The organism is Curtobacterium sp. PhB190 (assembly GCF_004365385.1).
Lineage (GTDB): Bacteria > Actinomycetota > Actinomycetes > Actinomycetales > Microbacteriaceae > Curtobacterium.
The window spans coordinates 226,270-281,483 of the sequence record NZ_SODN01000008.1 but is presented as its reverse complement, the minus strand read 5'-3'; the positions used below and the strand labels follow the sequence as shown (position 1 = coordinate 281,483).

Annotated in this window: 56 protein-coding genes (1 of these 56 running past the window's edge); 21 read left to right on the top strand and 35 right to left on the bottom strand. The window is 71.9% G+C overall.

Annotation, left to right across the window (positions count from 1 at the left end):
• Positions 1–87 precede the first annotated feature (87 nt).
• Entirely contained in the window at positions 88–723 is a 636-nt protein-coding gene (locus EDF47_RS15210) for a hypothetical protein (protein ID WP_131881141.1), read from the bottom strand.
• Between the two features lie 151 nt (positions 724–874).
• Here EDF47_RS15210 and EDF47_RS15205 point away from each other — a divergent pair, with 151 nt between their 5' ends.
• A complete protein-coding gene (locus EDF47_RS15205; protein ID WP_131881143.1) occupies positions 875–1,327 on the top strand; it encodes a hypothetical protein in 453 nt (150 codons plus the stop codon).
• Between the two features lie 24 nt (positions 1,328–1,351).
• Here EDF47_RS15205 and EDF47_RS15200 read toward each other — a convergent pair whose 3' ends face one another.
• The 5 genes from EDF47_RS15200 to EDF47_RS15180 form a co-directional block, all read right to left on the bottom strand.
• Positions 1,352–2,020 carry a response regulator transcription factor gene (locus EDF47_RS15200; protein ID WP_123293595.1) on the bottom strand — a complete coding sequence of 223 codons (669 nt, stop codon included), beginning with the start codon at positions 2,018–2,020 and terminating at the stop codon, positions 1,352–1,354.
• The gene (locus tag EDF47_RS15195) at positions 2,017–3,360 is read right to left on the bottom strand and encodes a histidine kinase (RefSeq protein WP_133937441.1); all 1,344 of its coding nucleotides are present in this window, start codon (positions 3,358–3,360) and stop codon (positions 2,017–2,019) included. The genes EDF47_RS15200 and EDF47_RS15195 overlap by 4 nt, the downstream gene beginning before the upstream one ends.
• A complete protein-coding gene (locus tag EDF47_RS15190; RefSeq protein ID WP_133937443.1) occupies positions 3,347–4,321 on the bottom strand; it encodes a type II CAAX endopeptidase family protein in 975 nt (324 codons plus the stop codon). Before EDF47_RS15190 ends, EDF47_RS15195 begins: the two co-directional genes overlap by 14 nt.
• A gap of 226 nt (positions 4,322–4,547) precedes the next feature.
• On the bottom strand, positions 4,548–5,108 hold the full coding sequence (locus EDF47_RS15185; RefSeq protein ID WP_133937445.1) for a low molecular weight phosphatase family protein: 561 nt from the start codon (positions 5,106–5,108) through the stop codon (positions 4,548–4,550).
• A 2-nt stretch (positions 5,109–5,110) separates the two neighbouring features.
• On the bottom strand, positions 5,111–6,406 hold the full coding sequence (locus EDF47_RS15180; protein ID WP_111086193.1) for an adenylosuccinate synthase: 1,296 nt from the start codon (positions 6,404–6,406) through the stop codon (positions 5,111–5,113).
• Between the two features lie 382 nt (positions 6,407–6,788).
• On the opposite strand from EDF47_RS15180, the gene EDF47_RS15175 reads away from it, so the two are divergent.
• The 3 genes from EDF47_RS15175 to EDF47_RS15165 all read left to right on the top strand — a co-directional run bounded on the left by EDF47_RS15175 (position 6,789) and on the right by EDF47_RS15165 (position 9,406).
• Entirely contained in the window at positions 6,789–8,168 is a 1,380-nt protein-coding gene (locus tag EDF47_RS15175; RefSeq protein ID WP_133937446.1) for a hypothetical protein, read from the top strand.
• A 76-nt stretch (positions 8,169–8,244) separates the two neighbouring features.
• Positions 8,245–9,126, top strand: a complete 882-nt coding sequence (locus EDF47_RS15170) for a L,D-transpeptidase (RefSeq protein WP_133937447.1) — start codon at positions 8,245–8,247, stop codon at positions 9,124–9,126.
• Positions 9,127–9,232: 106 nt separating this feature from the next.
• Positions 9,233–9,406: an antitoxin gene (locus EDF47_RS15165; RefSeq protein ID WP_123293590.1), complete on the top strand. Its 174-nt coding sequence runs from the start codon at positions 9,233–9,235 to the stop codon at positions 9,404–9,406.
• A gap of 87 nt (positions 9,407–9,493) precedes the next feature.
• On the opposite strand, the gene EDF47_RS19925 is transcribed toward EDF47_RS15165, so the two are convergent.
• Both EDF47_RS19925 and EDF47_RS15160 read right to left on the bottom strand, forming a co-directional pair.
• Positions 9,494–9,658 (bottom strand): hypothetical protein, encoded by a 165-nt coding sequence (locus EDF47_RS19925; protein ID WP_159573348.1) that lies wholly within the window; start codon positions 9,656–9,658, stop codon positions 9,494–9,496.
• Positions 9,659–9,833: 175 nt separating this feature from the next.
• Complete coding sequence (locus EDF47_RS15160) at positions 9,834–13,508, bottom strand: S8 family serine peptidase (protein WP_165918862.1); 3,675 nt, start codon at positions 13,506–13,508, stop codon at positions 9,834–9,836.
• A gap of 161 nt (positions 13,509–13,669) precedes the next feature.
• Between EDF47_RS15160 and EDF47_RS15155 the strand changes: the two genes are divergently transcribed.
• From EDF47_RS15155 to EDF47_RS15145, 3 genes are read left to right on the top strand one after another with little or no spacing between them, the layout of a single operon-like run.
• The gene (locus EDF47_RS15155; RefSeq protein ID WP_132100685.1) at positions 13,670–14,335 is read left to right on the top strand and encodes a TetR/AcrR family transcriptional regulator; all 666 of its coding nucleotides are present in this window, start codon (positions 13,670–13,672) and stop codon (positions 14,333–14,335) included.
• Positions 14,332–15,093: a hypothetical protein gene (locus EDF47_RS15150; RefSeq protein ID WP_132100686.1), complete on the top strand. Its 762-nt coding sequence runs from the start codon at positions 14,332–14,334 to the stop codon at positions 15,091–15,093. The genes EDF47_RS15155 and EDF47_RS15150 overlap by 4 nt, the downstream gene beginning before the upstream one ends.
• Positions 15,090–17,324: a YhgE/Pip domain-containing protein gene (locus EDF47_RS15145; RefSeq protein WP_133937448.1), complete on the top strand. Its 2,235-nt coding sequence runs from the start codon at positions 15,090–15,092 to the stop codon at positions 17,322–17,324. Before EDF47_RS15150 ends, EDF47_RS15145 begins: the two co-directional genes overlap by 4 nt.
• A gap of 98 nt (positions 17,325–17,422) precedes the next feature.
• On the opposite strand, the gene EDF47_RS15140 is transcribed toward EDF47_RS15145, so the two are convergent.
• Both EDF47_RS15140 and EDF47_RS15135 read right to left on the bottom strand, forming a co-directional pair.
• Positions 17,423–18,226, bottom strand: a complete 804-nt coding sequence (locus EDF47_RS15140; RefSeq protein ID WP_207906718.1) for an NAD(P)-dependent oxidoreductase — start codon at positions 18,224–18,226, stop codon at positions 17,423–17,425.
• Between the two features lie 10 nt (positions 18,227–18,236).
• Positions 18,237–18,890 (bottom strand): DUF559 domain-containing protein, encoded by a 654-nt coding sequence (locus tag EDF47_RS15135; protein ID WP_131881169.1) that lies wholly within the window; start codon positions 18,888–18,890, stop codon positions 18,237–18,239.
• A gap of 507 nt (positions 18,891–19,397) precedes the next feature.
• Here EDF47_RS15135 and EDF47_RS15130 point away from each other — a divergent pair.
• A complete protein-coding gene (locus EDF47_RS15130) occupies positions 19,398–20,393 on the top strand; it encodes a LacI family DNA-binding transcriptional regulator (RefSeq protein ID WP_131881171.1) in 996 nt (331 codons plus the stop codon).
• A gap of 91 nt (positions 20,394–20,484) precedes the next feature.
• Here the strand turns inward: EDF47_RS15130 and EDF47_RS15125 are convergent, their stop codons facing one another.
• The 4 genes from EDF47_RS15125 to EDF47_RS15110 all read right to left on the bottom strand — a co-directional run bounded on the left by EDF47_RS15125 (position 20,485) and on the right by EDF47_RS15110 (position 23,148).
• Entirely contained in the window at positions 20,485–21,132 is a 648-nt protein-coding gene (locus EDF47_RS15125) for a TrmH family RNA methyltransferase (protein ID WP_123672028.1), read from the bottom strand.
• A gap of 87 nt (positions 21,133–21,219) precedes the next feature.
• A complete protein-coding gene (locus EDF47_RS15120) occupies positions 21,220–22,086 on the bottom strand; it encodes a hypothetical protein (protein ID WP_131881173.1) in 867 nt (288 codons plus the stop codon).
• A 19-nt stretch (positions 22,087–22,105) separates the two neighbouring features.
• Positions 22,106–22,402 (bottom strand): DUF4190 domain-containing protein, encoded by a 297-nt coding sequence (locus EDF47_RS15115; RefSeq protein WP_123937459.1) that lies wholly within the window; start codon positions 22,400–22,402, stop codon positions 22,106–22,108.
• A gap of 50 nt (positions 22,403–22,452) precedes the next feature.
• Entirely contained in the window at positions 22,453–23,148 is a 696-nt protein-coding gene (locus EDF47_RS15110; protein WP_132100688.1) for a TetR/AcrR family transcriptional regulator C-terminal domain-containing protein, read from the bottom strand.
• 182 nt (positions 23,149–23,330) lie between these two features.
• On the opposite strand from EDF47_RS15110, the gene EDF47_RS15105 reads away from it, so the two are divergent.
• Positions 23,331–24,128 carry an HAD-IIA family hydrolase gene (locus tag EDF47_RS15105; protein WP_111086157.1) on the top strand — a complete coding sequence of 266 codons (798 nt, stop codon included), beginning with the start codon at positions 23,331–23,333 and terminating at the stop codon, positions 24,126–24,128.
• A 2-nt stretch (positions 24,129–24,130) separates the two neighbouring features.
• Positions 24,131–24,943 carry a methyltransferase domain-containing protein gene (locus EDF47_RS15100; protein WP_132100689.1) on the top strand — a complete coding sequence of 271 codons (813 nt, stop codon included), beginning with the start codon at positions 24,131–24,133 and terminating at the stop codon, positions 24,941–24,943.
• A gap of 68 nt (positions 24,944–25,011) precedes the next feature.
• On the opposite strand, the gene EDF47_RS15095 is transcribed toward EDF47_RS15100, so the two are convergent.
• The gene (locus tag EDF47_RS15095; RefSeq protein ID WP_165918863.1) at positions 25,012–25,890 is read right to left on the bottom strand and encodes a CPBP family intramembrane glutamic endopeptidase; all 879 of its coding nucleotides are present in this window, start codon (positions 25,888–25,890) and stop codon (positions 25,012–25,014) included.
• Between the two features lie 37 nt (positions 25,891–25,927).
• Between EDF47_RS15095 and EDF47_RS15090 the strand changes: the two genes are divergently transcribed.
• Complete coding sequence (locus tag EDF47_RS15090; protein ID WP_123293578.1) at positions 25,928–26,617, top strand: metal-dependent transcriptional regulator; 690 nt, start codon at positions 25,928–25,930, stop codon at positions 26,615–26,617.
• 415 nt (positions 26,618–27,032) lie between these two features.
• On the opposite strand, the gene EDF47_RS15085 is transcribed toward EDF47_RS15090, so the two are convergent.
• Positions 27,033–27,677 carry a HEAT repeat domain-containing protein gene (locus EDF47_RS15085; RefSeq protein WP_131881182.1) on the bottom strand — a complete coding sequence of 215 codons (645 nt, stop codon included), beginning with the start codon at positions 27,675–27,677 and terminating at the stop codon, positions 27,033–27,035.
• Between the two features lie 111 nt (positions 27,678–27,788).
• Between EDF47_RS15085 and EDF47_RS15080 the strand changes: the two genes are divergently transcribed.
• Entirely contained in the window at positions 27,789–28,742 is a 954-nt protein-coding gene (locus tag EDF47_RS15080; RefSeq protein WP_133937450.1) for an aldo/keto reductase, read from the top strand.
• Positions 28,743–28,949: 207 nt separating this feature from the next.
• On the opposite strand, the gene EDF47_RS15075 is transcribed toward EDF47_RS15080, so the two are convergent.
• Positions 28,950–31,253, bottom strand: a complete 2,304-nt coding sequence (locus tag EDF47_RS15075) for a septum formation family protein (protein WP_133937452.1) — start codon at positions 31,251–31,253, stop codon at positions 28,950–28,952.
• Positions 31,250–31,801, bottom strand: a complete 552-nt coding sequence (pyrE, locus tag EDF47_RS15070; RefSeq protein WP_071404348.1) for an orotate phosphoribosyltransferase — start codon at positions 31,799–31,801, stop codon at positions 31,250–31,252. The genes EDF47_RS15075 and pyrE overlap by 4 nt, the downstream gene beginning before the upstream one ends.
• 86 nt (positions 31,802–31,887) lie before the next feature.
• Here pyrE and EDF47_RS15065 point away from each other — a divergent pair, with 86 nt between their 5' ends.
• Together EDF47_RS15065 and EDF47_RS15060 are read left to right on the top strand one after the other, a co-directional pair.
• The gene (locus EDF47_RS15065) at positions 31,888–33,555 is read left to right on the top strand and encodes a hypothetical protein (protein WP_133937454.1); all 1,668 of its coding nucleotides are present in this window, start codon (positions 31,888–31,890) and stop codon (positions 33,553–33,555) included.
• A 64-nt stretch (positions 33,556–33,619) separates the two neighbouring features.
• Positions 33,620–34,969, top strand: coding sequence for a M23 family metallopeptidase (locus EDF47_RS15060; RefSeq protein WP_133937456.1), 1,350 nt, complete (start codon positions 33,620–33,622; stop codon positions 34,967–34,969).
• Here the strand turns inward: EDF47_RS15060 and EDF47_RS15055 are convergent.
• Genes EDF47_RS15055 through EDF47_RS15030 form a run of 6 tightly spaced genes read right to left on the bottom strand, consistent with a single transcriptional unit; the run spans position 34,966 to position 38,010 of the window.
• Positions 34,966–35,736, bottom strand: coding sequence for an aminoglycoside 3'-phosphotransferase (locus tag EDF47_RS15055; RefSeq protein ID WP_243834067.1), 771 nt, complete (start codon positions 35,734–35,736; stop codon positions 34,966–34,968). The genes EDF47_RS15060 and EDF47_RS15055 overlap by 4 nt on opposite strands.
• Before the next feature lie 10 nt (positions 35,737–35,746).
• Positions 35,747–36,349 carry a hypothetical protein gene (locus tag EDF47_RS15050; protein ID WP_133937458.1) on the bottom strand — a complete coding sequence of 201 codons (603 nt, stop codon included), beginning with the start codon at positions 36,347–36,349 and terminating at the stop codon, positions 35,747–35,749.
• Complete coding sequence (locus tag EDF47_RS15045) at positions 36,346–36,984, bottom strand: hypothetical protein (protein ID WP_123340062.1); 639 nt, start codon at positions 36,982–36,984, stop codon at positions 36,346–36,348. Before EDF47_RS15045 ends, EDF47_RS15050 begins: the two co-directional genes overlap by 4 nt.
• Positions 36,981–37,352, bottom strand: coding sequence for a hypothetical protein (locus EDF47_RS15040; protein ID WP_123293565.1), 372 nt, complete (start codon positions 37,350–37,352; stop codon positions 36,981–36,983). The genes EDF47_RS15045 and EDF47_RS15040 overlap by 4 nt, the downstream gene beginning before the upstream one ends.
• Complete coding sequence (locus tag EDF47_RS15035) at positions 37,349–37,540, bottom strand: DUF2273 domain-containing protein (RefSeq protein ID WP_132100699.1); 192 nt, start codon at positions 37,538–37,540, stop codon at positions 37,349–37,351. The genes EDF47_RS15040 and EDF47_RS15035 overlap by 4 nt, the downstream gene beginning before the upstream one ends.
• Positions 37,537–38,010, bottom strand: a complete 474-nt coding sequence (locus EDF47_RS15030) for an Asp23/Gls24 family envelope stress response protein (protein ID WP_123937445.1) — start codon at positions 38,008–38,010, stop codon at positions 37,537–37,539. The genes EDF47_RS15035 and EDF47_RS15030 overlap by 4 nt, the downstream gene beginning before the upstream one ends.
• A 120-nt stretch (positions 38,011–38,130) precedes the next feature.
• Here EDF47_RS15030 and EDF47_RS15025 point away from each other — a divergent pair, with 120 nt between their 5' ends.
• Both EDF47_RS15025 and EDF47_RS15020 read left to right on the top strand, forming a co-directional pair.
• Positions 38,131–38,970 (top strand): exodeoxyribonuclease III, encoded by an 840-nt coding sequence (locus EDF47_RS15025; protein ID WP_123293562.1) that lies wholly within the window; start codon positions 38,131–38,133, stop codon positions 38,968–38,970.
• Positions 38,971–39,083: 113 nt separating this feature from the next.
• Positions 39,084–39,332, top strand: coding sequence for a nuclease (locus EDF47_RS15020; protein ID WP_133937460.1), 249 nt, complete (start codon positions 39,084–39,086; stop codon positions 39,330–39,332).
• Between the two features lie 9 nt (positions 39,333–39,341).
• On the opposite strand, the gene EDF47_RS15015 is transcribed toward EDF47_RS15020, so the two are convergent.
• Complete coding sequence (locus tag EDF47_RS15015) at positions 39,342–39,749, bottom strand: aldehyde dehydrogenase (RefSeq protein WP_123293560.1); 408 nt, start codon at positions 39,747–39,749, stop codon at positions 39,342–39,344.
• Positions 39,750–39,971: 222 nt separating this feature from the next.
• Positions 39,972–40,895, bottom strand: a complete 924-nt coding sequence (locus EDF47_RS15010) for an AEC family transporter (protein ID WP_133937462.1) — start codon at positions 40,893–40,895, stop codon at positions 39,972–39,974.
• A gap of 73 nt (positions 40,896–40,968) precedes the next feature.
• Here EDF47_RS15010 and EDF47_RS15005 point away from each other — a divergent pair, with 73 nt between their 5' ends.
• From EDF47_RS15005 to EDF47_RS14995, 3 genes are all read left to right on the top strand, one after another.
• Entirely contained in the window at positions 40,969–41,565 is a 597-nt protein-coding gene (locus EDF47_RS15005; RefSeq protein ID WP_111086179.1) for a nitroreductase family protein, read from the top strand.
• 70 nt (positions 41,566–41,635) lie between these two features.
• Positions 41,636–42,049, top strand: a complete 414-nt coding sequence (locus tag EDF47_RS15000) for a hotdog domain-containing protein (protein ID WP_111086180.1) — start codon at positions 41,636–41,638, stop codon at positions 42,047–42,049.
• A gap of 90 nt (positions 42,050–42,139) precedes the next feature.
• The gene (locus tag EDF47_RS14995) at positions 42,140–42,898 is read left to right on the top strand and encodes an HAD-IIB family hydrolase (RefSeq protein ID WP_133937464.1); all 759 of its coding nucleotides are present in this window, start codon (positions 42,140–42,142) and stop codon (positions 42,896–42,898) included.
• A 37-nt stretch (positions 42,899–42,935) separates the two neighbouring features.
• On the opposite strand, the gene EDF47_RS14990 is transcribed toward EDF47_RS14995, so the two are convergent.
• Positions 42,936–43,559: a phosphoribosylanthranilate isomerase gene (locus EDF47_RS14990; protein ID WP_123293557.1), complete on the bottom strand. Its 624-nt coding sequence runs from the start codon at positions 43,557–43,559 to the stop codon at positions 42,936–42,938.
• 49 nt (positions 43,560–43,608) lie between these two features.
• Positions 43,609–44,661 (bottom strand): serine/threonine-protein kinase, encoded by a 1,053-nt coding sequence (locus EDF47_RS14985; protein ID WP_133937467.1) that lies wholly within the window; start codon positions 44,659–44,661, stop codon positions 43,609–43,611.
• A 201-nt stretch (positions 44,662–44,862) separates the two neighbouring features.
• Here EDF47_RS14985 and EDF47_RS14980 point away from each other — a divergent pair, with 201 nt between their 5' ends.
• A complete protein-coding gene (locus EDF47_RS14980; RefSeq protein WP_123293555.1) occupies positions 44,863–45,066 on the top strand; it encodes a DUF2945 domain-containing protein in 204 nt (67 codons plus the stop codon).
• 11 nt (positions 45,067–45,077) lie between these two features.
• Here the strand turns inward: EDF47_RS14980 and EDF47_RS14975 are convergent, their stop codons facing one another.
• Both EDF47_RS14975 and EDF47_RS14970 read right to left on the bottom strand, forming a co-directional pair.
• Complete coding sequence (locus EDF47_RS14975; RefSeq protein WP_228504475.1) at positions 45,078–45,836, bottom strand: DedA family protein; 759 nt, start codon at positions 45,834–45,836, stop codon at positions 45,078–45,080.
• Between the two features lie 51 nt (positions 45,837–45,887).
• Positions 45,888–47,063, bottom strand: coding sequence for an ROK family transcriptional regulator (locus EDF47_RS14970; protein WP_166673243.1), 1,176 nt, complete (start codon positions 47,061–47,063; stop codon positions 45,888–45,890).
• A 36-nt stretch (positions 47,064–47,099) separates the two neighbouring features.
• On the opposite strand from EDF47_RS14970, the gene EDF47_RS14965 reads away from it, so the two are divergent.
• A complete protein-coding gene (locus EDF47_RS14965) occupies positions 47,100–48,845 on the top strand; it encodes a beta-N-acetylhexosaminidase (protein ID WP_133937471.1) in 1,746 nt (581 codons plus the stop codon).
• Between the two features lie 286 nt (positions 48,846–49,131).
• On the opposite strand, the gene EDF47_RS14960 is transcribed toward EDF47_RS14965, so the two are convergent.
• From EDF47_RS14960 to EDF47_RS14940, 5 genes are all read right to left on the bottom strand, one after another.
• Positions 49,132–51,198 carry a fructose-specific PTS transporter subunit EIIC gene (locus EDF47_RS14960; RefSeq protein WP_123937437.1) on the bottom strand — a complete coding sequence of 689 codons (2,067 nt, stop codon included), beginning with the start codon at positions 51,196–51,198 and terminating at the stop codon, positions 49,132–49,134.
• 92 nt (positions 51,199–51,290) lie between these two features.
• Positions 51,291–52,286, bottom strand: coding sequence for a hexose kinase (locus EDF47_RS14955; RefSeq protein ID WP_123937436.1), 996 nt, complete (start codon positions 52,284–52,286; stop codon positions 51,291–51,293).
• On the bottom strand, positions 52,283–53,071 hold the full coding sequence (locus EDF47_RS14950) for a DeoR/GlpR family DNA-binding transcription regulator (RefSeq protein ID WP_131881207.1): 789 nt from the start codon (positions 53,069–53,071) through the stop codon (positions 52,283–52,285). Before EDF47_RS14950 ends, EDF47_RS14955 begins: the two co-directional genes overlap by 4 nt.
• Before the next feature lie 275 nt (positions 53,072–53,346).
• The gene (locus tag EDF47_RS14945) at positions 53,347–54,204 is read right to left on the bottom strand and encodes a carbohydrate ABC transporter permease (RefSeq protein WP_243650121.1); all 858 of its coding nucleotides are present in this window, start codon (positions 54,202–54,204) and stop codon (positions 53,347–53,349) included.
• Positions 54,201–55,214 carry the 3' portion of a sugar ABC transporter permease gene (locus tag EDF47_RS14940; RefSeq protein ID WP_131881209.1) on the bottom strand. Its footprint extends 30 nt past the window's final position, so only the last 1,014 of its 1,044 coding nucleotides appear in the window; its start codon lies beyond the right edge, outside the window — the gene reads right to left on this strand; the stop codon is at positions 54,201–54,203. Before EDF47_RS14940 ends, EDF47_RS14945 begins: the two co-directional genes overlap by 4 nt.

Here is a 55,214-nt window from a genome sequence, read left to right as displayed (position 1 = left end):
CGAATCGAGCGGCGGCGCGTGCAGACGGCTGGCGTCTGCCCTCGGACGCCCTAGCGTCCGTGGTCCGTGGCGCGTGGTAGGTCCGGGTCAGCTCACCAGGTCGAGGTCCCACACGGGGGCGACGTACTCGCGGGACCATCCCTCGCGCAACCGGGTGACTGCCCGGTCGAACGCTTCGAGCAGGTCCATCTCGGGGCGCACCATGGACTGCAGCTGCAGTCCCTCGTAGGTCGCGAGCAGCTGCTCGGCGCCGCGCGACGGCTCCATGGTGCTCGGCTCGCGACCGAGCAGGCTGTCGCGCTGCAGGGAGTCCTGCACGAAGGCGTGGAAGCGGCGCCACCGCGCGTGCAACATCGGCGCGAGCGGGTGCTCCGGTGACGCCGCGATGTTCAGGGTGGCGGTGAGGAAGCGCATCAGGGACGGGTCGGCGATGTTCGCGGTCACGATCGCACGCAGGAACGGCACCGTCCCGAACCGTTCGGCGAGTGGCATGAGCGGTGCGGTGCGCTGCTCGTTCCAGTGGTCGATGGTGGCCAGGAGCAGACCGTCCCAGCTGGGGAACGTCCGCTCGACCACGTCGACGTCCTGGCCGGCGTGGTCCGCGACGACGGCCGGGGTCACCTCGTGGAGCGGACGTGTCCGCAGTGCCGTGATCATCCCGTCCACGACGGCCGATCGGAGGGCAGCATCGTCCGAGGTCCGGCGCGATGATTCGATGTGCATGCATACACCCCACCAGGCACACCGGTCCCACCCAAGCCCCCGAACGGGGATCGCGCGCAAAACGGACCAGCACGATCCGGCCACGACACTTCCCACCGATCGACCTGCGAGCGATACTCATCCCGTGCAGTGGGGAAGGATCGTACCGGTCGTGGTGCTGGCCCTGGTGGTCACCGGCGGGCTCGCGGGGTGCGATGCGGAGGGCCGGGTCCAGCCCCGCCGGGACACCGAGGAGAAGAGCGTGGCGTGTGCCTCGCGCATCGCACTCGACACTCCGGCCGAACGCCGTGCAGCTGCTGACCTCGTCGTCGATGCGGAGGTCGACAAGACCGGCCGCACCGTCGAGTTCCAGGGCGTCTACGACGTCTACGACGCGTCGGTCACCGACGTGTCGAAGGGCGACGACCCCGGCCACACCATCCAGGTCATCAGCACCTCGGACCAATGCGAGACGAGTGGCGAACCCGTCGAGTACTTCGACGGCGACGTCCTCGAGGACGAGGGCCGCTTCCGCCTCTACCTGACGAAGGCCGACCCCGAGGACGACGACAGCGTCTGGCGCCTCGTCGTCCCCGGCGCCGCCGAGCCGCTCACCACCGGCTGACGGCCGGCACGCACCACACGTGCCCTACGGCTCGGGGACCGCCACGATCCGGTTCTGGTACGCCCACACCACGGCCTGCAACCGTGACCGCACCCCGAGCTTCGGGAGCATCCGCGCCAGGTGCGACTTCACGGTCGAGACCTCGAGCACGAGTGCGACCGCGATCTCCTCGTTCGACATCCCCTGCGCGAGCAGCAGCAGGACCTCGCGTTCGCGGGCGGTGAGCACCCCGTCGGCCCGGTCCCCCGACACCGGCTGCAGGCTCCGTCGCGACACGAACTCGCGCAGCACCCGCCGCGTCAGGGCCTGGTCGAGCGTCCCGTTCCCCGCGGCCACCTGGCGTACGGCGTCGACGATGGTGTCCGGCTCGGCGTCCTTCAGCAGGAACCCGGAGGCACCGGCCTCGAGCGCCCCGAACACGTAGTCGTCCAGGTCGAACGTCGTCAGCATCAGCACCGGGATCGCCGGGTCGGCGTCGGGAGCGCAGAACAGCCGGGCGAGCTCGATCCCGTTCATGACGGGCATCCGGATGTCCAGGCAAGCCACGTCGGGTCGCAACGAGCGTGCCAGCGCGAGCGCCTCGCCGCCGTCGGCGGCCACGCCGACCACCTCGATGTCGGCCTCCGCGCCGAGGAGCGCGGACACCCCGGCGCGGACCAGCGGCTGGTCGTCCGCCACCAGCACGCGGATCACGCGACCACCTCGCCACCGTCGGCGGCCTGCGCGGGTGCGGCAGGTGCCTCCCGTCCGAGCGCCAGCTCCACCATCCATCCGCCGGTGGCGGTGGGGCCGGTCTGGAGGCTCGCCCCCACCAGGTCCGCCCGCTCGCGCATCCCCCGCAGGCCGTTGCCGCCCGACGGTGAGGTCGGCGCTGCCGGAGCGGCGGCCCGTGCGTTCTCCACCCGGATCACCACCCGGGTCGGGTCGCGGTCGTCGACGGTGACCGTGCACAGGGCGGACGGGGCGTGCAGGGCGGCGTTGGCAAGCGCCTCCTGCACCGTCCGGTAGGCGGCGAGCTGCGCGAGCGGGCCGACGCCGTCGGCCAGCGCCTGCGCTCCGCGCGCGTGGTCACCAGCGAGCACGTCGAGGCGCACGTCGCTGCGGAACCGGGCACGCTCGACCAGGTCGACGATGCCGGCGACCGTCTCGACCGCACGTTCGGCGGGGACGTCCTCTCGCAGGAGACCGACCAGACGGCGCAGGTCGTCGAGGACGGCGGTGCTCTGCTCCCGCACCTGACGGGCACCCTCGTGTGCGCGCTCCGGGTCGCTGTCGATCTGCCGGTCGATCACGGCGGCCATCAGGGCGATGCCGGACAGGTGGTGGGCGGCGATGTCGTGGAGCTCGCGGGCCATGGCGGCACGTTCGCGGGAGACCGCGGCGTCGACCAGGGCGTCCTGCTCACGGAAGACCGCGCTCGCCTCGGCGGTGCGGGCGGTGCGGACCTCGCGGCGGGACCGCACCAGCAGGGTGACCAGGAGCGGGAGCCCGACGGCGCCCAAGGCCTGCAGGACGCCCTGCCCGAGGGCGCCGGTCAGGACCGCACTGCCGGCTGCCACCAGCGCGCCGGCGACCAGCAGGGTCGGCCACAGGCGTGCGAGCGGGACACGGAGGGCGGCGAGGACCACGGCGACGACCACCGGCAGCGCGGTGAGGCCGAACAGGTCGAGCGACTGCGGAGCGAGCGCGGCGACCAGCACCGGCAGCGCGGACACCGCGACGAGCACGGTGCGCGGTGCACGACGGGCGGCGAGCAGGGCTGCGGACTGGACCAGCAGGCCGAGCGCCAGGACGGTCCACGCGGCGGTGAACGGCGCCGGGACCCGCAGGGCCAGGGCGGGGCCGTCCGGCTCGAGGGCGTCGAGCGGCGGCAGGCCGAACAGCAGGCCGAGGGCCACGACGGCCGTGCCGAGCGCGACGAGCACGTCGACGCGGCGGTCGCGGGTGCGCGGGTCGCCGTCGCGCGGCGGACGGGTGCGCGGGTCGCCGTCGCGCGACGTGCGCGTGCGCGTGCGCGGGTCAGCGGAGGCCATCGTGTGATCCTACGAGGCGGGTGCGGGCGGGGACTGGGGCGTCGATCGGCAGCGCGCGGCGAGCCGGGTCGTAGCCCAGGCGGCCGCGGGTCACGACGAGGAGCAACGCGGCAGCGACGGTCGAGGTGATGGTCAGGCCGATCATCAGCGTGCCGGCGGTCATGCTCGGGTACATCTCCGGGAACAGCGTCGAGATCGTGTTGTTCACGCCGACGTGCAGCAGCAGGGCCAGGGGCAGACTCTCGCCGGTCTTGTTGAACACCTGGATCATCACGACGTTGAACGTGATCGTGAACAGGGCGAAGACCACGGGCTCGCTCCAGTGTGCGTTCGGCCACCCGCCCCAGTCGCTCAGGTAGAGCGGCATGTGCCAGAGCGCCCAGATCGGACCGAGGACCGCAGCGGCTCCGAGCCCTCCGAAGCGGTGCTGCAGCCGGGGCAGGGCGAAGTCGCGCCAGCCGGGCTCCTCGCTCAGACCGGTGGAGAACAGTTGGATGACCAGGCCGGGCACGAGCATGGCGACGGCCAGGGCCGAGGGGGCACGGACGTCACCGCCGGCGAAGGGCAGCGCGGACGCGACGATCACGGCCGGCACGACGACGAGCGCCAGGGCGTACCAGTACCAGGCGACCCGCCAACGGAACAACCGACCGACCCAGCGACGCAGCCCCGGACGGCCGTCGGCGACCGCGGTGACGATGAACGCGCCGCCCAACGGGCCGAGCAGCGCCCCGGGCAGCACGCCGGTGAACTGGGCGGTGCCGAGGACCTCGGCGAAGTGCAGGTCCCACACGCCCAGGCCGTGCGGCGACAGGATGTACGGGATCCACGCCAGCCAGCTGAGGCCGAGCGCGAGGGTGAAGAAGGACGCGAGCGGGTGCCGGGCGATGACGCCGCTGACTCCCCCACGCTCCTGCGGAGTGGTGCCGGCGGAGGGCCGGACTTCGGTGGTGTTCGTCATGCACACGACGCTAGGAACTGCGGCGTCGCGGAACGACCGGCTTCGGGATGCACCTGCCGGACTTGCATCGAAAGGTGCAGGCGGTGGCGCGGCTGCGGCGCACGGTGCGGTGTCCGCCGGCCCGTGCGAGGTTGACCGCTCCGTGCGCCGCTACAACCCCGCACCGAGCCACCAACCTCGCACCGGACGACAGAGCTCGCACCGTGCGGGTCAGCGCAGCGCGGCGTCAGCGCAGCGCGGCCCGGAGGGCGTCGGCGATCAGCGCGAGCGCGGCGTCGATCTCGTCGGCGACCCGAGCGTGGGTCGCCTCGGACAGGCGGTAGGGGTCGTCGACGTCATCGTCCGCGGGGTCGGCCGGCGGCGGGACGGTGCCGCGCAGGCGTGCGACCCGTTCGACCAGGGCCTCGGGCGAGTGCACGTCGGCCAGGTCACCGGGCTCGAGCCCCGCGAGCACCCGCGCGAACTGCTTGATGGTGAACGCCCGCTTCGTCGCCCGGGGTACGAGCGACACCACGGCCGCGCGGTGCGACCGTTCGGCCGTCAGCACCAGGTCGGCGTCCTCGACGATCGAGGCCGTCAAGTAGCGCGAGCCGTGGCCCGACGGGTCACCGCCGAGCCGGACGGACTGCGCTGCGGCGGCGCCGTCCATCGCGGCGCCGTCGTCGGCGATGGTGCCGGCGGACTCGACCACGAACGCCGCAGCGTCCGGGCCGAGTCGCGCCGTCAGGACCTGCGCGCCGAGCGGTGAACGACAGATGTTGCCGCTGCAGACGAACAGGACCCGCATCGTCAGGCGCCGGCGCCGAGCAGGTCATGCCGGACGACGATGGCGTCGCGGCCCGGACCGACACCGATCGCGGAGATCCGCGCGCCGGACATCGCCTCGACCGCGAGCACGTAGTCCTGCGCGTTCTTCGGCAGGTCGTCGAACGAGCGGGCGCCGGTGATGTCCTCGGTCCAGCCGGGGAACTCCTCGTAGACGGGCTTCGCGTGGTGGAAGTCCGACTGGTTCACGGGGACCTCGTCCACGCGGACGCCGTCGACCTCGTACGCGACGCAGACGGGGATCGTCTCGAGCCCGGTCAGCACGTCGAGCTTGGTCAGCACGAAGTCGGTCACGCCGTTGATGCGCGCGGTGTACCGGGCGATCGGGGCGTCGTACCAACCACAGCGGCGCGGACGGCCCGTCGTGGTGCCGAACTCGAAGCCGTTGGCGCGCAGGAACTCGCCGGACTCGTCGAACAGCTCGGTCGGGAACGGACCGGCACCGACGCGGGTCGTGTACGCCTTGACGATGCCGATGATGCGCTCGAGCTTGCCCGGGCCGATGCCGGAACCGGTCGCTGCGCCACCGGCGGTCGCCGACGACGAGGTCACGAACGGGTAGGTGCCGTGGTCGACGTCGAGCATGGTCGCCTGACCGGCCTCGAACAGGACGGTGTCGCCACGCTCCAGGGCCCGGTGGATCTCGAGGGCGGTGTCCGCGACCATCGGGCGCAGGCGCTCGGCGTAGGACAGCAGCGACTCGACCACTTCTTCGGCATCGATCGCGCGGCGGTTGAAGACCTTGACGAGCAGGTGGTTCTTCTGGTCGAGGGCCGCTTCGACCTTCTGGCGCAGGATGTTCTCGTCGAAGATGTCCTGGACGCGGATGCCGACGCGGTTGATCTTGTCGGCGTAGGACGGACCGATGCCGCGACCGGTGGTGCCGATCTGGCGCTTGCCGAGGAACCGCTCCGTCACCTTGTCGATGGTGCGGTGGTAGTGCGTGATGAGGTGGGCGTTCGCCGACACGAGCAGCTTCGAGGTGTCGACGCCGCGGGCCTTCAGCGCGTCGAGCTCCTGGAACAGCACCTCGAGGTCGACGACGACGCCGTTGCCGATGATCGGCGTGACGCCGGGCGTGAGGATGCCGGAGGGCAGCAGGTGCAGCGCGTACTTCTCGCCGCCGACGACGACGGTGTGGCCGGCGTTGTTGCCGCCGTTGAACTTCACGACGTAGTCGATGCGGGAGCCGAGGAGGTCGGTGGCCTTCCCCTTGCCCTCGTCGCCCCACTGGGCTCCGATGATGACTGCTGCGGGCATCTGGTTCTCCTCACGTTGGCGGAGGACCTCACGCGACCAGGCGGGCCGGTGGTCCACCCGAGTCTATCGGCTGGTCACTCGCGCGCCACCCATCGGACACGGTCGCCCGCACCGTCGCCGCGTCGGTGAATTGTCCTCATTACGCGTCGGTGCGCACCGAACGTCCCCACAAGGGGGGACAAATAGTTCCAGGCCGGAACATCTCGGGAAGCGCGACGTATCGTGCACCGCGACGTCGGTTTCCCTGTCGGCGTCACGTCGGAGTCCAACCCACTCCGTTCAGCCAGCGCGAGATTCGCGTGAGCACCACCGGACGCTGCAGCGCGCCCGGATGCATCAGAACAGTCGTGCCCTCATGCAGCACGGAAAGAAGAGTTCAACGATGAACAAGGCTCTCTGGAGCAAGAAGGCGCTCGCTCTCCCGGCGTGCGCCGCGATCGTCGTCGGTGGCGTCACCTTCGCCGCCTCCCCTGCGATGGCGGACCCCGCCGACCTGTCCATCACCAGCCAGTCGGTCTCCGGCCGCGTGCTGACGGTGACCGGCACCGGCACCCCTGGTGAGAACATCCAGCTCGACGAGGACTTCCGCAACACCCGCCAGGAGATCCCGGCGAGCGGCACCTGGACGATCTCGTACACGATCCCCGGTACGGACACGACGACGCAGACCTACACGTTCGAGCAGCTCAAGGGCCTGAACCAGGACGGTTCGGTGACGGTCACCGCCGCCCCCGAGGCCACGGACAAGCCCTTCGCCGTCACGTCGCAGTCGGTCTCCGGCCGAACGCTGACCGTCTCGGGCACCGGCGCCGTCGGCAACACCGTCAACTTCGACGTGGGCTTCCCGGTGCAGCGCACCGCCATCAAGGACGACGGCACCTGGACGATCTCGTACGAGATCCCGGGCACCGACACCGACGAGCACACCTACACGATCAACGAGCAGCGCGCGAACCTGTCGACGGTCGACTCCGTCACCGTCACGGCTCGCGCCGAAGTAGCCGTCCTGCCCTTCGCCGTCACGTCGCAGTCGGTCTCCGGCCGCACGCTGACGGTCTCCGGTACCGGCGCCGTCGGCAACACGGTGAACTTCGACGTGGGCTACCCCGTCCGCCGCACCCCGATCGCCGACGACGGCACCTGGACGATCTCGTACGAGATCCCGGGCACCGACACCGACGAGCACACCTACACGATCAACGAGCAGCGCGCGAACCTGTCGACGGTCGACTCCGTCACCGTCACGGCTCGCGCCGAAGCCGCGGTTGCGGACTTCAACTTCTCGCTGACCAGCCCGACCGACGGCGACACCGTCGACTCGCGCACCGTGACCTTCACCGGGACCGGCGCCGTGGGCGACACCGTGAACGTGCTGGACGCCGATGGCAACCGCGCTGCTCCGCAGACGATCGTGGACGCCGACGGCAACTGGTCCACCACGGGCACCTTCTCGGACTCGGCTGCTGTCGAGCAGGACCTGAGCGTCAACCAGGTCGGTGGCGGCCAGGGCCAGGGCAACATCGAGTTCTCGATCACGCTGCCCGCCGTGGCAGCGGCCCCCGGTGACGGTGGCGACGAGGGCACAACCCCCGGCGACGGCGGCGACGAGGGCACAACCCCCGGCGACGGCGGCGACCAGGGCGCGACCCCCGGCACCGGCACCGGCACCGGCACCGGCACGGGTACCGAGACCGGCGCTGGCGCCGCTCCGACCGCCGGCCGCACCCCGGCCGTGGGTGCACTCCCGGTCGTCAGCGGCTGACACCGGAACCATCCACCGAGCGGGGGCGCGACGGATCGTCGCGTCCCCGTTCGCCGTCCCGACCCGGAATCCGCACATGCACGCAACTCGCTCAGCTCGCCTCGTCCTCGCCGTCGCCGCCGGAGTGCTGCTCTCGCTCGGCCTGGCGTCCTGCCACGCTGATCCCGCCCCGACCGCTGCGAGCAGCACGGGTACCGCCATGGCGGCCCCGACGGCGTCCGCCGAGCCCTACCGCGCACCGTCGACGAAGACGGTCGCAGCACTCCCCGAGGCCCGGTACGACGCGGTCATCGGCGGGCTCCTGCCCTCGTACGACCCTGACGTCCCGGAGGCCGCAGGACACGCGTACACGATCCAGCGCGACGCGCCGCTCTACGGCGACGACCGCACCGAGCCGGTCGCGAGACTCACAGCCGAGAACTTCCTCGGCGACCCCACCGTCGTCGTCCCGCTGCGGTTCCAGGGCGACTGGGCCCTCGTCATGACCCCGAGCCGACAGGCACTGCCGTCAGCTGCACCGGGCGGCGCTCCAGCCCAGACCGCCGGCTGGATGCGCCGCGGCCTGCTGCACCAGGGCGGCGCGCTCGACGACCACGTCGTCATCTCCGTCGGCGACCAGACCGTGTCGATCGTCGCTGCGAGCGGCAAGGTCGTGCACGAGTTCCCGGCCGGCGTCGGTGCCGGGGACACTCCGACCCCGACCGGTGTCGTCGGCTACATCCAGGCGAGGTACCTGGATCCCGCCCAGGACCAGACGGTGCACCAGATCAACCTGACGACGCTGCACTCCGCAGCGGCGGACGAGCCGTTCGGCGGTGACGACGGCGGGCTCATCGGCGTGCACTACGAATCCGTCGCCCGCGGAGCGGTGTCCCACGGGTGCGTCCGCCTCGACGGTGATGCCGTCGATGCGATCAACGCACTCCCGCTCGGCACCGTCGTGCAGATGGTCGCGTAGTCACCGGTACCGCGACCTCTCGTCCGGACCACACAGGCTGCGTGGACGCTCGGTGAGTCCGGAGCACCGTCGGACCCGTCAGATCCACCATCGGAAGGAGCACGACATGAGTGACCTCGGTGACAAGGCCAAGGACTTCGCGAACAGCGACAAGGGCGAGCAGGCGTCCGACGCCGGCCTCGACAAGGCAGGCGACGCGGCCGACAAGGCGACCGGCGGCGGCCACGGCGACCAGATCGACAAGGCCCAGCAGGCGGCTGACGACAAGGTCGGCGAGTAACGCCCGGTACGCACCCTGGTGACGGACGGAAGGCCCGGTGCCAGCTGGCACCGGGCCTCCCGTCCGCATGTGACGTGCGTTCCGCGATCAGGCGCGGAAGAAGTCCTGGTACGACGGGTCGCCGACGGGCTGCGAGTACCCGGGCTCGGCGAGACGCTGCTCGATCATCGCCTGGACGACGTCGGGCGGGGTGAGCCCCCGCCGGCGCCACTCGGTCGGGTTGGCCCGGAGCTGGCTCAGCGTGTTCTGCATGCTGCAACCCTGGCACCCGATAACTAGTTTGTCTAACTACCTGTCCCGATTCCGCGTTCCCGGGGTCCCGGTCCCCGGCCCCGGCCCTGCTTCGTGAGCAGAAGATGTCGGGTCCGAACGCGGGACCCGACATCTTCTGCTCACCATGTGCGGCGCGCGGACGCGCTCGCGGCGACTACTTGCGCGACACCTTCGCGGTCGACTTGGACGTCGCGGTTCCGTCCTTGTAGCCCGAGGCGTGCGCGGTCACCTTGACGGAGAACTTGTGTCCCGCGTCGGACGTGCCGAGCTTGTACGTCGCACCGGTGGCCTTCCCGACGACCTTGCCGTCGCGGAGCCACTGGTACTTGTACGTCGCCTTCGTCGTGCTCCACTTGCCGTGGTTGGCCGACAGCTTCGAGCCGACCTTCGCCGTCCCGCTGACCGTCACCTTGCTGCCCGCGGCGAGCGCGAGCGTGGGCGGGGTCACCGAGATGGTCGACGTGCCGGCCTGCTTGCCCGACGCGTTGCCGAGGTGCAGGAGCAGCACGGTGGCCTTCGTGACACCCGACGCTCGGGTGACCCGGAGGGCGCCGGAGTCGGCGAACAGGACGCCGGTGCTGCGGCCCTGCGCGAAGGACAGTGCCGGCTTCGACGGGTCGAACGAGGCGCTCTTCGTCTCGTCCACCACGGAGGAACCCGTGGTCGCGGCACCCGGGGCGTACGCCGACTCGGTCAGGACCGAGTAGGTGAACTTGCCCTTCGCGCCGATCAGCGCACCCGTGGTCGTGAGCACCTTCACCGAGCTGTCGAAGGTGTTGACGTCCTGGCCGGGTGCCCCGCCGTTCAGCGGCTGGACGTCGACGACCGGGTCGACGTCCGGGTCGTCCGACGCGGCCTTGGCCAGGTCGATCGTCGTCGCGAACGTCGCGTCCACCGCGGCGGACTTGGCGTTGTAGACCAGGTAGTCGGGCTCGCCGTCACGGTTCGTGTCGATGAGCACCTCGACGTTGGTCACGGCGCCGGGGTTGGCGTCGGGACCGGCCGTCTGGATGCCGAACGCGATCGTGTCCGAGGCCTTGTCGTAGCTCGCGCCGTAGGAGCGGATGTCCGCTGCCTGCAGCGAGCGCTTCGCCGAGCCCGCCGGGAACGACTCGACCGGGTCGGTCCCGCCGAGCACGAACGGTGCGACGGCGGCGTGGTAGCCGCTCGTCAGGCCGCCCTGGTCGACGGTGCGCCCCTTGAGCGTCAGGTCGGCCGACTTGCCCGGGCCGGTGAAGGCGACGGTGGAGCGACCCTGCACGGAGCTGACGGGCTTCGGTGCGAGGTACGCACCGACGCGCAGCGGCACCGCGGTCGTGTCGGTCGGCGTGAACGCCACGATGCCCGAGGCGGCGCTGACGAACTCGCGCTGGTAGCCCTGCTGCACCGACTCCTGGGTGGGGTCGATGACGCGGCGGAGCTTCGTCGGGTCGGCGATCGAGAAGGTGAGCTTCACCGTCGCGGTGCGGTTCGCCGGGACGGTGACCCGCTTCGTGTTGAGCGCGAACGTCACGCCGGGCTGCGACACCTGCGGCTGGTAGGCCACGTCGTAGGTGTGCGCGACGCCGTCGGTGTTCGCGATCTGCAGGGTGCGGCTCTCGGTCGTCGCGCTCGAGACCTCGACGACACCGAACGAGGCGGTGACGAGCAGGTCGTTCTCGACGCTCCGGACGGTGGTGCCGGCGGTCACGGCCTGCAGGGCGTCGACGCGGCCGGTGCCCTGCCGGAGCAGGGTCGCCGATCGCGAGCCGTCCTTGACGTCGTGCGTCGCCGTGTTCATGAGCGCCGCCTTGACCTGCGGGGCGCTCCACTCCGGGTGGGACTGGAACGTCAGCGCCGCGATGCCCGCTACGTCCGGCGTGGCCATCGAGGTGCCGCTCATCGACATGCGGCCGTCACCGGTGCCGTTGGCCGCCGAGATCACGTTGACCCCGGGGCCGGCGATGTCCGGCTTGACGATGTCGTTGAACGACCCGTGCACGCCCCGGCTGGTGAACGCGGCGAGCGTGTTCACGGCCTCCGGGTCGGTGGCGAGTTCGAAGCCCTTGAGCTCGTCCGCGAAGCGCACGTGCAGGGTCCCCGCCTTGGCAGCTGCCTGGAGGCTCGTGGCGGCGTCCAGCGTCAGCTCGGCTCCGGGGATGGTCGCGTTTCCGGCGATGCCCGAGTCGAAGGTGTTGATCGTGCCCGCGAGCAGGACGCCGATGCCGCCGGCGGCCTGGACGTTGTTGAAGCGCACGCCGGAGCCGCACTCGAGTGCGCCGTCCGTCCACTTCAGCCAGACGACCTTGCCCGCGATCTTCGCGGCGTCGGCGGCGCTGAACGCGGCGCAGCCGTCGATGTTCGTGGTCGGGACGACGACGTCACCCTCGACCGGCAGCGTGCCCGTGAAGTTCTGCGAGTACTGCGACCGGTAGGTCTTCGCGACGTTCGCGGGGGCCGTGGCCTGCACGCCGTCGTAGAGCGACTGACCGGTGGCGCTCGCGGCGACGGTGAGCGCACCCTCAGCGTTGCCCGGCGAGCCACCGATGTCGGTGAAGTCGTCGGCGTTGCCCGAGGCGATCACGGGCAGGACCCCGCGTGCGGTCAGCGCGTCGATCTTGGCGTTGTCGGGGTCGTCCGGTGCGCCGTAGTCGGAGCCGAGCGACAGGTTCAGGACGTTGATGTCCTTGCCCTCGGTGAGCGCCTGGCCCACCCAGTCGAGCGCGGCGCCCGTGACGTCGGTCGAACCGCCGCCGTCACCGAACACCTTGAGGGCGTAGAGGCCGGCCTCGGGCGCGGTGCCCGGACCGATCCACATGTCCTGCACCTGCTGCGTGGTGAGCTTCGTGTAGTCGCCGTCGAACTGCTGCTTGTCGGCGGTCAGGCCGTAGCCCGCGATCGAGCCGGACACGTGCGTGCCGTGGTCGCCGCCCTTGCCGTCGATGGGGTTGTCGTCCGGAGCCGGCACCGGGTCGTAGGCCGGGTCGGTCGGGTCGGCGTTGTAGGTCGCGCCGGCGAAGTCGTACCCGCCGAGGAACTTCGACGCGTCGTACAGGCTGGGGTCCGGGGCGCCGGAGCTCGCGTTCGCCAGGGCCTGCTGGTAGGCCGCGGTGGTGCCGGGGCCGCCGAAGTCGGCCTGCGTGTAGTCGAGGCCGGTGTCGAGGACGGCGACGTTGACGTCCTTGCCGGTGTGGCCGGTCTGCTGCCAGGCGTTGAGCGAGCGCGTGTAGACGTCGCTCGCGGCGTTCTTCGGCGAGACGCCGTCGGCGCCCGGCTTCACGAGGCTCGGGTCCACACCGGACGGTGCGGCGCTCGCGTCGGCGTTGACCGTCGGCTCGACGATCTTCTTCGGCGTGAGCGGGATGATGCTCTCGACGTCGGAACGCTTCGCGATGTCCTGCAGCGCGGAGACGTCGGCGACGACCGCGACACCGGGGACGGTGTACTCGGTCGAGTAGAGCTCGGTGGAGTCGGCGTCGGAGCGCTTCACGGCGGCGCGGACGGCCGCGGTCGTCGACTCGATCGCCTTGACGCGGCTCTTCGCTGCCGAGGACTGCGTCTTGGACTTGGTCAGGTCACCGCCCTTCGCGTTCGCGTCCACCTCGAGGGCACCCTGGCCGGTCGTGCGCACGAAGGCGGCGACGGTCTTGGTGGGCTTGGCGTCGCGCAGTGGTGCGGAGAGCTTCAGGTCGGCCACCGACACCCCGGCCGGAGCTGCGGAGGCCGCGCCCCCGACTGCGAGGCCGCCGCACGTCAGGGCCACGGCGGCGATGCCGGCGGTCAGGACGCGTGCGATGCGATGGGAGTTCGGGGTCGGGTTCGGGTCGTGGTTCGGTGTTGCACGGTTCAAAGAGGGCACTCCAGGCTCAGTCCGTGGTTCGCATGAGATTGCTGTGAAGTTATGCGCTTACATTCAGAAAGGGCAGTCCGCACTTTGGGGGACACCCCCGTTCGAGGGCCGGTCTTCCTGTTAAGTTGCACACACGTGTGCACGTTATTACGATGAGGTTCGTGACCACTGCTCCCCACCCCGCACGCGCACCCCGCCGCGACGCGACCGAGAACCGGGCAGCCCTCCTCGACGCAGCACGGACCTGCCTGCAGCGCGATCCGGACGCCTCCATCGAGACGATCGCCGCGGCCGCCGGACTCTCGCGCCGCGCGGTGTACGGACATTTCCCGTCACGTGACGACCTCGTGCGCGAGGTCGTGACCTCCGGCGCCGCTCGCATCGCCGCGGCCATGCCGACCACCTCGGACCTGCAGGAGCTGCCGCCGGCCGCCCGGCTCGCCGCGATCGCCGTGACCCTCTGGACCGAGGTCTCGCACGTCCGGTCCATGGCCCGGGTCGCCGTGCGCAGCCCGTTCGCCGAGCCCGTCGCCGAGGTGTTCGCACCCCTGCGCGCCCAGGTCCGTCAGGCGTGCGCCCTCGGGATCGCCGAGGGCGCCATGCGCGACGACGTCGACCCGGCCACCCTCGGGCGTCTGGTCGAGGGTGCGTGCATCGCCGTCCTCGACGAGGCGACCCGGTCGGGCACCCCGGACGAGGCCGGACGGCGCATGGTGGTGCTGTCGGCGCTCGGCATGGCCGGCATCGACTGGCGCACCGCACTGCTGTCCGAACCCGCGGCCGCGGCCACCGGCTCCGCTGTCTCCCCCGTGAAGGACCCCGCATGACGCTCGAACTGGACCACGTCGGCATCGGCGAGGAGCCCGGCGCGGCACTGCCCGTCGTCTCCGCCGTCGCCGCGCCCGGACACCCCGGGGTCGTCGCCGTCGAGACCGAGCAGGCCCCCGTGCTCGCCTCGCTCGTCGCCGGCGGCCGGATGCAGCCCGACACCGGGCGGCTGCTGCTCGACGGGCACGAGGACGCCGCCGCCGTGCGCCGCGCCTTCGCCCTCGTCGACACCCCGGGCGTCGCCGAGCCCTTCCCCGTGATGACCGTCAAGCAGATCGTGCGCGAGGAGCTCGCGTTCGCCGCCCAGCGCCCCTCGCGCGACCACGTCGACACCGTGCTCGAGGAGCTCGGCCTGGGGCACTACGCGGACACCCCGGTCCAGCGGGTGCCGACCGCCGTGCGCGTCCGACTGCTCGTCGAGCTCGCCCTGCTCCGCGACGGCGTGACCGGCCTCGTCGTCACCTCGCCCGAGCGGCACGGCGGCGCCGTCGAGGAGTGGTTCGCGGTCCTCCGCGACGTCGCTCGACGCGGCGTGACCATCGTGCTGGTCACCTCGAAGGCCGCAGCCGCGACCGTCGAGACGCTGCTCGACACGACCGAAACCGTCCAGACGCACGACGACGCCGCGACGCACGTCGCGCTCCAGACCGAGGGTCCCGACGACGCGGCCCTGTCCGGCGGAACCGAGCCGGGCCTCCCGTCCGGCCCTTCCGTCACCGCAGAATCCGCAACCGTCCCGACGGAGGCAACCCCGTGACCACCACCTCGCTCGTCCGCGCCGAACTGGCGCGACTCACCGCGACCCCGCTCGCACGACTGGCGTTCATCGCCCTGATGATCGTGCCGCTGCTGTACGGCGGCGCGTACCTGTGGGCGAACCGCGACCCGTACGCCAAGCTCGACCAGATCCCGGCGGCGATCGTCAACCTCGACGCCGGGGCCACCCTCGACGGCGACCAGGTCGACTACGGCACCGACGTCACCAAGGAGGCGATCGACGGCGCCGACTTCAAGTGGACGAAGACGACCGCCGCCGACGCCCGCTCCGGCGTGCGGAACGGCACCTACGACTTCGTCGTCACGATCCCGCACGACTTCTCCGAGCACCTGGTGTCCGCGCAGTCCGACGACCCGACGCAGGCGAAGCTCGTCATGACGACGGCCGACACGAACTCGTACCTGGCCTCGACCATCGCCGAGCAGGCCGGCAAGACCATGCGCACCGCCGTCGCCGAGCGCGTCGGCAAGCAGGCGGCGAAGACCCTGCTCGTCGGTCTCGCCGACGTCCGCGACAGCCTCGGCGACGCCGTGGACGGTGCCGACCAGCTCGCCTCCGGCACCGCGAAGGCGGACTCGGGGGCTCGCAAGCTGGCGGACGGCACCGGCAAGCTGTCGTCCGGCGCAGCGGAGCTCGCGTCCGGCACGGCGTCGTTGCCGTCCCAGACCCAGCAGCTGGACAGCGGGGCGCAGCAGGTTGCGTCGGGTGCTTCCACGCTCGCCTCGGGCCTGGCGAGTGCGCAGCAGCAGACGGCGGCGCTGCCGTCGCAGACGCAGCAGTTGAACAGTGGGGCGCAGCAGCTGCAGACCGGGCTGCACCAGCTCCGCGACCAGACGTCGACCCTGCCTGCGGACTCGGCGACGCTCGCGTCCGGTGCATCGAAGGTCGCCAGCGGCAACGCCGAGCTCGCCGACAAGGCCGCACCGTTCATCGCGGGTGTCCAGCAGCTCTCGGCGCAGTCGCCGGAACTCGTCGCGTCGCTGAAGCCCGTCGTGCAGGCGTCGACGGTGCTCACCGCGGAGCAGAAGACCCAGCTGCTCGACGGGCTCGACGACCTGCAGGCCGGCAGTGCCGATCTCGGCACCGGTGCCGGAGCGCTGTCCGGCAACCTGCAGAAGCTCAAGACCGGCAGCGCGCAGGTGTCCGCCGGAGCGTCGCAGCTCGCCGAGAAGGCTCCGTCGCTGACGAGTGGCATCCAGCAGCTCTCCGACGGCTCCGACACGCTCGCCGCCGGGACGTCGAAGCTGGCCGCCGCGGCGCCGACACTGACCTCGGGCATCTCGTCGGCGGCGGACGGGGCGTCGACGCTCTCGACGGGTGCCGCGAAGGTCGCAGACGGTACGTCTGCGCTCGCGTCCGCCGCACCCACGCTGTCGTCAGGTGCTTCGTCGCTCGCCACGGGCGCAGCGTCCGCCGACAAGGGTGCTTCGTCGCTCGTCTCCGGCTTGGACAAGCTCAAGACCGGGTCGTCGAAGCTCGCCGCGTCGCTCGACGAGGGCCGCACGAAGATCCCCGCGTCGAACGCCTCGGAGCGGGAGTCGCAGGCCTCGGTCATCTCCGACCCGGTGAAGGTCGGGGACGACAACGTCGCCGCGGCGTCGAACTACGGCGCCGGCCTCGCGCCGTTCTTCATCTCGCTCGCAGCCTGGATCGGCATGTACGCGCTGTTCCTCATCCTCAAGCCGATCTCGAAGCGGGCGATCACCGCGGTGCGGAAGCCCCTCGCGGTCGTGTTCGGCGGCTGGCTGACCCCGGCGCTGCTCGGCCTGGTGCAGATGGTCGCGCTGTTCTTCATCGTGCGCTTCGCCCTCGACCTGAACGTGGTGCACGTGGGCGGCACGATCGGGATCATGGTGCTGGCCTCGGCGACCTTCGCGGCGATCATCATGGCACTCAACGTGCTGCTCGGGTCGGTGGGGCAGTTCCTCGGCCTGGTGCTCATGCTCGTGCAGCTCGTCACCGCTGGCGGCACGTTCCCGTGGCAGACGCTGCCCGGACCGTTGGCAGCGCTGCACTTCGCGCTGCCGATGACGTACTCGGTCGACGCGATCCGGCAGACGATGTACGGCGGGAACCTCGGCGCCGCGTGGTCCGACGCGGGCGTGCTGCTCTGCTGGCTGCTCGGGGCGCTGCTCGTGTCCTTCGTGGTCACGGCGCGGCAGACCCGCTCCCGCACGCTGCGCGACCTGCGCCCGAGCCTGATCGGGTAGCGGGGGCGCGGGGGCGCGGCAGCGTCGCGTCGCGGGTCGGGCGTTCGCATGGTGAGCAGAAATGGTCGGGTGGCGTCAGGCCACCCGACCATTTCTGCTCACGAAGTACTGCGCCCGAGGGGCAACGACACCATCTCGCCGCCGAGGAACCGCAGGTCCTCCGGCGGCAGGTCCGCCCGAGCGTCGGGGTCGAGCGCCCGGGACGCGTCGTCGCGCGGGACGAAGCCGATGCGCTCCCCGGCGGTCAGGTCGGCGGGCGAGCCGGTGTTCCGCGACAGCGCCCACACGACGTGGTGCCCCGGTTCGCGCAGGTCGACGGTCGCGAGCACCAGGCGCGCCAGGTCGTCGGACGAGCTCCACATCAGGAGCGCTCGCGACGACGACGGGTGCTCCCCGAACGCCCCGATGCGCGCCGAGACGATCGACATGTCGTACCGGTCGGCGAACAGGCTGCCGAGCAGTTCCATCGCCGCCTTCGTCACGCCGTAGTAGGTGTCCGGCCGCGGCAGTCGGTCGCCCGGCACGCTGCCCGGTTCGTCGAGCGGCTCGGGAACCCGGCCGACCGCGTGGATCGAGCTCGCGAGCAGCACCCGGAGCACACCGTTCGCTGCCGCACGCTCGAGCACGTTCTTCGTGCCGGTCAGGTTCGCCTCGAGCAGGTCGTCCCACGCGGCCTCGGTCGGGATACCGGCCAGGTGCACCACGGTGTCGACCCCGGCGAGCGCGTCGTCCAGCGCAGCGGGGTCGTTCACCGAGCCGGAGACGAACCGCTCCCCGGCGACGACCGGGTCGTCGGGCGTCCGTTCGTCGAGCAGGACGAGGTCGTGTCCGGCCGCCAGGAGCCTGGACCGGAGAGCCGCCCCGATGCGTCCTGCGGCCCCGGTGATGAGCAGCGTCGCCATGCGGCGGACGCTACCCCCGGCGCGCGAGCAGTTCCCTCAGGTGGTCCACGGCGCCCGCCGCGTGCACGCCCAGGTCGGACTTCGTCCACCGCACGACCGCCCAGCCGAGCTGTTCGAGATCGCGGTAGCGCCGCAGATCACGACCCCATTGCTCGGCGTCGGTCCGGTGCTGGTCCCCCTCGTACTCGATGACGATGCGCTGCTCCGGGTACGCCATGTCGACGCGCCCCACGAAGCGCCCGGCCTCGTCGAGCACGTCGACCTGCAGCTCCGGCTCGGGCAATCCGGCGCGCACGATCGTCAGTCGCGCCAGGGTCTCCCGCGGCGAGCCCGCACCGACCCGCACGAGCTCGAGCACCACCCGCAGCTTCCGGACTCCTGCGCGCGCCCCGGCCCGGTCGAGCGCTCCGCGCAGGTCGTCGATCGTCGTGGCACACCGCCGGATCGTGACGATCGCATCGCCCAGTGCAACGAGCTGGTCGATGCTCAGGAGCGCACCGCAGTCGACCCACAGCGCCGCCGGGGTGCTCACGGGCATCCCCCAGCGCTCGGCGACGGCAGCCCGGTCGGCGGTGATGCGGTGTCCGACGACCCCGGTCCGGCGCGGTTGGGCGGCAGGGATGGGACTCGTGATGTGCACCGGCCCTGTGGCACCGACGGGCACCGGCAGCTCCCACAACACAGCTGCCGAGAGGTGGCTGACGAACTGTCCGGGCAGCAGGATCGAGCGGAATGCCCGGATCCGTTCGACGCCGTCGGGTGGGCGTCCCCGCGCCCAGCGGATCGATCGGGTCGGCCGGACCAGGTCTCGCCGTCGGAGTCGTTGGCGGCTGACACCCGCACGGTCGGCGGCCCTGACGTCGAACGATCGGTACCGGAGCCGGGGTGGAAGTGGGCGTGCTCGCATGCCGTCCACACTCGCGCCCCGGCGCAAGGTCCACACGCGCGAACGCACCTTCCGTGCACAACGTGCCCCGGGCCTCCCGTGTGGAGGAGTGACCACGCGCACATCGTGAGCAGAAATGGTCGAGTCAGCACCACGGACCCGACCATTTCTGCTCACGAAGCGCACCGACCACCGCCCCCGCGCACCGCGCCCCACCCCCCACCCCGCGCATGTCACGTCAACCGCTACGATCGACGGACGAACCAACGGAGGTCGAAGCGCATCATGGGAGACGGCAAACCCGCGACCATCTACGACGTCGCCGCGCGCGCCGGGGTCTCGAAGTCCCTCGTCTCCCTGGTGCTGCAGCGCTCCCCCCGGGTGAGTGACCAGCGCCGGGCCGCCGTGCTCACGGCGATCCAGGAGCTCGACTACCGGCCATCCACTGCCGCGGTGTCCCTCGCCGGCACCCGCAGCCGCACCGTCGGCGTGGTCCTCGACGACTTCCGGAACCAGTGGTTCGTCGACCTGCTCACCGGGCTGCGCGAGGCCCTGCAGGACCAGGGCCACCGTCTCGTCGTCGCGGACCGGTTCCTGAACACGGGGCTCGACGCCTCGCCGGTCGAGGGCTTCCTGTCCATGCGCGTCGAGGGCATCGTCATCGCCGGCGAACCCGACACCGACCTGGCGATCCCGGCCTCGATGCCGGTCGTCATCGCCGGCGGGCGCGTGTCGATCCCCCGCGCGGACACCGTGGCGAACGACGACCGGGCCGGCGGCGGGATGGCCGCGGAGCACCTGCTCGCGCTGGGCCACACGCGGCTCGGCTTCGTGGGGGCGAGCTCGGCGGCGTCGAAGGAACGTCGCGCCGGGTTCGAGGCAACCGTCGCGGCCAGTGCGGGTGCAAGTCCCGCCGTCGTGGTCCTGCCCGGCGAACCCACCGAAGAGGCCGGATCCCGCGCCCTCGGCGCCCTGCTCGACGACCACCCCGACGTCACCGCGGTGTTCGCCGCCAACGACGTGATGGCCCTCGGAGCACTGTCCGAACTCGCCGAACGCGGACTCCGGGTCCCCGAGGACGTCTCCGTCATCGGCTACGACGACACCCCCGTCGCCGCCACGCGCTACGTCGGCCTGACGAGCATCGACGATCGCAGCGTCGAGATCGGCCGCGGCGCCGGCGAGCGCCTGCTCGCCCGCATCGCCGACCCGGGGCTGGCCGCCACCGAGTCCCTGGTCGAGCCCCGCCTGGTCGCTCGCCGCACGACCGCCCCGCGCTGACGCGGCTGACGGGAGGCCCGTCCCGCGTCCGTCACGCCCGCCTCGTGAGCAGAAATGGTCGGGTCCAGGGCCCGTACCCGACCATTTCTGCTCACGAAGTCGCGTCGGCAGGCGCCGCGTGCTGCACGATCCAGCTGTGCATGACGATCGCAGCCGCCGCCGAGGCGTTGATGCTCCGCGTCGACCCGAACTGCGTGATCTCCAGGTGCCCGGACGCCCCGGCCACCGCTTCGTCGGTGAGCCCGGGGCCCTCCTGGCCGAACAGGAACACGCACCGCTCCGGGATCGCCGCGGTCTCGATGCGATCGGCGCCAGGGGTGTTGTCGATCGCGATCACCGGGCGCTGCTCCTCGGCCATCGCGGCCAGGAACGCCTGCACGTCGGGGTGGTACCGGACGTGCTGGTACCGGTCGGTCACCATCGCGCCGCGCTTGTTCCAGCGCCGCCGCCCGATGATGTGCACCGTGCCGGCCAGGAACGCGTTGGCGCTCCGCACGATCGACCCGATGTTCAGGTCGTGCTGCCAGTTCTCGATCGCCACGTCGAACGCGTGCCGGCGGGTGTCGAGCTCGGCGACGATGGCGTCCATCGACCAGTACCGGAAGTGGTCGAGCACGTTCCGCGAGTCCCCCGCTGCCAGCAGCTCCGGGTCGAGCCGTGGGTCGTCCGGCCAGGGCTCCGGGTGCGGGCCGACGCCGTTCGTCGTCAGTTCGTGCGTCGGGGCGGGCTCGTCGGTCACGCCTCCAGGGTAGAGCCGCGGCGAACCGGGCCGGTCGGCGCGAGTCCCACGACCGTGTTCCAGCCGAACGCCCGCCGCGTCACGGTGTCACTGCGTACCCGGGCGGAGGAAGTCCTCCGGAACGGCACCGGCGTTGGTCGCCGCGAAGATGCGCTTCCGATCACTCGGACGGGTCGGGTCGAACACGACGACGACGGTCGCTCCGAGCACCGGGCCGGTTCCGTCGCGGAACCCTTCGGTCCGGTCGACCCAGCGCTGTTGTCCCTGGAGGTCCGTGAACGTGAAGGTCCAGCGCAGCAGCGTGAAGGAGGCGTCGTGGGCGGTCGAGCCGCTGACCGCGGTGACGATCCCGTCGACCCGGCGTCCCGCACGCAGCAGCTGTTCGAGCCGACCGCGTCGGCCGCCCTGCCCGCGGCGTGCAACCGTCCCGCCGATCAGGGCGACCAGCGCCAGCGCGGTGACCAGTGCGGGGATCCACCACGCAGCGGCGTACCAGATCCAGCCGCCGATGCCCCAGACTTCGTCGCGGCCGAACGCCGGGTCGACGGTGGTCCCGACGCGGTCGACGGGCGCCCACTGCGTCGCGGTCGTCCACCAGAGCCCGGCTGCGGCGCCGACGAGCCAGATGCTCACCGGTCCCACCCCGACGAACTCCGACGCCCGGCCTGCGAAGCGGTGGTTCCACTTCGAGTACATGCCCAGCGTGACGATCGACCCCGTGACCGCGACGGGCATCGCCCACCACGGGTACTCCGGGTCCGGCGTGTCCGAGAACACGCTGTTGACGGTCATGTCCCGGATGGTGCCGAGGACGGACCCGAGCGCGTACCCGGCGACGACGCCGACGGCGAGCAGGAGCGCCGCCCACACGATCGTCAGGACGAGTGCACGGGCGCTGCCCTGCTGCGCGGCGGCCTTCGCACGGAGGGCGGCGGCCGGATCGGTGGTGCTCATGATCGACGTGCGTGGTCGGTCAGTACGAGTACGTCGGATCGGGGGCGTTCGCCGCGAGGACCGCGATCGTCACGAACAGCCCGATGTACAGCAGCGTGACCACCCCACCGACGATGACCGCGGCGAGCGCGAGGCCGCGGCCCCCCTCGGATCGTCTGCGCGCCTGCGACATCGCGACGAGACCGAGGATGAACCCGATCAGCGGTGCGACGAACGCCGCGACGAGCGAGATGATCGCGAGGGTGTTCGTGCGGTGCGGGACGGAACCGTAGGGCTGCGGAACGGAAGACTGTGGGGATTGGTACTGAGTGGACATCGTGAAAGACGGTATCTCACATCTTTTTTTGTTGGGAAGCGTACCGAAATTCAGCGGACGCGCGATTCGATCCCGGCGACGAGGACGTCGAGCCCGAGCGCGAAGCGTGCGTCGTACGAGTGCTCCCCCAGGAGCTCTCCGACGAGCGCGTGCCGCTCAGGGCGTCCGGCCTCGGCGTCGCCCCGCCCGATCTCCACCGAGGTGTGCCCGACCACGAAGTCGTACACGACGAAGAACGCGTACATCGCCTCGGCATCGGCCAGCCCGGCGGAGCGGAGCGCCCCGACGACCTTCGCCACGACGGCGTCGGACTCGGTGGACACCAGGGCCCCGCGCCGGCTGTGCGACTCGAGCACCAGGGGGTGGGTGCGCATCAGGTCGCGGAACGTCGTGGCGAAGGTGCGCACCACGGCGTGCCACTCGTCCGGCCAGACGAAGGTGGCGGTGAACTCGTCGACCGTGCGACGGACGAGTTCACCGTGCAGGTCGTCGAGGCCGCCGATGGTCCGGTGCACGGTCATCGGCGCGACGCCGAGCCGCACCCCGAGCGCACGGAACGACAGGCGGTCGAGGCCGTCCTCGTTCGCGATCGCCGTCGCGGCGTCGATCACCTGCTCGCGGCTCAGGACGTTGGGCCGGCCCCGTCGTCGTCGCGGTGTCGCCTCGACCAGATCGGGAGCCGTTTCCAGGTCCGGCACCGCAGCGGGGCGGGGCGTGGCGGTCGGGGATCCGGGTTCGACGAGCACGGCGGGTTCTCCTTGATTCGGTACGTGTCCCGAAAAGCCTAGGGCAAAGCCGAGTGGCGTTCGGTGACTCGACCATCTCGGGTCCGGAGGCGACGCGCAAGAGCCGATCCGCGCCTCCCGGCCCCTTCGAAGGAACCCGGCCGACGGGCCGGCCCGTCGGCCGTGCGCAGTAGGGTGAGCCCATGGCGACCCGCGACGACGTCGAGTGCTGGCTGACCGACATGGACGGCGTGCTCGTCCACGAGAACCAGGCCCTCCCCGGTGCCCCCGAGCTCATCCAGCAGTGGCTCGACGAGGGCACCGAGTTCCTCGTCCTGACGAACAACTCGATCTTCACGCCGCGTGACCTCAGCGCCCGGCTCCGGAGCTCGGGCCTGCACGTCCCCGAGGAGCGCATCTGGACGAGCGCCCTCGCCACCGCCGACTTCTGCAAGTCCCAGATGCCCGGCGGCTCCGCGTTCGTCATCGGCGAGGCCGGCATGACCACCGCCCTGCACGAAGCCGGGTTCATCATGACCGAGACCGCCCCCGACTACGTCGTCGTCGGCGAGACCCGCAACTACTCGTTCGAGGCGATCACCAAGGCCGTCCGCCTGATCCGCGACGGCGCCCGCTTCATCGTCACCAACCCCGACGCCACCGGCCCGTCGGCCGAGGGCGTCCTGCCCGCCACGGGCGCGATCGCCGCGATGATCGAGAAGGCCACCGGCAAGCAGCCGTACGTGGTCGGTAAGCCGAACCCGATGATGTTCCGCTCGGCGATGAACCGCATCGGCGCGCACTCCGAGAACACCGGCATGATCGGCGACCGGATGGACACCGACGTGCAGGCCGGCATCGAGGCGGGGCTGCACACCGTCCTCGTGATGACGGGCATCAGCGACCAGGCCGAGATCGACCGCTACCCGTTCCGTCCGAGCGAGGTCATCTCCGGCGTGCACGAACTCGTGCGCACCGCCCCCTTCGAGGTCGAGCTGTAGCGATGCGCTGGGACCCGTCGCGGTACGCCGCGTTCGCGGACGACCGCGGGCGTCCGTTCCACGACCTGGTCGCACAGGTCGCGTGGCCAGCGGACGATGGACGGGAGGCCCCGCGTCGCGTCGTCGACCTGGGCTGCGGTCCCGGGTCCCTCACCGCCACGCTGGCAGCGCGGTGGCCTTCGTCGCCGGTGGTCGGGATCGACAGCTCGGCGGAGATGCTCGCGTCGGCTGCGGCCGACCCCGCTCTGGCGGGCCTGCCGAACCTGTCGTTCGAGCTCGGTGCGATCGAGGACTGGACGCCCGGGCCGACCGACGACGTGGTCGTGACGAACGCGGCGCTGCAGTGGGTACGGTCGCACGTGGAGCTGCTGCCGCGGTGGCTCGACGCGATGCCGTCCGGATCGTGGTTCGCGATGCAGGTGCCGGGCAACTTCGGGTCCCCGTCGCACGCCTTGATGCGGTCGATCGGAGCCTCCGGTCCTTGGGCGTCAGCGCTCGACGGCGTGCTGCGCGAGGACCCGGTGCTCGACCCCGCCGGCTACCTCGGCATCATGCTCGACGCCGGGTTCGCGGCCCGCGCCTGGGAGACGACTTACGCGCAGCTGCTGCCGGGAGAGGATCCGGTGCTCGACTGGGTGCGCGGCACCGGGCTGCGACCGGCACTGGCTGCCCTCGACGCCGCCGACCCGAGCGGTGCGCTGACGGCGGAGTACGTCGAGCGGTACCGGGTGGCGCTGCGCGAGGCGTACCCGGCGAGCGCCCACGGCACGGTGTACCCGTTCCGTCGGGTCTTCGCGGTCGGTCGCAAGCCCTGACGGCCCGCGCCACCGGGCGCTGCTGCGCGCGCCCGCGCGCCCGCGCGCCCGGCTCTGGAGCCGGGCCGCTACCGGGCCGGGGTCGGCGCTGCCAGGTCGCCACGGGCCTCCAGGGCGAAGGCCGCCATCGGCGGCACGGAACGCCACCGCTTCGCCAGGCGACGCGGCCGGTCGTCGCGCCACGCGACCATGCCGCCGGCGACGATCCCGAAGCCGAGGACGGCGAACGAGAACAGCCCGATCAGGCCGAGCACCACGACGCGACCCGTGTCCGATGGGTCAGCGGTCGCGGAGTACCCGATCGACCCGAAGTCCCAGAACGCGTGCAGCAGCACCGGGACGAGCAGCGAACCAGTCACCCGTCGTGCGACGTACAGCGTGGAACCGAACGACGCCGCGAACACGACCTGGATCATCGTCGGTCCGATCCCGGCACCGGCGAGCGCGTTGAGCAGGTGCAGCAGCCCGAACAGCACGCACGACAGCGCCCACACCCCGAACTCGGGCACCCGGCGACGGAGGCCGACCAGGAGCATGCCCCGGGCCATCAGCTCCTCGAACACCCCGACGAACAGCACCCCGACGGTGAGCAGCAGGAAGTAGTGCGCGGGCAGCGCCGTCCAGTCGATCAGGGGCAGCCGCACCAGGCACACCACGAGCACCAGCGCCGGGGCGAGCGCGGACCAGCGCAGCGGCGTCCGGGTGCGGTCGACGGTCGCGATCCGCCACCACCCGAGCCCGGTGACGACCACGGCGAGCGCGACGGCGGCGATGCCCTCGGGGATCACCAGGGCGCGGACGACGCTGTCGACCGTCTGGCCGAGCGTCGGGTAGTCGTCGCTCGGCCGTGACCGCCACGCGCTGATCGCCGCGAAGACCACGAGGGGCGCGAGGCCGATGAGCAGCGAGGGCGGGACCGGCCAGCGGCGACGACGGGGTTGGTGCACGTCCCGGTTGTACCAGTGCAGCCGTACGATTGGCGGTATGCGCCTGCCCTCGTTGTCGACCATGGCCGAGGACTACGTCAAGCTCATCTGGAAGGCCGGGGAGCGCGGCGGCGCCGGACTGGCCACGCGGGACATCGCGGCGACGCTGAAGGTGTCGGCCTCGACGGTGTCGGGCAACCTCAAGAAGCTCGACCGCGACGGCCTCATCGAGCACACCCCGTACTACGGCGTCGTGCTCACCCCGCTCGGGCAGCAGGTCGCGGTCGCGATGGTCCGGCGGCACCGGCTGATCGAGTCGTTCCTGGTGTCCCGCCTCGGCTACACGTGGGACGAGGTCCACACCGAGGCCGAGGCGCTCGAGCACGCGGTGTCGGAGCGGTTCCTCGACCGGGTCGACGCCGACCTCGGGCACCCGACCCACGACCCGCACGGCGACCCGATCCCCGCCGCGGACGGCACCGTGCCCGCCACGCTCGGCACGCTGCTCGGTGCGATCGAGCCCGGCGCGTGCGGCACCGTCGACCGGGTGTCCGACGACGATCCCTCGCTGCTGCGGTACTTCGACGAGCTCGGGGTCGGTCTCGGCACACACCTGCGGGTCGAGCGGGTGCGGGACTACGCCGGCGTCATCGCGGTCTCCCGACGCGGGGCCGACGGCGCCGAGGCGCTCGTCGACCTGCCCGCCGCCGCCGCGACCGCGATCTGGCTGGCTCCCGACGCCGACTGAGCGGGCCCGCGCGCGGGTCGGCCGGTCGGGCGGTCGGGACACCCCGCTCACGTCCGCCGAGCGGTCACCATCTGTCGCCCGGCAGCCCCGCAACCGACGGTTCACGACCACTCGGCACCCAGGGCACGGGGCGTCGCGACCGCACCGCGGCCCGCGAACGCGCGTGGTGTCGGACGGGAGGCCCGGTGCGCGGCCGCCACGCGCCTCCCGTCCGTCGCCCCCACTGGTCACGACACCCCGCTCACGTCCGCCGAGCGGTCAGGGACCGCCGCCCGACAGCCCCGCGACCGACGGTTCACGACCACTCGGCGCCCAGGGCACGGGGTTTCGTGACCGCGCGACGCGCCCGCCCCACCACCGCGACGACGACGGTTCTCGACCACTCGACGCGCCCAGCCGGGCGCGCCCACCGGCCCTAGCCCTTCACGGACCGGGTGCGGCCGAGCGCCACCTCGCGCCGAGCCCGTTCGAGGGCGAGCGCGGACGCAGCGTCCGGGTCGTGCAACAGCCGCTCCGTGTCGGCGACGTGGTCCCGCACGGCGTCGGAGCCCCGGGCTGCAGCCGCTGCGAGCACCGGCGCCACCGTCTCCTCGCCCAACCCGACCAGTGCCCGCGACAGGCTGAGCCGCCGTTCGCGCGGACCGACCCCGAGCTGCACCGCCAACGTCCGGGCCAGCTCGCCCCGCTCGTCGTCGGGCACGAGTGCGACGGCGGTCCGCCAGGCGGCGCGGAGCACTTCGTCGTGGTGGTCCGCGAGCAACGGGCGCACCGACGGCCAAGCCGACGGGTCGCCGACCTTCGACAGGGTGTGCAACGCCTGGCTACGGGCCTGCGGCTCGGAACGGGTGAGCGACGGGACCACCCGCGTGACGACGTCGGCCGACGGGTGCCGGGTCAGCGCCCAGGTGAGCATGTCGCGGACGAAGAAGTCCGGCTCGACGGCGCACTGCTCGACGAGCACGTCGAGATCGGCGGCGTCCGGGGTGGTCCCGGCGGCCATCACGGCCTGCAGCCGCACCGAGGAACGGGGGTCGGCGAGGGCATCGGTGAGTGCGGTCATGGGTCCATGCAACCCGCTGCCACCGGGGCCGTGTCAAGCCTCGGGGCATAGCGTCGGCCGAGGAGCGGTTCGCATCGAGGACCGCTCGCCCGACCACGAAAGGACCCCCGTATGCCCCGCATCGGTACCAGCGACCTCCACGTGTTCCCCCTCGCCCTCGGCGGCAACGTCTTCGGGTGGACGTCGGACGAGTCGACCTCCCACCAGGTCCTCGACGCCTACACCGCGGCGGGCGGCGACTTCATCGACACCGCCGACGTGTACTCCGCGTGGGCCCCCGGCAACGAGGGCGGCGAGTCCGAGCGGGTCATCGGTTCGTGGCTCGCGGCCTCGGGCAAGCGCGACGACGTCGTCATCGCCACGAAGGGCTCGCAGCACCCGCAGTTCCAGGGCCTCGGCGCGGACACCGTCGCCGCTGCGGCCCGTGCCAGCCTGCAGCGCCTCGGCACCGACCGGATCGACCTGTACTACGCGCACTTCGACGACCAGTCGACCCCGCTCGAGGAGACCGTCCGCGCCTTCGACCAGCTCGTCACGGACGGCATCGTCCGCTACACCGCGATCTCGAACTACTCGAAGGACCGCGCCGAGGAGTGGATCCGCATCGCGACCGAGAACGGCCTCGCGCAGCCGGTCGCGATCCAGCCGCACTACAACCTCGTCACCCGCGAGCCGTACGAGTCCGAGATCGCCCCACTCGCCCACGCGCACGGCCTGGGCGTCGTGCCGTACTTCGCGCTCGCCGCCGGGTTCCTGACCGGCAAGTACCGCACGAAGGACGACTTCGCGGGCAAGGACCGCGAGGGCCAGGTCTCCGGGTACTTCAACGACGAGGGCCTCGCGGTCGTCGACGCGCTGTCCACCATCGCCGAGGCCCGCGGCACCGAGCTCGCGACCGTCGCCCTGGCCTGGCTGCAGGCGCAGCCCGACGTCGTCGTGCCGATCGCGAGCGCCCGGAACACCGAGCAGCTGCCCGCGCTGCTCGCCTCGGCCGAGCTCGAGCTCAGCGCCGACGAGCTGCAGACCCTGTCCGACGTGTCGGCGAAGGTCCCCGCGGCCGCCTGACCCGGCGACCACCGACCGCGGCCTGGCTCGCGCGCCACGGATGCGTGTGCATGTTCCGACGATCCACCAGACGATCAACTCGTGGAACGTCGCTCATTGCACACGCATCCGATGCGTGCGCATGTGCCGACAGAACACGCGTCGATCACGTCGTGGATCGTCGGAGGATGCGCCCGCACGCACCCCGTCCAGCCGGCCGCAGCCGCCCTACGCCCCCGGCGCCAACGACGCCGTGAGCTCCTGCCCCGACGACCGCGTCACGAAGCACGAGATGAACCGGTCGCCCTGGTCCCACGTCGCCTGGTCCGGCGCGTACGACCCCTGCACCTGCACGTCCCCGACGGCCGCAGCCGCCGAAGCGTTGAGCGCCGCGTCCGACTGGCACTGGTCGGCCGCCTGCGTCGCGAGGGCCTCGGCCCCCGGGTACGCATCCCCGTCGACGGCGATCCGTGCGGTGAGCTGCCCGATGTGCGGCGTCGCGCAGTCGACCACCGTGAAGCTCTGCGCCCAGGCGTTGGTGAACGGCGACAGGCACTCCCCGCCGGCCAGGTCGGTCCAGGCGTGCTCGCCCGGCAGCGCGGGCGTGGTGGCGAACTGGAGCGTCGCAGCCGGAGCAGCGGCCTCGTCCGAGGGAGCGGCAGACGCCGCAGCCGAAGGAGTCGCCGGAGCCGATGACGCTGCCGCCGGGGACTTCGTCGGCGCGATCTCCTGGTCGGAGATGTTGTTGCCGAGGATCCACTTCGACAGCAGGAACACCAGGACGATGAGCACGACGATCAGGGCGATCGAGCCGTAGACGAGCAGCTGCTTGCCGCGCTTGCCCTCGCTCCGCAGGCGCGCCGCACCCTGGTTGATGAAGTTGTCGCGCTCGACCGGCGGGCTGGATGACACGGGCGCAGGCGTCGACGCCCCGGCACCGGCAGCGGCAGCAGCCGACGGCATCGCGGCCGCCGGCATCATCCGCGTCCCGGTGTCCTCCGGGTCGTACCCCGTGCCACCGAGCTGCCCGACGGCCTCGGTGCCGAACAGGTCCTTGATCGCACTCGTGTCGCTGGTCTCGCGGCCGTCCCACTCGGACTGGTCCAGCTCGTCCGGCGCCGCGGCCGGCAACGCCGTGGGCTGCGCCCCCGTGTCGTCCCGGCGCGGGCCGAGCACGGCGTCCAGGTCCTGGCCCACCGCGGGCGGCAGGTGCGCCGGGTAGGCGGGCGACGCAGCGGGCTCGACGAGGGGCGGCGCAGCGGTCGGCGGCACGGTCGCGTCGGGTTCGGACCACCAGGGCGTCCCCGCGACCGGCAGCGCGGTGGTCGCGGCGTCCGGGAGGCCCGTGGCCGCGTCCGCCCCGTCACCCTCGGCAGCGGAGCGGGTCGCGTCCGGGGCCTCGGTCGGCTCCGCGGGAGCCACCGGCCCGGCATCGGGAACCGCCGTCGGCACAGCAGCAGGCGGCACGGCAGCCGCCGGTGGCACAGCAGCAGGCGGCACCGCAGCAGCCGCAGCAGCCGCAGCAGCAGTCGGCACCGCCGGGGGCACCGGGAACGTCCGAAGCGCCTGCGGCACCCCGTCGACCGGGGTGTCGACCTCGCCGGAGACGACCTCGTCCTCGGCGTCGGTCTCGTCCGCCAACGACCACGAGCCGCCGCCACCGAACGCCGTCGTGTCGAAGGAGTCGCCGGTCAGGGTCGTCGGGACCTCGCCGGTCTCGTCGTCGCGGATGGCCCAGTCGAACGGCCGGTCCGGTCCGGCGCCCTGCGTGGGCACGGACCCCGTGCCGGCGATCCGGAGCAGGTCGGTGAAGCTCGGCGGCTCCTCGGACGGGGGCAGCACGTTCTCGACGCCGAGCGGCTGGTGTGCGACGGGTCCGGCGGGCGGGACGGGTGCGCCGGAGCCGGTCGCACGACCGAGCCAGTCGACGTCGGCACGGCCCTCGCCGAACGGGTCGACGCGGCGACGTTCGTCCTCGATGGCCTGCGACGCCGCGGCGCGCTCGTCGCGGTGGGTCTGCGCGGTCGGGAGCACGATCGACGAGGGGTGCGGCGCAGTGGGGTTCGGCGGCACGACGGCGGCCGGCGGGATGCGGTCGTGCAGGGTGGAGCGCTCGTGCTCGGCGGCGGCGTCCGGGCTCTCGGACGGCGCCGACAGCTGCTCGGGCATCGAGATGGCCTGCGTCGCGCCGTCGTCCAGCACCGGAGCAGCAGGCGCGGTGGGCGCCTCGGGCGCCGACGCCTCGGGGGCCGAGGCCTCAGGGGTCGCAGCCTCGAACGGCTCCGGCAACGGTGCGCCCGTCTCGCGTGCGGTGCGCTCGGCCTCGCGGCGCTCCCGTCGCGAGGGCCAGTCCTCCTCGCCCCGCGGGGCGCCGAAGATGTCCGCGGCGCTGCGGAGACCGTGGAACGGAGCGTCCGGGTCGGACGCGCGCCGGGCCTCCTGGCCGTCCACCCCGTCGGCACCGTCGGCCGCCGCTGCGGGGCCGGCCGTGTCCTCGGGGTCGCGCGCGTCGTCCGGACGCTCCCCGCTCACGCGGTCAGCCCCAGATCAGCCAACCCGATGGCCGCGAAGTAGGGGTACCCGGCTGCCTCGATGGTTTCCTTGGCGCCGGTGTCGCGGTCGACGACGACCGCGACGGCGGCGATGATCGCGCCCTCACGCTCGAGCGCTTCGGCCGCCTTGAGCGGCGAGCCGCCCGTGGTGGAGGTGTCCTCGAGCACGACGACGCGCTTGCCCTTGAGGTCCGGACCCTCGACCTGCTTGCCGCGGCCGTGGTCCTTGGGCTCCTTGCGGACGACGAAGGCGTCGTAGGTCAGGCCCTGTGCGGCGGCCTGGTGCAGCACGGCGCTGGCGATGGGGTCGGCACCCATGGTGAGTCCGCCGACGGCCGAGACGTCCGGCACCTGCTGCACGAGCTCGGTCATGACCTGCCCGATCAGCGGCGCGACCCGGTGGTCCAGGCTGACCTTCCGCAGATCGATGTAGTACGTCGCCTTCTTCCCGCTGGTCAGGGTGAAGTCGCCGTGGAACACCGCTTCGGAGGAGATGTACTGGATCAACTGTTCGCGCGCGTCGGTCACAGCGCACAAGGGTAGCCGGTCGGACTCGCAGCGCGCTCCCCCGTCCTGTGGGGTCGTCCCGAGCAGCCCTCGGTACGCTCCGGGACATGCCCCGAGCACCGCGTCGCTCCGCCGTGGCGCCGGCTCCGTCCGGCGGCCGTCGGTCCGGCGGTGTGGCCGGGGCGATCGGACGGGAGGCCCTGGGCGCCCTGGTCGCGCTGGCTCTGTCCGTCATCGCCCTCCGCCACGTCGTCGCCACGGAACGGGTCGCCTTGCTCTGGTACGACGGCGACTCGGTGCTGCTGCCCCTGGTGCACCGGTCGATGCAGCTCGGGCAGCCGTTCGAGTGGGCCATGTCCCCGGCGCTGTTCTTCTTCCCCGAGTTGCCGGTCTACCTGCTCTGCGCCCTCGTCACGGGTACCCCGCAGCAGGCCCTGGCGCTGAACGGGGTGCTCGTCCTGCTGGCCGTGTACGCGCTGGTCCGGGCTGCCGCGAACGAGCTCATGCCGTCGGCCGGACGAGCGGCCCGCATCACGGTGTCGGCGGTGAGCGTGGCGTTCGTGACCCTGCTGGTGCTGACGGAGTCGTCCGGCACCGCGACGTCGCTCGAGCTGGCGTCCCTGCTGCTGACGACGACGTACTACTACGGCGTGGTGCTGGCGATGCTCGGCACCGCGGTGCTCGTGCTCCGCGCCGTGCGGGTCGGACGGGCGTCGGTCGTCGTGCTCGTGGTGCTCGGGCTGGTGGCCTTGTGCACGACGGCGTCGAACCCGCTGTACGTGCCGTGGTCCGCCGCACCCGTGGTGGTCACGCTCCTGCTGCTGGCGGCGGTGCGCCGGGTGCCGTGGCGTCCCGCGCTGCTGCTGTCCGGCACCGTGACGGTCGGGTCGCTGCTCGGGTACCTGGTGCGGATCCCGCTGCAGCCCTTCGTGTCGCTCGACCCGTCCACCTACGTCCGGCCGTCGCGCGCGGTGGAGACCCTGCAGTTCTTCGCGGCGCTGACCGACGTGCGAGCCGGCACGGCGGCGGGCGACGCCGGGCTGTTCCTGATGTTCGTCGGGGTGCTCGTCACCGTCGGCGGCACGGTGTGGGCCTGGCGGGTCCGGACCGCGCGTACCGTGCTCGTCGCGACCGCGTTGCCCCTGGTGACCGTGGTCGCGGCGTCGATCGGGGTCGTCCTCGTCGGGTCGGAGACCCCGCGGTACCTCGAGCCCGTCGTGACCGCCCCGCTGCTGGCCCTCGTCGCGGTGGCCGAGCTCACGCGCACCGCGGTCCGTCGCACCCGCGTGCACCGGCCGTTCCGCGGAGTCCGCGCCACCGTCGCGATCGCCGCCGTCGCCGTCCTCGCCGCGGGGGTCGCCACCGCACCGAGCACCGCGCACGCCGTCGCCACGGCCCGGTACACGCCGTCGTCCTGCCTGGACCGCTGGGCCGACGGACGATCGGTCACCGGGGTCGGCCAGTTCTGGACCGTGCGGCCACTCGCCACGTACTCCGCGACGAACGTGCAGCTGCTGCAGGTCCGCGACACCTTCGACACGTACCCGTGGCTCGTCGACCTCGGGGCCTACCGGGACGCCGACCCGACGTTCGTGGTGGTCGGGTCCCACGACCTGTGGACCACCGCGGTCGAGGACTCCCTCGGTGCCCCGGCGACGATCACGCACTGCACGGGGTTCGACGTCTACGACTACGCGGGGACCTCCGGCGCGGACGTCCTCCGGCGCGACGTGGTCGGCAGTGCGGACGAGATCCGTCAGGAGCGCGGGTTCTAGGAGTTGTCCACAGCGGCGCGTCGGCGTCCGATCTTCTCTGTACGGATGTATAGGCTCGTGGTCGATGTCTCGCCCCACCAGCCACCGCACCCCTCGTGCCTCCGTGCGCCTCCGCCTCGCCGTCACCGGACTGGCACTCGCGGGCCTCGTCGGCACGGTCGTCGTCGATGCACCCACTGCCCAGGCGGTGACCTACCCCACGTGGGACGAGGTCAAGAACGCCCGCGGCAAGGAATCCGCGAAGCAGGGGCAGATCACCGAGATCAAGGGCATCATCAGCGACCTCGACGCCAAGGTCGAAGCCGCCCAGGCGAAGGCGAAGGAACTCGGCGACGTCTTCTTCGACGCGCAGTCCGACGCGCAGGACGCCGCCGAGAAGGAGCAGCAGCTCCGCGCCGACGCCGACGAACACGCGAAGGTCGCCGACCAGAGCGCCGCGCAGGCCGGCCAGTTCGCCGCGCAGATGGCCCGCTCGGGCGGTGCCGACGTCACGACCTCGGTGCTCACCAAGGGCGAGGACGCCCGCGACCTGCTCTACGACCTCGGCGCGCTGAGCAAGCTGTCCGAACAGGCCGAGCGTGTCCAGGCCGCCGCCAGCGTCGACGCCGGCGTCGCCCGCTCGCTCGAAGCCCAGGCCGACCGCGCTTCCGAAGAACTCGACAGCCTCGCCGCGAAGGCCGAGGCCCGCATGCAAGAGGCGCAGGCCGCCTCCGACGCCGTGCAGACCGCGTACGACGAACAGCAGTCGAACAAGGCCCGTCTCGACGCCCAGCTCGCGACCCTGGTCTCCGGCCGTGTCCGGACCGAGGCCGAGTTCGCCAAGGGTGAGCGCGTCCGCAAGGCAGCCGAGGCGAAGGCCGCGCGCGAGGCCGAAGCCCGTGCCGCCCGAGAACTGGCCGCGGCGGCAGCGGCAGCAGCGAACGCCGGCGGCGGATCGTCCGGCGGCGGTGGCGGCTCCGGCAGCAGCGGCTCGGGCAGTGGCGGCTCCGCCGGCTCGGGTGGCGGTCAGGGCTGGGTCCGTCCGGCCAGCGGCTACGTCATCAGCCCGTACGGCTACCGCGTGCACCCGATCTACGGCACCGTCATCAAGCACGACGGCACCGACCTGGCCAGCGGCTGCTCGACGCCCATCGTCGCCGCGTCGGCCGGCACCGTCGACTACGTCGGCTGGTACGGCGGCTACGGCAACTACGTGCGCATCAACCACGGCAACGGCGTGCAGACGGCCTACGGTCACATCGTCAACGGCGGCTTCCGGGTCGGCATCGGCCAGCAGGTCTCCGCGGGGCAGCTCATCGCGCTCGTCGGGTCGACCGGCCAGTCCACCGGGTGCCACAGCCACATCGAGGTGCACATCAACGGCGCCACGACCGACCCGGTGCCGTTCATGTCGGCGCGGGGCGTCGCCTTCTAGTCCCCGAGGTCGTCCACGTCGGCGTTCCACAGCGCGCGGTACCAGGCCGTCCGCTCCGGGTCGTCGGGCACCCCGTACGCCTCGTGGAACAGCGGCTCCCACCCGGGCCCGTAGTTCCACCCCAACGCCATCGTCGCCACCGCCAGGTCCGCCCAGCGGTCCGCGACACCCGTGGCGTCCAGGTCGACGTGCCCGCTCCACCGACCGTCGGCACCGATGAGCGTGTTCGGCGTGCACGGGTCTCCGTGACACACCACGACGCGGTCCACGGGCGGCTCCGGGCCCAGGCGGTCCGTGTCGGCACCAGCCGCGCGAGCACGGTCGAGCCGCGCCGCCGTGGACCACGCGAAGGGGCAGTCGTCCACCGGCAGGGTGTCGTGGAACGCGCGGAGCCCCTCACCGACCGCGACCACCGCGGTCCGGGGTTCGTCGTGCCAGCGCGGGTCGACGGCACTCCACCCGGGGACTGCACGGGTGTGCAGCCACGCGCCGTCGTCGTCCGCACCGTGGTCGAGCACCTCGGGCACCCGCACGTACTGCGCCGCCCATTCCAGTCGCGCGGCCTCGTTGCCGATCCACCGGCCGTAGGCGTGCGGCAGGACCTTGACGAACTCGTCGGCGTGCTCGTCGGGGCCGATCCGGAACGTCGTGCCACCGATCTCGTTGTGCCAGACCAGGGCGACCTCGCGGCCCCGGGCGGCCGCCACGACCACCCGCGGCACGGGGACGACGGAGTCCGGCCCCGGCAGCCCGCCGATCGACCGCACCGCGACGGCCCTAGTGCACGCGGTCCGGGCGCGAGGACCCGGCCCCACCGCGTGCGATCTCGAGCAGGACCGGCAGGCGTTCGCCGAGCAGGGCGTCCAGGTCGGCCACGACGGCCTCGACCCGTTCGGTGACCTCGCGCGGTGAGGCACCCCGGCGCGGACGGACCCGCACCCGGATCGCCCGGCCGCCGCGGACGCGGTAGACGTCGACCGCGAGCGAGGCCACCTGCGGCAGCTCCCCGATCGCCGATGACAGCGCGTGCTGCACGGCCGTGGACTCGACGCGCACCGAACCGGCGACGCCGTCGGCTGAGCCGTCGCTCTCGACGACGGTGCCCGCACGGCCACCGCCGAGCGTCGTCAGCACCACGATCGCCAGGATGCCGACGACGACCCCGCCGCCGAGCACCCACGTCCACGACAGCAGGGAGTCATCGCGCGACGTGTCCGTGCTGAGGCCCGCGAGCGCGTCGCCGGCCGTGCGCCACCAGGACGCCACGAGCGGCAGGCCCTGGGCCGTCTGCACCAGGATCGCACCGACCCCGGCGACGAACAGGACGAGCCCGACGAGGACGAGCGCCGTCCGGCCGAGCCCACGGTTGGTCGCGTTCATCCGTCCACCCGTCCGGTCGGCTGGACGCGCACCCGCGCAGCGAGGGCGGGCAGCGCGTCGATCGCGGCGAACTCGTGCTCGACGGCCTCGGTCGCGGCCACGGCGGGCACGTCGACGCCGGCGGCGGGACGCAGCACCACCTCGACGGTCCGGCGGCCCACGGTGCCGACGGCGGCGTCCGGCCCGAGCCGCGTGACGGAACGGGCGGCGCGTGCCGCGGCGGAGGCGAGCACCTCGTCGTCGACCACGACGGCGAGCCGGTCGGATGCCATCGCGTGGCGCGGACGCCGCTGCGGCAGGAGCCCCTGCAGCAGGAACACCAGACCGACGAGGGCGACGATCGCCGCGATCCCGACGACGAGCGTGGTGTCGAGGCCGTCCGGCGCGGCGAGGGCGGCGTCCACCACGGCACGCGGGTCGACGCCGAGGACGTTCTGGTCGAGCAGCACGAGGGCACCGGCGAAGACGGCAGCGGCTGCGAGCACGAGGGTGATGAGCATCGCGATGACGACGGCGCCCGACCGGGACACGTGGGTCTCGCGGCGGAGCAGACGGCGGTAGGTGGCGGCGTGGTCGGTCGACGGTGCGGGGCCGGCTTCGGGGACCGATGCGGTCCGGTCGTCCACGGCGGTCACCGGACCCTCCGCGGGACGTCGACGACCGACGACGCGAACGTCACGGTCACCCGGGACACCTGTCGGCCGGTGATGGTCCGGAGCCGCTCGGCGATCGTGCCACGGGCCCGGTGCGCGCTCGTGACGACGGGTTCGTCGGGGACCGCGTGGCTCCCCAGCACGGGCAGGGTGAGCGGGGCGGTGATCTCGACCGCCAGCGCGCCGCGGCCGTCGTCGGCGACCCGGGCACGGACCTCCCGGAAGGCCACGCGCAGCGCTTCGGCGGCGACCGCCTGGGCGGTGTGGACGAGCGCCGACGTGCCGATGCGGTCGGAGCCGCGGAGCCGGACGCCGCTGTCGCCGACCGTGGCGACGGCGGCGTCGGTCACGACGAGCTCCGGCGTCCGCGCAGCACGTCGACCAGGCGACGCACGTCGACGTCACCGGCGACGATGCGGGCGATCAGCCCGCCGACGGCCATGCAGACGGCGACGACCACGAACGCCCAGAACCCGAGGGTCACCGCGACGATCGCGAGGAGGGCGCCGACGCCCATCCCGACGACGGTGGCGTTCACCGGACCCGGCCCTCGCGGACGTCGCCGTCGAGGTCGTCGGCGGTGCCGTTCAGTGCCGGGATGTTCACGTCGTTGATCGCGATGTTGACCTCGGTGACCTCGAGCCCGACGAGCTCGGTGACGGCGCTCGTGACGGCGGCGCGCACGGCGGACGCGACGTCCATCATCGGGATCGGGTAGTCCACGACGATCGTCAGGTCGACGGCGACCTGGGTCTCGCCGACCTCGACGCGGACGCCCTGGCCGAGCGCGCTCGAGCCGATCGCGTCGCGGATGGCGCCGAAGGCCCGCGAGGCGTTCCCGCCGAGGGCGTAGACGCCGGGGACGTCACGCGCGGCGATGCCCGCGACCTTGGCGACGACGGTGTCGTCGATGATCGTCTTGCCCTTGGCCGTGACCTGCGTGGTGGTGGTGCCGGTCGTGGTGCCGGTCGTCACGGTCCCGTCGACGCGGTTCGTCGTCGATGCCATCAGTGCCTCCTGCGCTCGCTTGCTGGACTTCCAGCGAACACCATCGTGCCGCGCTGCGCCCGAGAGCGGCAGGCGGCGCGCTGCACGGCGGGGTCGGTCGTCCCCGGTAGGTTCGATCCCATGCGCGTGGCGACCTGGAACGTGAACTCCGTCCGCACCCGAGTGGGGCGGATCGTCGACTGGCTGGTGCGCGAGGACGTCGACGTCCTCGGCATGCAGGAGATCAAGTGCAAGCCGGAGCAGTTCCCGGTGCAGGCGTTCGAGGACGCCGGCTACCACGTCGAGGCGCACGGCCTGAACCAGTGGAACGGTGTCGCGTTCGCCAGCCGGCTGCCGATGGAGGACGTGACCCGCGACTTCCCCGGCCAGCCCGGGTTCCTCAAGGGGCACGAGGGGCCGGACCTGCCCGTCGAGGCCCGGGCCATCGGCGTCACCGTCGACGGCGTGCGGCTCTGGAGCCTGTACGTGCCGAACGGGCGCGAGGTCGGCGACCCGCACTACACGTACAAGCTCGACTGGCTCGCGCAGCTGGCCGACCGCACCGCCGAGTGGATCGCCGCGTCGCCGGAGACCCCGCTCGCGCTGATGGGCGACTGGAACGTGGCACCGCTCGACACCGACGTGTGGGACGTCCGCGTGTTCGAGGGGCACACCCACGTCAGCGAACCGGAGCGCGACGCCTTCCGGGCGTTCGAGGCAGCGGGGCTCCTGCAGGACGTCGTGCGGCCGATCGTCCCCGACGGCTACACCTACTGGGACTACAAGCAGCTGCGGTTCCCGCGCAACGAGGGCATGCGCATCGACTTCGTGATGGGCTCGCAGGCCTTCGCCGACGTCGTCACCGATGCCTCGATCCACCGCAACGAGCGGAAGGGCGACGCCCCGAGCGACCACGTCCCCGTGGTGGTCGACCTCGACCTGGACACGTCGCTCGACGACGACCGCCCGATGATCTTCTGAGCGGTCACGCGGTCGTGACGCGTTCTGTTACGCCCGGCGTCCGCCCTCGTTGAGCAGGTGACGGCGCCGACGTAGATTTCCTGCACCGAACCCCTTCGAGAGCAGGTGAAGCCATGTCCCGCACGACGATCCTTCCCATCCAGCGCGTCATGGCGAACGCGGCCCCCGGCGCCTGGCGCGACGGAATCGTCGTCGAGACCCGTCTCGCCGACGCCGTCGTGGTGTTCCTGGACGGCGGCGTGACCCAGCTCCGGGTGGCGGACGCCGACGCATTCCTGTCGGTCGGCGATCCGGTCGCCCACCACCCGGTGGCGGAGATCCTCAGCGCCGGCGGTCGTCAGACCACGGCACGCAGCGCGTAGCCCGTCGGCTCAGGCCGACATCGAGGCGAGCATCGCCTCGCACTTCGCGACCATCTCGTCGCAGGCCATGGCGCAGTAGCGGCACGACTCGTCCATGTCCATGTGCTTCCGGCACTCGGCAGCACACATCGTGCCCATCGTCATCACGGCCATGAGCATCGCCTGCATGCTCGGCAGGTCCATGCCGGCCGGACGCATCATCATCCGCATGCCGGTGTCGGCCATCATCGCCGTGTTGGAGCACATCGCGGCGCACGTGGCCATCTCGCCGCCCATGCGCATGTCGCTCGCGGAGCACATCGTGGCGGCCATCGACGCGGCGTTCATCGCCATCATCGTGTCCTGCATCACGTCCATGTCCATCTCCATGGGCATGTCCGTCATCGACATGTTCTTCATCATCGCCATCGTGTCCATCGGAGGTCTCCGTCCGTCGTGGTCCCGAGGCGGGTCCGCCCCGTGGGTGTCAGCGTACGCGCGCCCCCGATGCGCTTCGTGAGCAGCAATGGTCGGGTCGGTGACCGCGACCCGACCATTCCTGCTCACCATCCGCGGTGCACGCGACCCCACGGCGGACGGGAGGCACGGGGCGGCCCCGCCACGGGCCTCCCGTCCGCCTCGCGGTGCGTCCAGGGCGCGCTACGGGTGCAGCAGCGCGGCGATCGCGACCAGGACGGGGACCGAGCCGATCGTCGAGATGAGCACCACGTCGCGGGCGACCGGGACCGCCGCGTCGTAGCGCTGCGCGTAGTTGAACACGTTCTGCGCCGCCGGCAACGCCGCCAGGGTGGTGAGCACGAACACGTCCTGGTCGCCGAGCCCGAACACGAACCGTGCGAACACGTACGCGACCGCCGGCATCACCACGAGCTTGATCGACGACGCCACGATGACGTCCGTCCGGATCGCCGGGTCCCGCAACGGCGCGGCACCGTGCAGGCTCATCCCGAACGACAGCAGGACGACGGGCACGGCTGCCGCACCGACCAGCGAGAACGGCTCGAGCACCGGGTCGGGCAGCGTGAGGCCGGTCGCCGAGAACACGAGGCCGACCAGCGAGGCGATGATGATCGGGTTCCGGAACGGCCCGGAGATCCGGCGTCCCCAGCCGCCGGCGCCCGAGGTCGCGGCGTCGAGGATCGTCAACGCGACCGGCGCGATGACGATGAGCTGCAACAGGATCACCGGCACCACCGCGGTCGCCTGCCCGAGCACGTAGACGGCCACCGGCAGGCCGATGTTGTTCGCGTTGACGTAGCTCGCGGCAAGGGCCCCGACCGTCGTGGTGGTGACCGGTCGCCGCAGCACGAACCGGAAGACGGCCGCCGCTCCGAGTGCGACCACGGCGGCGCTCAGCAGCGAGACCCAGAGCATCGGGGACAGCAGCGACTCGATGTCGGCCGAGGCGATGGTGCGGAAGAGCAGGCAGGGCATGAGCACGAAGAACGCGAGGCGACTCATCACGAACTGTGCGTGCGGGCCGAGCAGTCCGATGCGCCCGACGACGTACCCACCGGCGATGATCGCGCCGATGATCGCGAAGCCGGTCAACACGCCACCCATCGCGTCCATCCTTGCACCATGTGACGTCGCTCAGGTCGGAAATGCGTTCGCATCGAATACCGTTGCAGGCACCATGACCTCGACGAACGCCGACACCCTCACCCGGTCCACCGACTCCAGCCAGCCCCTCGTACCCCTGCTCGAAGAGCGCTGGAGCCCCCGTTCCTACGACGAGACCGCGACGATCTCGGACGAGCAGTTCGACGCCGTCCTCGAGGCCGCCCGCTGGGCTGCGTCGGCCATGAACTTCCAGCCCCGCCGCTTCATCGCGGGCCGTCGTGGCACCGAGACGTTCCGCAAGATCAACGAGAACCTGCTCGGCTTCAACGCCGCCTGGGCCTTCCGTGCCAGCGCCCTGGTCGTCGGCGTGCTCGAGACCGTGACCGAAGACGGCGACGAGCGTCCCTTCGCGCAGTACGACCTCGGCCAGTCGCTCGCGGCGCTCACCGTCCAGGCGCACGCCGAGGGCCTGCACGTGCACCAGATGGCGGGCATCGACGCCGCCGGCCTGCGCGCCGCGTTCGACCTGCCGGAGCGCTTCCTGCCCTTCACCGTGACCGCCATCGGCACCGTCGCGCACCCGTCGCAGCTCGACGAGAAGGCGGCCGAGCGCGAGGTCGCACCGCGCACCCGCCTGCCCCTCGACGAGGTCGTGCTCGTCAAGGAGTAGTCCTCGCGACATCCGCGGCGGCGCCCGCTCCCGTCCAGGGAGCGGGCGCCGCCGCGTAGTATGTCGTGACATGCAGCCCGAGATGAACTTCTACACCCGCAAGTGGGTCCGCCCCGAGGACCTCAACGCCAACGGCACCCTGTTCGGCGGCAGCCTGCTCCGCTGGATCGACGAAGAGGCCGCGGTCTACGCGATCATCCAGCTCGGCAACGGCAAGGTCGTCACGAAGTACATGTCGGAGATCGAGTTCGTGTCCTCGGCGAAGGAGGGCGACATCGTCGAGATCGGCCTCGTCGCCACCCGCTTCGGCCGCAGCTCGCTCACGATGCGGGCCGAGGCGCGCAACCTCTTCACGCACCGCAGCATCCTCACCATCGACGAGGTCGTGTTCGTGAACCTCGACGACGACGGCAACCCGGCGCCGCACGGCTACACGGACATCACGTACGACCGCGACCGGGTCCCCGCGACGCACCGCGCCTGACCCGCGTGACCCCGCAGACATCGCGCAGCAGTCGCGTGCGGTGAGCACAGCACCCGGCACGTGATCGGTGGCCTCTGGCAGGATCGGGGCATGACCACGCCCCGCCTCGTCGCCTTCGACCTGGACGACACCCTCGCCCCGTCGAAGTCCTCCCTCGACCCCCGCATGCTCGAGACCTTCGCGTCCCTGCTCGAGGTCGTGCCGGTCGCGGTCATCTCCGGCGGCAACTTCACGCAGTTCGAGCAGCAGCTCGTCACCCCGCTCCGCCACCGCGACGGCCTGACCCTCGACGACCTGCACCTGCTGCCGACCTGCGGCACGCGGTACTACCGCTGGTCCGACGACGACTGGACCCTGCAGTACGCCGAGGACCTCACCGACGACCAGAAGGCACGCGCCCTCGCAGCGGTCGAGTCCGTCGCGAAGGACGCCGGCTACTGGGAGTCCGAGACCTGGGGCGACATCCTCGAGGACCGCGGGTCGCAGATCACGTTCTCCGCGCTCGGCCAGGCCGCTCCGGTCGACGTCAAGAAGCAGTGGGACCCGACCGGCGCGAAGAAGGACGACCTCCGTCGCCGGGTGCAGGCGGAGCTCCCCGACCTCGAGGTCCGATCCGGCGGCTCGACCAGCGTCGACATCACCCGCAAGGGCATCGACAAGGCGTACGGCATGCAGCGTCTCGCCGAGATCACCGGCATCGCGCTCGACGACATGCTCTTCGTCGGCGACCGGCTCGACCCCGAGGGCAACGACTACCCGGTGAAGGCCCTCGGTGTGCCGTGCCACGCGGTCGAGGGCTGGGAGGACACCGACGCCTTCCTGACCGAGCTCATCCCGACCCTGCGCTGACCGCGCGGCAGCCGACGGCGCGGCAGCTGACCGCGCGTCAGCCCAGGCTGCGGACGGCCTCGACGAACGCGCGGATCTTGGCCGGGTCCTTCACGCCGCGCTCGGACTCCACGCCGCTCGACACGTCGACACCGTCGGGGTCGAGCGCCTCGACCGCGGCGACGACGTTGGCGGGGGTCAGGCCGCCCGCCAGGATCCAGGCCTCGTCGATCCCGCCCTCGATCACGGCGGGGTCGATCAGCCGACCGCTGCCCGGCACGGCGGCGTCGAGCAACAGCAGGTCGTGGTCGTACGATGCGCGCTGCTCGGCGGTCTCACGCAGGTAGTCCTCGGCCGCGAGGGCCCGGATGGTGAAGAAGCCGGCGTCGCGGGCCCGGGCGAAGTCGGTCGCGGCTTCGCCACCGTGCAGCTGCAGGGTGGTGAGCCCGACCTCGGACGCGATGCCGACGATCTCGTCGATCTTCTGGTCGCGGAAGACCCCGACGGCGTCGATGCCGTCCGGCAGCCGTTCGACGAGTTCCTTCGCCAGGTCGGCCGTCACGGTGCGGGGGCTGTTCGCGGCGAAGACGAACCCGACCGCGTCGGCGCCCGCGTCGACGGCGGCGTCCACGGTGTCGGGCGTCGACAGGCCGCAGATCTTGATCCAGCGCTGGTCGGTCATGCTGTCCATCCTGCCAGGGACCACGGACGAACGGGACGAGCTCGCGACGTCAGTGCAGCACGCCGGCGACGTAGGCGGAGCCGCACGCGACCAGCACGCCGAACGCCGCGAACGAGCCGACGAGCACGTTCCGCCGACGCCAGCGGCGGACGGCCGAGAAGGTCCCGCGCTTCGCGTGCCGGTGGGCCGCACGGTGCGTCCGGTGGTCGCGCTGGTGCTTGACGCGCTCGGGTCCGAGCGGCACCGGGCCGGTGACCTGCGTGGAGCCGCCCCGCAGGGCGTTCGCGATCGCCACCGCGGTCGGACGACGCTCCGGGTCGCGGGCGGTCATCCGGCTGAGCAGTTCGCGCCACTCCGAGGCGACGTCGTCGGGGATCACGGGGTCGTGCCGCAGGCGGGCCAGTGCCGCCTCGATCAGGGTGCCGGAGTACTCCTGCTTGCCGGTCAGGGACTCGAGCAGCACCAGCCCGAGCGAGTACACGTCGGTGGCGAAGCTGATCGGCTCACCGGCGACCTGCTCAGGGCTCAGGTACGCCGCCGTGCCGATGATCGTGCCGTCGTTCGTCAGGCGCGAGCCGTCGACGAAGTGCGCGACGCCGAAGTCGGTGAGCTTCACGGTCCGGGCGAAGCCGGACGAGCCCTCGTCGCTGATCAGGATGTTGGCGGGCTTGACGTCCCGGTGCACGATGCCGCGCGAGTGCACGTAGGCCAGGGCATCGGCGAGCTGGGCGCCGAGGTCGGCCACCTCGTAGTTGTGCAGGGCCCCCTCGGACAGTCGGCGCAGCAGCGTCGTGTCGGCGATGAGCTCCATCACGATGAACCGGTGCGGGCCGTCGGGGAAGTCGTGCGTGCCGGCGTCGTAGAGCGGGATGAGCCCGGGGTGCGACAGCATGCTGAGGAGCCGGATCTCGCGCTCCTGACGGACGCGATCGGCCGTCGTCATCTTGTCCGGCGTCGCGAAGAGCTTCACGGCGACGGCGCGGTACGTGTGCTCGTCGCGGGCTTCGTAGACGGTCCCCATGCCACCCGTGCCGATGAGCTTCACCAGTCGGTACCGGCCCGACAGGACCGTCTCCGTCCGCAAGCCGTCCAGCAGGGTCATGGTGTCCGTCGTTCCGTCGGGAGCCGCAGGTTCCGCGGCTGCTGCCGGCGTGTTGGCTCACGAGAAACGGTACGCGTCCGACCCCGCTTTTGGGCGGGTGTTATGACATCGTGATCGGCGTACTTCCCTGTGTTCATGCGGATGCATCAGGGTACCGTTCGACGTCCGACCGGGGTGAGCGATCACGCAAGGAGGACAGCGATGGCACTGACGAAAGGTGACGAGGTGCACTGGAACACCTCGCAAGGGAAGACGACCGGGAAACTCGTGCGGAAGCGCACGAGCGACTTCGAGTTCGACGGTCAGACGTTCAAGCCGACCGACGACGATCCGTACTGGATCGTCGAGTCGGAGAAGAGCGGCAAGCAGGCCGCGCACAAGGAGTCGGCGCTGACCAAGGCCTGACGACGACCGGCTCAGTCGCGGGCGGGCTCGGCGCGACGACGACCTCGTGCGCCCCCGCTCGCGGCACCGTCGCCGTTGCCGCCACCGTCCGCGCGACGGTCTGCCCGCCACCGTCGCACCCGCCGGACCACGAACGTCACCACGACGACCGCGATCGCGACGTAGAGCACCCGGTCGATCCACTCGGTGTACTGCTCGACGCGGTCGTACTGGGAGCCGAAGGCAGCACCGAGCAGCACCAGGGCGCTGTTCCAGATGCCGCTCGCGATGATCGTGAACACCGAGAACGTGCCGAGGTGCATGCGGTCAGCGCCCGCGGGCAAGGAGATGAGGCTCCGCACGATCGGGACGAAGCGGCCGAAGAACACGGCGCTCTTGCCGTGCCGGTGGAACCACGCGGCGGCCTTGCGGAAGTCGTCCTCGTCGACCAGGGGGAGCTTGCCGAACCACCGCGTGGTGCGCTCGAACCCGATCTTCGCGCCGAGCCAGTAGAGCACCAGCGCACCGAGGTAGGACCCGAGCGTCGCCAGCACGAGGACGAGCACGAGGTTCATCTGCCCGGCGCCCGCCAGGAACCCGGCCAGCGGCAGGATGAGCTCGGACGGGATCGGCGGGAACACCGTCTCGATGAAGAGCATGAGCGCGACGCCCCACTCCCCCAGGGCGTCGATGATCTGGAGCACGAGGCCGGAGAGTCCGCCCAGGTCCGAGGGAGCGGTGGAGTCGCCGGTGGCGACGGTCATGGCACGGGCGGTCACGGCAGTCGTCATGCCCCCAGCATCCCTGAGCGCCCTGTCAGGACCCGGCGCGGTACCTGAACGTCAGCCGAGTCCCATGTGCGAGGTCCGCACGTGCGTCAACGACCGCGCGAGGGCACCGCGGGCGACGGCGTCACGACCGACCGTCGACGGGACGATCTCGACGGGGTGCCGGAGCTGGGGTGTGACGACCGCGGCGAGCGCCTCGGCGAACACCGGTGCCGCCGGCAGGACCTCGCCCCCGACGACCACGACCTCGGGGTCGATCGTCGTGACGAGCTGCACGACACCCGGTGCCACGTCGTCCGCGAAGGCGCGGACGACGTCGACCGCCGCCGGGTCCGGACCGTCCTCGCCGACGCGACCCGGCGCTGCGCCCCCGCGCCCGGCCGCGGCGAAGACCGACTCGAGGTCCGTGTCGGACGCGATCCGGGCCTCCAGGCGGGCCGGCGCACCGGGCCACCCGGTCGAGGCCAGGCCGCCCATCTCGCCAGCCGCACCGCGCGCCCCGCGCGCCAACGCCCCGTCGATGACGTAGGCCGCACCGATCTGCCGACCCATCACCAGGTACAGGCTATCCTGGACGCCCCGGAAGCGCCCCCACATCGCCTCGGCGGTGGCGGCGAGCTTGGCGTCGTTGTCGAAGAACGTCGCGATGCCGGGGAAGAGGTCCTGGATCCGGCCGGGCACGCGGCGCTCGACCCACTCGGGCACCGCGACCGTGTAGTCGATCTCGCCGGCGCGGTCGACGACGGCGGGGACGCCGAACGTGGCGGCGAGGACCGGGGACGCCTCCGAGCCGGCCGTCAGGCGGCGGACCACGTCCTGCACGCTCGTCCAGGCCTGCTCCGCGTCGGCGAGGTCGGCGTAGCGCTCCTCGACCCGGGTGAGGGTGTTCCCGCGCAGGTCGGCGCGGATGCCGACGATGCCGTGCAGTCCGAGGTCGACGCCGAGCACGGAACCGGCGGTGGCGTCCGCGGCGAAGCGCTTGGCCCGGCGGCCGGCCTTGTTCGGGGTGGCGATCGCCTCGGCCTCGGTCACCCAGCCCTCGTCGACCAGGTCCGCCAGCGCCGCCTCGACCGTGGGGCGGGAGAGCCCGACGGTGCGGCTGAGCTCGGTCACGGTGCGCGACGCGTCGTCGCGCAGGAGCTCGTCGAGGATGGCGCGGGAGTTCATGAGTCGGAGCACGCCCGGCGTCGTCCCCACGACACTCGGGATCGTTGACACGGTCTCGTCCACGGCCATAGCCTCCACATTACGAAAGATCATTGAGGAATGGTGGACTCCAACATGCTCATCCCACGACCGCGCCGCGCCGTTCCCGGTACCGGCGCCTTCGAGATCACCCCGTCGACCCGCATCGCAGCGGACGCAGCGAGCGGATCGGTCCGACTGTACCTGCAGCAGACGCTCCGGGCGTCGACCGGCCAGCCGGTCCGCGACGCAGCGGAAGACGGGGCGCTCGACGGGGCGGCCTCCGCCGACGGGTCGGTCCGGACGGGCGTCATCTCGTTGCGCGTCACCGACGATCCCTCCCTTCCCGCCGGCCCGCCGTCGCCCGAGGGCGAGCGCGCCGAGTCCTTCCGCCTGACCGTCACACCCGACGGTGTGGACGTCGCAGGCGGCTCGGCCGCCGGCGTGTTCTACGGCGTCCAGGCCCTCCTCCAGCTGCTGCCCGCCGACGTGTACCGCAGCGGCCGCGTCGGCACCGGTCCGTGGTCCGTCGCGTCGACCATCGTCGAGGACGCCCCCGCCTTCGCCTGGCGCGGCGTCATGCTCGACGTCGCCCGGCACTTCCGCACCAAGCACGAGGTCATGCGCGTCGTCGACCAGCTCGCGGCGCACCGGATCAACCGGCTGCACTTCCACCTGACGGAGGACCAGGGCTGGCGCATCGAGATCCGGAAGTACCCGCGCCTGACCGAGGTCGGGTCCTGGCGCCGCGAGTCCCAGGTGGGCGCGCACGTCCCCGACGCCGACGGTGTGCTGCACCCCGCAGCGTTCGACGGCCGCCCGCACGGCGGGTACTACACGCAGGACGACATCCGCGAGATCGTCGCCTACGCAGCGGACCGGTTCGTCACCGTCGTCCCCGAGATCGAGACGCCCGGACACGTCCGTGCCGCCTTGGCCGCCTACCCGTCGCTCGGCGTGCACCCCGAGACGCCGGTGGAGGTCTGGACCGAGTGGGGCATCGCCGACGACGTCCTGAACGCCGACGACAGCACCGTCGACTTCTTCAAGGACGTCCTCGACGAGGTCATCGCGCTCTTCCCCTCCCGCTACATCGGCATCGGCGGCGACGAGTGCCCGAAGGTGCAGTGGGTCGAGGACCCCCGCACGCAGGAGCGCATGCGTTCACTCGGGCTCGAGGACGAAGAGCAGCTGCAGGCCTGGATCATCGGGCAGCTCGCGGCACACGTCGCCTCGCACGGGCGGCAGGCGTTCGGCTGGGACGAGATCCTCGAGGGCGGCACGCTCGACCCCTCGGCGACCATCGTGTCGTGGCGCGGTCTGACCGGCGCCCGGACGGCGGCGAAGCGCGGGCACGACGTGATCTCGTCGCCCGACGACCAGGCCTACCTCGACTACCGCCAGAGCGACCTGGCGACCGAACCGATCCCGGTGTCCATCGTGCTGACGGTCGACGACGTCTTCGGGTTCGACCCGGTGCCGTCCGGCCTGACCGAGTCCGAGCGCGCCCACGTCATCGGCGGCCAGGGCAACATGTGGACGGAGCACGTCGACACCGCCCGGAAGCTCGACTACCAGCTGTTCCCGCGGGTGGCCGCCCTGGCCGAGGCGCTCTGGTCGGCGGACGTCACCGGTCCGCGCGACGTCGCCGAGTTCCGCGGGCGGCTGGCCGAGCACACCGCGCGGCTCGAGGCGATGGGGATCGAGTACCGGCACGAGGCCGGGCCGTTCCCGTGGGAGCAGCGGCCGGGGGTCCCGGGGCGGCCGCACTCGCGCGAGGACCGCGCCGCCTACATCGACGCGGTGACAGCGAACATCGCCGAGTAGCGAGCGCCCCGGCGCGCGGGCGTGCTCACGCGCGCACGCCTGCCCCTTCTCGCCGCGCCGAGGTTCCACGACCCGCCGCTCACTTCCGCCGAGGTTCCACGAACGGCCGCGCATGCCCCCGAGGTTCCGAGATCTCGGAACCTCACGGGGTGGGTGCGACCGCGGACGGACGGGAGGCCCGGTGCCAGCTGGCACCCCTCCCTCGCAAGCTCGGTCGGCGCGCCCCGCGCAACGCTTCGCGTTGCCGCTGAGCGGGGCGCGCCCGTCCGACAGGTGGTGACGTCGACTACACGGCGACGGCCACGCGGTCGTCTGCCGTCTCGGACACGGCGGCGTCCGCCGCCGGGGCCCGGCGCACGAACTTCTTCAGCCCGACGAGCACCAGCGCGGACACGATCGTGCCGGCCAGGATCGCGACGATGAACATCGCGACGTCCCCGATGGCGAAGAACACGAAGATCCCACCGTGCGGCGCCCGCGAGGTCACACCGGCCGCCATCGAGATCGCACCCGTGACCGCGGCACCGACCATCGACGCCGGGATGACGCGCAGCGGGTCGGCTGCGGCGAACGGGATCGCTCCCTCGGAGATGAAGGACGCCCCGAGCAGCCAGGCGGCCTTGCCGTTCTCGCGCTCGGGCTTCGTGAAGCCCTTGCGGTACAGGACGGTCGACGCGAGTGCCAGGGCGAGCGGCGGCACCATGCCGGCAGCCATCACGGCAGCCATGATCTCGAACGGCACGACGTTGGTGGCGGTCCCGGCGCCGAGCCCGGCGACGGCGAACGCGTAGGCGACCTTGTTGACCGGGCCGCCGAGGTCGAAGGCCATCATCAGGCCGAGGATGATGCCGAGCAGGATCGCCGAGGCGCCGGACAGCGAGTTGAGGAACTCGGTCAGCTGGGTCATGAGCCAGGCGATCGGTCCACCGAGCACGAGCAGCATGAGGCCGGAGGCGATGATCGAGGCGAACAGCGGGATGATCACGACGGGCATCAGGCCACGCAGCCAGCGCCAGGTCGGGATGCGACCGATCCAGTACGCCGCGGCACCGGCGATGAGGCCACCGATCAGGCCACCGAGGAACCCGGCGTTCATGAAGACGGCGATGGAACCGGCGACGAAGCCGGGCGCGATGCCGGGTCGGTCGGCCATGGCGTAGGCGATGTACCCGGCGAGCGCTGCGACGAGGAAGCCGAGCGACACGGAGCCGATCTGGAACGCGGCGGCACCGAGGTAGTAGCGCAGCCCCTCCGGCGGCAGGTCGACCAGGTTGTAGTGCTGGAGCGCGAAGACCGCGTTGTTCACGCCGTCGTCACCGTGGGTGAGCGCGATGCCGTAGCCGGCGAGCAGGAAGCCGAGCGCGATGAGCAGCCCGCCGCCCGCGACGAACGGGATCATGTAGCTGACGCCGGTGAGCAGCCAGCGCTTGAGCGCTTGGCCGAAGTGCTCGTTCTTGGCGGTGGACGCACCGTCGACGGCTGCACCGCCCTGGACGCGTGCGGCGTTCGGGTCGTCCGAGGCACGGATGGCCTCGGCGATCATCTTGTCGGGCTCGTCGACGCCGCGCTTGACGGGGCCCGAGACGAGCGGCTTGCCGGCGAAGCGACCGCGGTCGCGGACGTCGACGTCGACCGCGAACACGACGGCGTCGGCGCGGGCGATGAGGGCCGGGTCGAGGGGCTCGACCTGCGAGGACCCCTGGGTCTCGACGTGCATCTCGGCACCGGCGCGCTGCGCCGCGGCGACGAGGGCGTCGGCCGCCATGTAGGTGTGCGCGATGCCGGTCGGGCAGGCGGTGACGCCGACGAAGACCTTGCGGCCCGGCGCGGGTGCGGCGGTCGGACTGGAGGCGCTGCTCGCCTTCCCGACGCCGGCTTCGGACACCTCGCCGCTCACCTCGCGGTCGACGAGCTGGACGATCTCGTCCGGGGTGGCTGCGGCGCGCAGGGCGGCGGTGAAGTCGTCGCGGATGAGCGCACGGGCCAGGGTCGAGAGGACCGTCAGGTGGTCCTTGTCGGCCCCTTCGGGTACGGCGATCATGAACACGATGTCGGCGTCGCCGTCCGGGGCGCCGAACGACACCTTCCGGGCGAGACGCGCGAACGCCAGGGTCGGCTCGGACACCGACGCCGATCGGGCGTGCGGGATCGCGATGCCGCCGGGAACCCCGGTGCCGACGCTGGCCTCACGCTTGATGGCGTCCTCGGCCAGGACCCGGCCGTCGGCGGCGCGGCCGGTCGCGGCGACGCGGTCGGCGAGGACGCGGATGACGTCGGCCGAGGTGGCACCGAGGTCCTCGTCGAGGCCGACGAGCTGGGCGCTGATGAGGCGCGGACTCGAGTCTGCGGACATGTGCTTGCTCCTTCGCAATGGCGCTGATCGCGCGGGTCGTGCAGGTGTTCGGGGAGTGGGGGTGTTCGTGGAGTGGGGGTGTTCGGGCGGGGTCAGGCGGGCTCGGGTGCCGGGTGCGTCGTGAGCACCCGGACCGAGATCGCCGTCGGGTCGGTGTGGTCGAGGGCCGGCACGTCGCTGCCGGGCAGGGCTGCGGCGGCGGCTCCGGTCGCGACGGCCTGGGCGAGGCGCTGCTCGGGGGACGCTCCGGCCACCTCGGCGAGCAGGTAGCCCGCGAGCGAGGAGTCCCCCGCGCCGACGGTGGAGCGGGCGACGATCCGCGGTGCTGCGGCGGCGAAGGCGCCCTCGTCCGACACCAGTACGGCGCCGGCGCTGCCGAGGGTCAGCAGCACCGAGCCGACGTTCCGGTCGCGTAACCGCTCGGCAGCGGCCACGGCGGCGTCGAGGTCCTGCTCGTAGGTGTCGGGGTCGCCGCCGACGACCTCGGCGAGCTCCTCGGCGTTCGGCTTGACCAGGTCGATCCGCTCGCCGGACTGCAGCAGTGCGGTGAACGGGACGCCGGACGAGTCGACCGCGATCCGGACGTCCTCACCGTGGCGTGCGCGGACGGCGCGGACGAGCACGGCGAGCGCGTCGTCGGGGAGTCCGGGCGGGAGCGATCCGGCGAAGACCACCCAGCGGGCGGCGGGTCCGGTGGCGGTCGCCGCGGCCGTGTCGGCGACCAGGTCGGCCAGGTCGTCCAGCCGGCCGGCGAGCGAGGGACCGGGCTCGTTGAGCTTCGTGGTGGTGCCGGTCGGCTCGGTCACGGTGACGTTCGAGCGGAGCGGCGCACCGATCGGCAGGGCGGCGGTCGGGATGCCGCGCGTGGCGAGGCCGAGCAGCACGGGGTCGAGCTCGTCGCCGGGCAGCACGGCGATGGTGTCCCCACCGCTCGCGACCACGACGCGGGACACGTTGACGCCCTTGCCGCCGGGCTCCGCGGTGGAGCGGATGGCACGCTGGACGGCGCCGCGCTGCAGTTCGCCGGAGAGCTCGATGGTGCGGTCGAGGCTCGGGTTCGGCGTGACGGTGACGATGCGGCGGCTCATGCGACGACGACCTCGACGTCGGCGTCGGTCAGGGCGCCGGCGAGGTCGGCCGGCGGCTCCTGGTCGGTGACCACGGTGTCGATCTCGTCGAGCCGGGCGAAGCGCATCAGGGCCTCGACCCCGTGCTTCGCGGCGTCGGCGAGCACGACGGCTCGGCGGGCGGCGAGGACGTAGGCGCCCTTGACCGCGGCCTCGTACTCGTCCGGGGTGCTCAGCCCGAAGCCGGCGGACAGGCCGTTCGTGCCGACGAACGCGATGTCGGGCCGCAGGGCGCTGATCTGCTCGACGGTGGCGGTCCCGACGGCGGCGCTCGTGACCCCGCGCACCCGGCCACCGAGCAGGTGCAGCTCGACGTGCTCGCTGTGCTGCAGGGTCGCGGCGATCGGGACGGAGTTCGTGATGACGGTGAGGGTCGCGCCGGCGGTGGCGGGCTCCCAGCGTGCGAGTTCGGCGGCGGCGGCGGCGCAGGTGGTGCCGGCGTCGATCGCGATCGAGCCGGTGAAGGTCGAGGGCACCAGGCGCATCGCGGCTCGGGCGATCTCGGACTTCGCGGAACCGTGCTGCCCTTCGCGCTCGGCGACGGAGAGTTCGACGACGCTCGAGCGGCCGATGGGCACCGCTCCCCCGTGCACGCGGCGCAGGACCCCGGCGGACTCGAGGGTGTCGAGGTCACGGCGCACGGTCTCGGTGGTGACGTCGAAGTGCTCGGCCAGATCGGCGACGGAGACCCGGCCGGCGTCCTGCAGCGCTGCTGCGATCGCGTCGTGCCGCTCGGTTGCGTACATGCCCGAACTCCTTCGTTCCCGTGGGTTTCAGGAACCATAAGCCACAAACCCACACAAACACAACCACCCGCACTCGTCCCGCTCCCCCGCTCCGTCCCCGCCCCCTCCCCCGAGGTTCCGAAATCTCGGCATCTCGCGGCGCCCACAGCCCGTCCGTGGAACCTCGGCGTCCAGCACGCGGCATGTCGTGGAACCTCGACGGACGGCACACGCACGAACGCCCCACACGCACGAACACCCCGCCGCGTGTGCGACGGGGTGTTCGGTCGAGCGCGTCAGCCCTTGACGGCTCCCGCGGTCATGCCGCTGACCAGGCGACGCTGCACGATGAGGAAGAAGACGACCACGGGGATCGAGAACAGCACGCTCGCCGCCATCAGCCCGCCGAAGTCCGTGCCCTTGTTCGTCGAGAAGCCCGCGAGCCAGACCGGCAGCGTGTACATCCCCTGGTCCTTGAGCATCACGTACGCGATCAGGTAGTCGTTCCACGCCGCGATGAACGCGAACACGCTCGTGGCGATGACTCCCGGCATCACGAGCGGGAACAGCACGCTCCACAGGATCCGGAAGGTGCCGGCCCCGTCGACCTTCGCGGCCTCCTCGATCTCGACGGGTACAGCTACGAAGAACCCGCGCATCACCCAGATCGAGAACGGCAGCACGCTCGCGACGTACGCCAGGATCAGCCCGACGTAGCTGTTGAGCAGACCGAGCGTCTGGAACGACAGGAACAGCGGGATGAGCAGTGCGCCCGACGGGATCATCTGCACGAACAGGATGCCGACCAGGATCGCCCGCCGCCCGCGGAACCGGAACCGCGACAGCGCCGCCGACGCCAGGAACCCGACCACGATCGACAGCAGCACGGCGGCCACCACGACGATGGTCGAGTTCCGCAGGTAGACGAGGAAGCCCTCTTGGGTGAGCGCGCGCGTGAAGTTGTCGAGCGTGGGGTGCAGCGGTGCCCAGATCGGGGTCATGGTGGTGACCTCGTCCGCCGGCTTGAAGGCGGTGTTCACCATCCAGTAGATCGGGAACACCCACACCAGGCAGAACACCACCGCGATGGTGTTCGCCACCACGCGCGGCTTCCGCTTCCGCGCCCGCACCGGCGCAGCATTCGAGACGGTCACAGGTCCTCCTCCCCGCTGCGGACGAGCCGGCGGATGTAGTAGCTGGTGAGCGCGCCGAGGATCACGGTAGAGATGACGGCGATCGCGGCGCCCTGGCCGTACGCGTTGGAGACGAACGACTTCACGAACGTCCAGATGCCGAGCGTCAGGGTGGCCTCTTCCGGACCACCCCTCGTGAGCAACCAGATCTGGTTGAAGACGTTGAAGTCCCAGATCACCGACAGGATCGACACGAGCAGCAGCGTCGGGGCGAGCGCCGGCAGCGTGATCGCGCGGTACATCGTCCACGTCGAGGCACCGTCGAGCGCCCCGGCCTCGTAGTACTCCGGCGCGATCTGGGACTGTGCGGCGTAGAGCGTCAGGGCGACGAACGGCACGGCCTGCCAGATCACGAGCGTGAGCACGATCGTGTACGCCTGCCCGGGGTGCGACGCCCAGTTGTCCTGCGTGTGGTCGCCGAACACCCGCAGCTGCGTGATGAGCCAGTTGAGCACGCCGTAGAAGGGCTGGAACAGCCACTGCCACACCAGGCTCGAGGCGACGTTCGGCATCGCCCAGGCCAGCACGAGCACGACGCTGACCACGGTGCGCATCGCGACGCCCAACCGGGTCAGCAGCTGCGCGACGCCCATCCCGATGACGATCGTGCCGAGCACCATCGCTCCGGTGACCAGGACGGTGCGCAGGATGACCGGCCAGAACGAGGCGTCGGTCAGGACGTTCGTGTAGTTCGAGACCCCCGCGAACCCGGCTTCCCCGGTGAAGATCGCCCTGAGTCCGTAGTCCTGGAACGAGATGACGACGAGCCGGACGAGCGGGTAGACGACGAGCGCGAGCAGCAGGATCGCCGCGGGCGCCAGCAGGACGAGCGGTGCGCGCGACGCCACCGCCGACCGACGACGCGCCCCGCGGCCGGGACGGACCGGCCGCCCCGACCCGGCACCGCCGGTGCCCCCGGTGCCCGCGCCCCCGGTCCCCCCGCCGCCGGCGACCGGCTCGGACTGCTCCGA

Bases quoted from the DNA above. Each gene is read 5' to 3' on its own strand.
- EDF47_RS14995 (WP_133937464.1), top strand. From the start codon at position 42,140: ATGACCACGCCCCGCCTCGTCGCCTTCGACCTGGACGACACCCTCGCC.
- EDF47_RS15065 (WP_133937454.1), top strand. From the start codon at position 31,888: ATGCCCCGAGCACCGCGTCGCTCCGCCGTGGCGCCGGCTCCGTCCGGC.
- EDF47_RS15030 (WP_123937445.1), bottom strand. From the start codon at position 38,010: ATGGCATCGACGACGAACCGCGTCGACGGGACCGTGACGACCGGCACC.
- EDF47_RS14955 (WP_123937436.1), bottom strand. From the start codon at position 52,286: ATGAGCCGCCGCATCGTCACCGTCACGCCGAACCCGAGCCTCGACCGC.
- EDF47_RS15180 (WP_111086193.1), bottom strand. From the start codon at position 6,406: ATGCCCGCAGCAGTCATCATCGGAGCCCAGTGGGGCGACGAGGGCAAG.
- EDF47_RS14960 (WP_123937437.1), bottom strand. From the start codon at position 51,198: ATGTCCGCAGACTCGAGTCCGCGCCTCATCAGCGCCCAGCTCGTCGGC.
- EDF47_RS15120 (WP_131881173.1), bottom strand. From the start codon at position 22,086: ATGAGCACCACCGATCCGGCCGCCGCCCTCCGTGCGAAGGCCGCCGCG.
- EDF47_RS15100 (WP_132100689.1), top strand. From the start codon at position 24,131: ATGCGCTGGGACCCGTCGCGGTACGCCGCGTTCGCGGACGACCGCGGG.
- EDF47_RS15165 (WP_123293590.1), top strand. From the start codon at position 9,233: ATGAGTGACCTCGGTGACAAGGCCAAGGACTTCGCGAACAGCGACAAG.
- EDF47_RS15190 (WP_133937443.1), bottom strand. From the start codon at position 4,321: ATGACGAACACCACCGAAGTCCGGCCCTCCGCCGGCACCACTCCGCAG.
- EDF47_RS15025 (WP_123293562.1), top strand. From the start codon at position 38,131: ATGCGCGTGGCGACCTGGAACGTGAACTCCGTCCGCACCCGAGTGGGG.
- EDF47_RS15090 (WP_123293578.1), top strand. From the start codon at position 25,928: ATGCGCCTGCCCTCGTTGTCGACCATGGCCGAGGACTACGTCAAGCTC.
- EDF47_RS15080 (WP_133937450.1), top strand. From the start codon at position 27,789: ATGCCCCGCATCGGTACCAGCGACCTCCACGTGTTCCCCCTCGCCCTC.
- EDF47_RS14985 (WP_133937467.1), bottom strand. From the start codon at position 44,661: ATGACCCTGCTGGACGGCTTGCGGACGGAGACGGTCCTGTCGGGCCGG.
- EDF47_RS15060 (WP_133937456.1), top strand. From the start codon at position 33,620: ATGTCTCGCCCCACCAGCCACCGCACCCCTCGTGCCTCCGTGCGCCTC.
- EDF47_RS14965 (WP_133937471.1), top strand. From the start codon at position 47,100: ATGGTGGACTCCAACATGCTCATCCCACGACCGCGCCGCGCCGTTCCC.
- EDF47_RS15050 (WP_133937458.1), bottom strand. From the start codon at position 36,349: ATGAACGCGACCAACCGTGGGCTCGGCCGGACGGCGCTCGTCCTCGTC.
- EDF47_RS15015 (WP_123293560.1), bottom strand. From the start codon at position 39,749: ATGGACACGATGGCGATGATGAAGAACATGTCGATGACGGACATGCCC.
- EDF47_RS15185 (WP_133937445.1), bottom strand. From the start codon at position 5,108: ATGCGGGTCCTGTTCGTCTGCAGCGGCAACATCTGTCGTTCACCGCTC.
- EDF47_RS14975 (WP_228504475.1), bottom strand. From the start codon at position 45,836: ATGACGACTGCCGTGACCGCCCGTGCCATGACCGTCGCCACCGGCGAC.
- EDF47_RS15210 (WP_131881141.1), bottom strand. From the start codon at position 723: ATGCACATCGAATCATCGCGCCGGACCTCGGACGATGCTGCCCTCCGA.
- EDF47_RS15170 (WP_133937447.1), top strand. From the start codon at position 8,245: ATGCACGCAACTCGCTCAGCTCGCCTCGTCCTCGCCGTCGCCGCCGGA.
- EDF47_RS15020 (WP_133937460.1), top strand. From the start codon at position 39,084: ATGTCCCGCACGACGATCCTTCCCATCCAGCGCGTCATGGCGAACGCG.
- EDF47_RS15175 (WP_133937446.1), top strand. From the start codon at position 6,789: ATGAACAAGGCTCTCTGGAGCAAGAAGGCGCTCGCTCTCCCGGCGTGC.
- EDF47_RS15005 (WP_111086179.1), top strand. From the start codon at position 40,969: ATGACCTCGACGAACGCCGACACCCTCACCCGGTCCACCGACTCCAGC.
- EDF47_RS14990 (WP_123293557.1), bottom strand. From the start codon at position 43,559: ATGACCGACCAGCGCTGGATCAAGATCTGCGGCCTGTCGACGCCCGAC.
- EDF47_RS15150 (WP_132100686.1), top strand. From the start codon at position 14,332: ATGACGCTCGAACTGGACCACGTCGGCATCGGCGAGGAGCCCGGCGCG.
- EDF47_RS15085 (WP_131881182.1), bottom strand. From the start codon at position 27,677: ATGACCGCACTCACCGATGCCCTCGCCGACCCCCGTTCCTCGGTGCGG.
- EDF47_RS19925 (WP_159573348.1), bottom strand. From the start codon at position 9,658: ATGCAGAACACGCTGAGCCAGCTCCGGGCCAACCCGACCGAGTGGCGC.
- EDF47_RS14950 (WP_131881207.1), bottom strand. From the start codon at position 53,071: ATGTACGCAACCGAGCGGCACGACGCGATCGCAGCAGCGCTGCAGGAC.
- EDF47_RS15140 (WP_207906718.1), bottom strand. From the start codon at position 18,226: ATGGCGACGCTGCTCATCACCGGGGCCGCAGGACGCATCGGGGCGGCT.
- EDF47_RS15000 (WP_111086180.1), top strand. From the start codon at position 41,636: ATGCAGCCCGAGATGAACTTCTACACCCGCAAGTGGGTCCGCCCCGAG.
- EDF47_RS15130 (WP_131881171.1), top strand. From the start codon at position 19,398: ATGGGAGACGGCAAACCCGCGACCATCTACGACGTCGCCGCGCGCGCC.
- EDF47_RS14980 (WP_123293555.1), top strand. From the start codon at position 44,863: ATGGCACTGACGAAAGGTGACGAGGTGCACTGGAACACCTCGCAAGGG.
- EDF47_RS15195 (WP_133937441.1), bottom strand. From the start codon at position 3,360: ATGGCCTCCGCTGACCCGCGCACGCGCACGCGCACGTCGCGCGACGGC.
- EDF47_RS15115 (WP_123937459.1), bottom strand. From the start codon at position 22,402: ATGTCCACTCAGTACCAATCCCCACAGTCTTCCGTTCCGCAGCCCTAC.
- EDF47_RS15105 (WP_111086157.1), top strand. From the start codon at position 23,331: ATGGCGACCCGCGACGACGTCGAGTGCTGGCTGACCGACATGGACGGC.
- EDF47_RS15010 (WP_133937462.1), bottom strand. From the start codon at position 40,895: ATGGGTGGCGTGTTGACCGGCTTCGCGATCATCGGCGCGATCATCGCC.